37 protein-coding genes, 1 tRNA gene and 2 pseudogenes are annotated in these 48799 nt (G+C 60.7%); 19 read left to right on the top strand and 21 right to left on the bottom strand.

Translation table 11 applies throughout. From position 1 onward, the window contains the following. Positions 1–367 precede the first annotated feature (367 nt). The 7 genes from BG22_RS03550 to rpmB all read right to left on the bottom strand — a co-directional run bounded on the left by BG22_RS03550 (position 368) and on the right by rpmB (position 4028). Complete coding sequence (locus BG22_RS03550; RefSeq protein ID WP_140493280.1) at positions 368–1984, bottom strand: metal ABC transporter solute-binding protein, Zn/Mn family; 1617 nt, start codon at positions 1982–1984, stop codon at positions 368–370. Positions 1985–2282: 298 nt separating this feature from the next. Beyond that, the gene (rpmF, locus tag BG22_RS03545; RefSeq protein WP_094667360.1) at positions 2283–2450 is read right to left on the bottom strand and encodes a 50S ribosomal protein L32; all 168 of its coding nucleotides are present in this window, start codon (positions 2448–2450) and stop codon (positions 2283–2285) included. Continuing rightward, entirely contained in the window at positions 2450–2572 is a 123-nt protein-coding gene (locus tag BG22_RS03540; RefSeq protein WP_003813936.1) for a 50S ribosomal protein L36, read from the bottom strand. Before BG22_RS03540 ends, rpmF begins: the two co-directional genes overlap by 1 nt. Positions 2573–2612: 40 nt before the next feature. Then, entirely contained in the window at positions 2613–2870 is a 258-nt protein-coding gene (locus BG22_RS03535; protein ID WP_140493277.1) for a type B 50S ribosomal protein L31, read from the bottom strand. Positions 2871–2939: 69 nt separating this feature from the next. After that, complete coding sequence (gene rpsN, locus BG22_RS03530; RefSeq protein ID WP_140493274.1) at positions 2940–3245, bottom strand: 30S ribosomal protein S14; 306 nt, start codon at positions 3243–3245, stop codon at positions 2940–2942. 208 nt (positions 3246–3453) lie between these two features. Beyond that, positions 3454–3624: a 50S ribosomal protein L33 gene (gene rpmG / locus BG22_RS03525; RefSeq protein ID WP_044089945.1), complete on the bottom strand. Its 171-nt coding sequence runs from the start codon at positions 3622–3624 to the stop codon at positions 3454–3456. Positions 3625–3788: 164 nt separating this feature from the next. Further along, complete coding sequence (gene rpmB / locus BG22_RS03520; protein WP_140493271.1) at positions 3789–4028, bottom strand: 50S ribosomal protein L28; 240 nt, start codon at positions 4026–4028, stop codon at positions 3789–3791. 21 nt (positions 4029–4049) lie between these two features. Between rpmB and BG22_RS11085 the strand changes: the two genes are divergently transcribed. The 5 genes from BG22_RS11085 to BG22_RS03490 all read left to right on the top strand — a co-directional run bounded on the left by BG22_RS11085 (position 4050) and on the right by BG22_RS03490 (position 14454). Then, positions 4050–5219 carry a hypothetical protein gene (locus BG22_RS11085; protein ID WP_258186187.1) on the top strand — a complete coding sequence of 390 codons (1170 nt, stop codon included), beginning with the start codon at positions 4050–4052 and terminating at the stop codon, positions 5217–5219. Between the two features lie 292 nt (positions 5220–5511). Then, a complete protein-coding gene (locus BG22_RS03505; protein ID WP_140493268.1) occupies positions 5512–6441 on the top strand; it encodes a metal ABC transporter solute-binding protein in 930 nt (309 codons plus the stop codon). Between the two features lie 526 nt (positions 6442–6967). Continuing rightward, positions 6968–9040 carry an LTA synthase family protein gene (locus BG22_RS03500; protein WP_140493265.1) on the top strand — a complete coding sequence of 691 codons (2073 nt, stop codon included), beginning with the start codon at positions 6968–6970 and terminating at the stop codon, positions 9038–9040. 815 nt (positions 9041–9855) lie between these two features. Then, complete coding sequence (locus BG22_RS03495; protein WP_181163354.1) at positions 9856–12723, top strand: glycoside hydrolase family 2 TIM barrel-domain containing protein; 2868 nt, start codon at positions 9856–9858, stop codon at positions 12721–12723. Positions 12724–12927: 204 nt separating this feature from the next. Then, a complete protein-coding gene (locus BG22_RS03490) occupies positions 12928–14454 on the top strand; it encodes an aldehyde dehydrogenase family protein (RefSeq protein ID WP_258186186.1) in 1527 nt (508 codons plus the stop codon). Positions 14455–14896: 442 nt separating this feature from the next. Here BG22_RS03490 and purD read toward each other — a convergent pair whose 3' ends face one another. The 3 genes from purD to purF all read right to left on the bottom strand — a co-directional run bounded on the left by purD (position 14897) and on the right by purF (position 19046). Next, positions 14897–16165: a phosphoribosylamine--glycine ligase gene (gene purD, locus BG22_RS03485; RefSeq protein WP_140493255.1), complete on the bottom strand. Its 1269-nt coding sequence runs from the start codon at positions 16163–16165 to the stop codon at positions 14897–14899. Between the two features lie 60 nt (positions 16166–16225). Continuing rightward, positions 16226–17272, bottom strand: a complete 1047-nt coding sequence (purM, locus tag BG22_RS03480; RefSeq protein ID WP_140493252.1) for a phosphoribosylformylglycinamidine cyclo-ligase — start codon at positions 17270–17272, stop codon at positions 16226–16228. Between the two features lie 265 nt (positions 17273–17537). Further along, positions 17538–19046 carry an amidophosphoribosyltransferase gene (gene purF / locus BG22_RS03475; RefSeq protein ID WP_140493249.1) on the bottom strand — a complete coding sequence of 503 codons (1509 nt, stop codon included), beginning with the start codon at positions 19044–19046 and terminating at the stop codon, positions 17538–17540. A 320-nt stretch (positions 19047–19366) separates the two neighbouring features. Between purF and BG22_RS03470 the strand changes: the two genes are divergently transcribed. Then, positions 19367–21115 carry a type VI secretion protein ImpB gene (locus tag BG22_RS03470; protein ID WP_258186185.1) on the top strand — a complete coding sequence of 583 codons (1749 nt, stop codon included), beginning with the start codon at positions 19367–19369 and terminating at the stop codon, positions 21113–21115. 274 nt (positions 21116–21389) lie between these two features. Continuing rightward, entirely contained in the window at positions 21390–21608 is a 219-nt protein-coding gene (locus tag BG22_RS03465; protein WP_094667348.1) for a hypothetical protein, read from the top strand. A gap of 22 nt (positions 21609–21630) precedes the next feature. Here the strand turns inward: BG22_RS03465 and BG22_RS03460 are convergent, their stop codons facing one another. Then, positions 21631–22608 (bottom strand): aldo/keto reductase family protein, encoded by a 978-nt coding sequence (locus BG22_RS03460; RefSeq protein ID WP_140493243.1) that lies wholly within the window; start codon positions 22606–22608, stop codon positions 21631–21633. A 452-nt stretch (positions 22609–23060) separates the two neighbouring features. Here BG22_RS03460 and BG22_RS03455 point away from each other — a divergent pair, with 452 nt between their 5' ends. Beyond that, positions 23061–24539, top strand: a complete 1479-nt coding sequence (locus BG22_RS03455) for a Na+/H+ antiporter NhaC family protein (protein ID WP_140493240.1) — start codon at positions 23061–23063, stop codon at positions 24537–24539. Between the two features lie 205 nt (positions 24540–24744). On the opposite strand, the gene BG22_RS03450 is transcribed toward BG22_RS03455, so the two are convergent. The 5 genes and pseudogenes from BG22_RS03450 to purC all read right to left on the bottom strand — a co-directional run bounded on the left by BG22_RS03450 (position 24745) and on the right by purC (position 33111). Next, positions 24745–25293 (bottom strand): hypothetical protein, encoded by a 549-nt coding sequence (locus BG22_RS03450; RefSeq protein WP_375137688.1) that lies wholly within the window; start codon positions 25291–25293, stop codon positions 24745–24747. A 150-nt stretch (positions 25294–25443) separates the two neighbouring features. Then, positions 25444–25614, bottom strand: a pseudogene (locus tag BG22_RS03445) (DNA-deoxyinosine glycosylase); the annotation flags it as partial. A 158-nt stretch (positions 25615–25772) separates the two neighbouring features. Continuing rightward, complete coding sequence (locus tag BG22_RS03440) at positions 25773–27380, bottom strand: lactonase family protein (RefSeq protein WP_258186184.1); 1608 nt, start codon at positions 27378–27380, stop codon at positions 25773–25775. Positions 27381–28319: 939 nt separating this feature from the next. Next, positions 28320–32087 carry a phosphoribosylformylglycinamidine synthase gene (locus tag BG22_RS03435; RefSeq protein ID WP_140493237.1) on the bottom strand — a complete coding sequence of 1256 codons (3768 nt, stop codon included), beginning with the start codon at positions 32085–32087 and terminating at the stop codon, positions 28320–28322. Between the two features lie 271 nt (positions 32088–32358). Beyond that, positions 32359–33111: a phosphoribosylaminoimidazolesuccinocarboxamide synthase gene (gene purC, locus BG22_RS03430; RefSeq protein WP_094667344.1), complete on the bottom strand. Its 753-nt coding sequence runs from the start codon at positions 33109–33111 to the stop codon at positions 32359–32361. A 148-nt stretch (positions 33112–33259) separates the two neighbouring features. On the opposite strand from purC, the gene BG22_RS03425 reads away from it, so the two are divergent. Next, the gene (locus BG22_RS03425; protein WP_140493234.1) at positions 33260–33625 is read left to right on the top strand and encodes a VOC family protein; all 366 of its coding nucleotides are present in this window, start codon (positions 33260–33262) and stop codon (positions 33623–33625) included. Positions 33626–33671: 46 nt separating this feature from the next. On the opposite strand, the gene BG22_RS03420 is transcribed toward BG22_RS03425, so the two are convergent. Next, positions 33672–34202: a hypothetical protein gene (locus BG22_RS03420; RefSeq protein ID WP_140493232.1), complete on the bottom strand. Its 531-nt coding sequence runs from the start codon at positions 34200–34202 to the stop codon at positions 33672–33674. Positions 34203–34353: 151 nt separating this feature from the next. On the opposite strand from BG22_RS03420, the gene BG22_RS03415 reads away from it, so the two are divergent. Together BG22_RS03415 and BG22_RS11430 are read left to right on the top strand one after the other, a co-directional pair. Next, complete coding sequence (locus tag BG22_RS03415; protein WP_140493230.1) at positions 34354–35007, top strand: response regulator; 654 nt, start codon at positions 34354–34356, stop codon at positions 35005–35007. Between the two features lie 547 nt (positions 35008–35554). After that, positions 35555–35737: pseudogene (locus tag BG22_RS11430) on the top strand (transcriptional regulator); the annotation flags it as partial. Positions 35738–35817: 80 nt separating this feature from the next. Here BG22_RS11430 and BG22_RS03405 read toward each other — a convergent pair. Beyond that, positions 35818–37038, bottom strand: a complete 1221-nt coding sequence (locus BG22_RS03405) for an MFS transporter (RefSeq protein ID WP_002584949.1) — start codon at positions 37036–37038, stop codon at positions 35818–35820. Between the two features lie 1057 nt (positions 37039–38095). Here BG22_RS03405 and BG22_RS03385 point away from each other — a divergent pair. From BG22_RS03385 to BG22_RS03365, 5 genes are all read left to right on the top strand, one after another. Further along, positions 38096–38695 carry a hypothetical protein gene (locus tag BG22_RS03385; protein ID WP_181163353.1) on the top strand — a complete coding sequence of 200 codons (600 nt, stop codon included), beginning with the start codon at positions 38096–38098 and terminating at the stop codon, positions 38693–38695. A gap of 311 nt (positions 38696–39006) precedes the next feature. Beyond that, positions 39007–39399, top strand: a complete 393-nt coding sequence (locus BG22_RS03380) for a hypothetical protein (RefSeq protein WP_140493222.1) — start codon at positions 39007–39009, stop codon at positions 39397–39399. A 52-nt stretch (positions 39400–39451) separates the two neighbouring features. Then, positions 39452–40300, top strand: a complete 849-nt coding sequence (locus BG22_RS03375; RefSeq protein WP_140493219.1) for a hypothetical protein — start codon at positions 39452–39454, stop codon at positions 40298–40300. Positions 40301–40308: 8 nt separating this feature from the next. After that, on the top strand, positions 40309–41034 hold the full coding sequence (locus BG22_RS03370; protein ID WP_140493283.1) for an ABC transporter ATP-binding protein: 726 nt from the start codon (positions 40309–40311) through the stop codon (positions 41032–41034). Next, positions 41022–42212, top strand: coding sequence for an ABC transporter permease (locus tag BG22_RS03365; RefSeq protein ID WP_140493216.1), 1191 nt, complete (start codon positions 41022–41024; stop codon positions 42210–42212). Before BG22_RS03370 ends, BG22_RS03365 begins: the two co-directional genes overlap by 13 nt. A gap of 305 nt (positions 42213–42517) precedes the next feature. Here BG22_RS03365 and purT read toward each other — a convergent pair whose 3' ends face one another. Then, complete coding sequence (purT, locus tag BG22_RS11075) at positions 42518–43855, bottom strand: formate-dependent phosphoribosylglycinamide formyltransferase (protein ID WP_308810454.1); 1338 nt, start codon at positions 43853–43855, stop codon at positions 42518–42520. Positions 43856–44635: 780 nt separating this feature from the next. On the opposite strand from purT, the gene BG22_RS03350 reads away from it, so the two are divergent. Beyond that, complete coding sequence (locus BG22_RS03350; RefSeq protein ID WP_140493213.1) at positions 44636–45841, top strand: pyridoxal phosphate-dependent aminotransferase; 1206 nt, start codon at positions 44636–44638, stop codon at positions 45839–45841. 4 nt (positions 45842–45845) lie between these two features. After that, positions 45846–47027, top strand: a complete 1182-nt coding sequence (locus BG22_RS03345) for a glycosyltransferase (RefSeq protein ID WP_140493210.1) — start codon at positions 45846–45848, stop codon at positions 47025–47027. Positions 47028–47107: 80 nt separating this feature from the next. Here the strand turns inward: BG22_RS03345 and BG22_RS03340 are convergent, their stop codons facing one another. Then, positions 47108–48133, bottom strand: a complete 1026-nt coding sequence (locus tag BG22_RS03340) for a low specificity L-threonine aldolase (RefSeq protein ID WP_140493207.1) — start codon at positions 48131–48133, stop codon at positions 47108–47110. 165 nt (positions 48134–48298) lie between these two features. Next, positions 48299–48374, bottom strand: a tRNA-His gene (locus BG22_RS03335). A 131-nt stretch (positions 48375–48505) separates the two neighbouring features. On the opposite strand from BG22_RS03335, the gene BG22_RS10935 reads away from it, so the two are divergent. Then, on the top strand, positions 48506–48799 hold a 294-nt coding region (locus BG22_RS10935), incomplete at its 3' end, for a hypothetical protein (RefSeq protein ID WP_219846927.1).

The following is a 48799-nucleotide window of genomic DNA, read 5'->3' as shown; positions in this document are numbered from 1 at the left end:
CCGGACGCTTGGAACCGACTTAGCGTCTGGTACCAGTCAAAAAGAATGACACATGACCGAAAACGGACGCGGCGAGCCAAGCAGATAGCCGGGACATCGGTTCTCGCGGTGAGAAGGTGGCCTCGTCCCCGACGACACCCACCGCAAGATTGCCATCAGTTCTCGCAGTGAGGGGGTGCCGTGCTGGAGTGTTCGGATGAATGGTACTGGAGTCGCGGCCTGCATTGATGGGCTGGATGAATGGCGTGGATTCACGGTTCCGGATGATTCGTCCGGACGATTCGTCCGGACGATCCGGGCAATTCATCCGAGTGAGCCGGTGTGCCGCGTGCGGCGTCCCCAGCCTGATACGGCACACCGCCGCCTATCAGTGCGCCAGCATCTCGGTGGCCACTTCCGCCTTGCTCATGGATGCCGGGTAGTAGGTGGGCCAGTTGTCCATCTCCTTAAGGGTCTCCTCTTGGGAGTCGTCGCCCATGAAGATGTGGAAGTGTGCGGATTTGCCCGGCGCGATGCCGTGGTCGGAGAACTGCACGATCTTCGGTGCGCCTGCGGGCACGTCACCGGTGGCGGTGAACAGGAACCGCACGCCGCGGTTGCCCTTGGCGTAGTCGAGGATCTTGAATCCATCGTACTTGTAGGTCGCGGTCGCGGTCGTGCCGCCACGGGTGAAGCTCATCTGGTCGCCCTTGATGGCGATTTTGTCCACGTCGGTCTTGTAGCCGGTGTCGTAGTACTGCTTGTACTCCTCGGCGGTCATGTCGCCCTTCTTGGCCTTCGCCTCCATCACGGAGTCGAGTGTGCCGTCCTGAAGGTACGGGTATACGGACTGCCATTCGCCTTCGTAGTCGGCGAGCGTGCGATCCTTGACGTCCTGTGTGAGGAAGAAACCGTTCATGGTGTCGGTGGCCAGCGCCTGCTTGGCGATCAGGGTGAGCCAGCCGAGCAGCGTCTTCTGATTCTCGGGTAGCTGTTCGGTGGCGGAGATGATCGTCTTGTTGCTGGAGATCGCGGCTTCGTTGAGCTTCTTGGCGAAGCCACCCATCTCCTGCGGGTTGACGACGAGGATGTCCACGTTGTCGCTGGCGACGATGTCCATCGCGTTCTTGAGGTCGGCGGCGGACGGCTCAGACTCACTGTTCATCGCGTTGGTGTAGGTTTCGGGGGTCTTGTCGGTCGCGCCGATGTAATCGAGCAGGTAGCTGATGATCGACTCGGTGGCCACATAGTTGCGTTGCACCCCTGCGGCCCGGCCCTTGTTCACGAGGGCGACGAAGTCGGCGTACTCGCCGTTCCACTCGTTGAAGTGGCGCTGTACGGTGGCGGCGGTCTTCGAGTTCTCTCCGGCCTTGGTCACGTAGGCGTCGTTGATCGCCTCGGCGGCCTTGAGCACGCCTTCGGGGCTGAACCACACATGGGGGTTCGTGGAGCCGTGATGATGATGGTGGCCTTCCTCGCCTTCCTCATGCTCGTGTGAGTGCTCCTCGGTGGCGGTGATGCCCATGAGGTCGCCCACGTTCACGATGGTCTGCTTGTCCGGGTTAAGCTGAGCCTTTTCCGCCCAGCCGTCGTATCCGGCACCGTTGAGCACTACGATGTCGGCCTTGGCGAGCTTCGCGAGGTCCGAGGCGGTGGCCTCGTAATCATGCGGATCGGCGGAGGTCGAGTTGATCAGCGAGGTGACTTCGGCACAGGAGCCGCCGAGTTGCTCGGCAAGCGAACCCCACTGATTCACCGAGGCGACCACGGTGAATGTCGTGTCGCAGGAATCCTCAGCCGTCGCCGTGGTGCTGCCGCCGGGTTCACCGCCGGACGTCTGGCCTTGTCTTGCGTAGGCGAATCCACCGACAATGCCGCCGGCAAGCAGCGCGCCGACGCAGAATGCGGCGATGCTGGCGATGACCGGTGTATGGCGGCTGCCGATGGTTGCGCGAGCGTCGGGATTGGTTTCGGGCGTGGGCTGGCTAGCGTTTGGGTTAGTCATGGTTGGGCTTTCTACCTGATTGTTTTGATTATTCAGTTTCTGGGTGTGCTCTGTTTCAACGGTCGGCCCTTGCGGGCGAATTTTGGGGGAGAGCCGTATATGTCCGGCGACTCCTACGGAGAGATGCTCGTATGCCGGCTTGCGGCAGGTTCTGCCATGTCTATGGGCAGTTCGGATAATGTCCGACGTCGAGGCTGTTCGTGGCATTCCCGGCCCTTGCTAGGGGAGTCGCTCGCAAAGTGAGTCTTGAGGGATATCCAATTCGTCAACACATTTCCGACGCAGGACACGCGGGACGCTAGGGTTTCATATACCCTTTCCGTACGGCTGCGGCCAGATTCTGGGGAACTTGGACGACTTCGCCTTCCGGTGTGGTGACCGTGGCCAACTGTGGGACTTTCGCCTTCCAATTGGCTCGGCGCGAGCGGGTGTGCGACCGTGAGGTCCGGTATTTCGGCAGTGCCATCAGCCTTGCCTCGCTTTCCAATGCGGATTCTTCTTATTGATGACGTACAGATGTCCGCGGCGCCGGACGACATAGGAGCCGTCCTTACGAGCCAGCGATCGAATGGAGGATTTGACTTTCATGGTGTTGCTTTCGTGGTTGTAGTGAGATGGTGGGCCTCGGTTATTTCCGGCCGTACCGCTCGTGGAACTTCTGAACCTGGCCTGCGGTGTCGAGCACGACGTTCCTGCCGGTGTAGAAGGGATGGCTGTAGCAGGACACCTCCACGCTGACGAGCGGGTAGGTGTTGCCGTCCTCCCATGTGATGCTTGGCAGGCTTTTCGCCTTGGCGGCCAGCGTTGATTTGGTCAGGATGTACTTGTCGGCTGAGCGGTCGTAGAAGACCACAGGGCCGTATTCGGGGTGGATGCCTTGTTGCATTAGTTAGCGCTCCTTGGTTGTTGCGGTGATTGCATTGGCTGTTTGTCTATTGCGTGCGATTGCCGGCGGTCACCAGCTTGATTTCACTACGCCGGGCAATTCGCCCTTATGCGCCTTTTCGCGCAGATTGATGCGCGAAAGCCCGAACTTGCGGTTGAAGGCTCGCGGCCGCCCGTCGATGGAGTCCCGGTTACGCAGGCGGGTCGGGCTGGCGTCGCGGGGGAGCGCATGCAGTTTACGCATCGCCTCGGCGCGTTCCTCGGGCGACAGGTGCGGGCTGACGCTGTCCCGCTTGTATTGCGCTCGCCGTTCGGCGTATTTCGCCACGATGCGTTCGCGCTGCATTTGTCGGTTGATTTTGCTGGTTTTGGCCATTGGTGGCTCCTTGGGAATGTGCGGATTCATTTCTTAGGCAGATTTCTTGTTACTTAGGCGCCTCGCTACCATGCCGCGCTCGGTCGATGCCTGTATTCTCGCGGTTTTTGCGTATGCGGTTCTGCGGTGGATGTGCCTAGGAAACGCAGAATCTGCAGAATCTGCCTAAGAAACGGCGGCATAGTGGATGTAAAGGGCGAGGGGTCTTCTAACGCGATTCTCGGAAGACGACGCGTCTGCGCACCACCGGGTCGAACTTCAGCAGTTCGAGTCGGTCCGGCGTGTTGCGTCGGTTCTTGCGGGTCGTGTAGGTGAAGCCGGTCCCCGCCGTGGACTTAAGGGTGATGACCGGTCTGATCTCCGATGATTTGCTTGACATGATGCTTCGACTGCTTTCTATTGGATGTTTGTTAGTTGCATTTCAGGTGTTTGTCTGATGGCTGCTGGGTGCCTAATGGTTTCCTGCCGAGTGCGCATCGCAGGGCTGATGAGCGTCGCCCGCGTCGAGCAGCCAGTGTCTGCCGAGCGAGTATCGGGCGCGAGTCATCGGTTGACGTTCTGGTTGCGGCGGATGCGAGCGAGCGCCGCTTCGATGCCGATGCGGTCGATGGTCTTCATGCCTTTGACGCTCACGGTGAGCGTGACGGTGTGCCCCAGCGAGGGGACCCAATACCTCTTCGTTTGCAGATTCGGCGAGAAGGTTCGTTTGGTTTTTCGATGCGAATGGGAGACGCGATTGCCGGTGGAGGCATGCGTGCCCAGGATTTGACATTGTTTGGACATGATTGCAGACTATACACCATAATGATAACCATTATCAAAAAAAGGAAGGTTGTTATGGTTCATCCGGTATTGCAATCATTGGGAAACGCGGAGCGCGGCACTGGCGTGCCGGTGGTGCTGCTCACCGGGGTGGATCGGCTCAGTCTTGATGCCGTTGCGTTTTCGTTGGCTGATTCCTGTCCGTCCGTGTGCTCGATCACGTACGATGTGCGGCCGAATGCTGCCGTCGAGTCCGGGCTGGATATCGTGCGTATGGTTACTCGGCCGCACGTTAACGGTCTGGCGTTCGGGGAGACCGACTCGTTCGGTTTGGAGGAATGCTGCATGAGCTGCACGGTGAAGCACGACGTCGGGCGCGTGTTGGAATCGATGTGCTCGGCGTTATTGTCGGGGCCATCAGAGTTGCCGGAATCTTCGGGATTTTCGGGATTTTCGGAATCGGGCTCTGCGGAGGTTGGGGAGTCCTTGTCGCCTGCGGGAACCGGGGAATTCGGCGTCTTGGCGGGCGTCGGTGTGGGGAAGGAGTCGACGTCGGGAAACAGCGAGGGTGAATCGTCGGATATTGCAGATGCCGCAGACGCGGCGGATGCGGCGGACACGACGGATGCGGCGGACGCAACGGGATACCGCGTATACGACGGACACGGCGAACGCGGTGAGGGTCAGCAAGGCGCACCGTCGGGCGCTGGGAAAAACGTCGCACCGTCGGAATCGATGCCGGCGCCTATGCCTGCGGCGTTTCTGATTTCGCTGCCGGTCGGGCTCGAGGGTGCGCCGGTGGCGCAGTATCTGTCTGATCTGTTCGATCTCGATGACTGGGGTATGCCGCTGTATGTGGGAGACGTCGCCAATGTGGTGGGCCTCGATGAGTTCGAGGAATGGTTCTTCGATGACGACCGACTGTGCCTGTATGGCCTAGGCGGTCCGGGTGAAGAAGATGCCGTCTATGATGAACGGTCCACTGGGGCCGTAGTGTCCCGCCTGATTCGGGAGGCGTCCTGCATACTCGAGTTGCCGGTGGTGGGCGCGGGGTGCCTGTCCCGGCATTTGGATGCGGCTGGAGAGTGCCGTTGTCGAGAGATCATCCGTGCCGTGGCCGAGCCGGATGCGGTGGTGTATGAGGATGCGCGGGCGGCGGGAATCCGCGATTTGCCGCATTGTTCCGTCAGCATGAAGATGTCCATGCGGTGATGGTGGCGGTTTCGTGTTCGATTGCGGTGGGACGTGGTGACACGCCGCCTACTAATGCAAATGATAATAATTCTCGATATGTGTTATGCTCAGGTGCTGGAAATCGACCGATCCATGCGGATGCATGACACGGATGCATAACGCGGAGGCGGGTGGCGTGAGAGCGCAGCCGCCTCGTGAGAAACGCGAAGAGCGAAACGTTTGACGCAATATCTCCGGCAGCACGACTCGCGCGCATCGGCCAGCATCCGATGGAACAGTCCAACCGAACCCATCAGAGAGGAAACCCATCATGTCCATCATGTCCAACGCCAAGCGTGCAATCGCGGCGGTCGCGGCCGCCGCGGCACTGTTCTCCATGGCCGCCTGCGGCTCTGGCGATTCTTCCAGTACGGCCAAATCTGACGCCGCCGACGCTTCACAGGCCTCCGGCAAGATCGAGGTCGTGGCATCCATTAATCAGTGGGGCTCTGTGGCCGCCGACCTTGGCGGCGACAACGTCGAGGTCACCAACATCATGACCAAGACCAACGTCGAAGCGCATGACTATGAGCCCACTGCCGCGGACGTGGCCAAGTTCGGTTCGGCCCAGGTGGCCGTGGCCAACGGCGCTGACTACGACCCGTGGGCGTCCAAGGCGGCCGGGTCCACCAATGCCACGCTGGTCGACGCCGCCGAGACCGCCGGCATCAAGGAGGGCGACAACCCGCACGTCTGGTTCTCCGCCGAGGTTCGTTCCTCCACCGCCGACGCCATCACCGCCGCCTACCAGAAGGCCGACCCCGCCCACAAGGACGACTACGCCAAGCTCAACGAGGATTGGCACGCCAAGGAGGACAAGCTCGAGTCCAAGATCAAGGAGACGTCCGCCAAGACCGCGAACCTGCCGTATGCCGCCACCGAATCCGTGGCGTGGTACCTGGCCGACGACCTCAAGATGACCGACGCCACGCCGAAGGGGTATGCGCAGGCCTCCGCCAACGAGAGCGAGCCGACCCCGGCCGACATCAAGGACTTCCAGGACGCGCTCAAGGCCGGTTCCATCAAGATGTTGGTCTTCAACTCCCAGGAGGCCAACTCCACCACCGATCAGATCACGGGCGCCGCCAAGGACGCCAACGTGCCGGTCGTGGAGCTCACCGAGCAGATGCCCGCCGAATACGACAACCTGTTGGATTGGATGGACGCGCTCGTTGACCAGTTCTCCGCAGCGGTGAAGTAGACGGAAGAGACGCGCTAATGTGCCACGTCAGAAATTCGTTGATTATATTTTCGGCTCCCCTTGTTGGCAGCGTGCGAGCCGACAGGCGAGCTAGCAGAACACGCGTGTAGCGCGTCCGTAATTGTAGGACGAGCTGGCCCGCGAAGGCAGGACTGCGGTGTAGTCAATTCGTCGACGAATTTCTGACGCGGGATATTAGGCGAAAGTCAGCAGGTTCGGGAATGCGGAATCCATCCGTGATTTGAAGACGCTTCGCTCGGCCGATATGGGTGGCCAGATCATTGTGCCGCCGATAATCCGGGTCATGTTCAGGGTGCTTCGGGATCATCCCGAGGCACCCTTTGCGTTAAGGTTGCTTGAGCATGAATGGACGGTAAACGGCACAGGGTCCCGCAACCGGGGCCAGTGTCCCCGCAACCGGGGCCAATAGTTAGGGAACCGTGAGGAAACCGGGAGAAACATTGATTCTCCAAGGTTCGGCAACGACAATATGCGACTGGACAAGCATCACAGGACAAGCAGGCGAATGAGCGAAAACACCAGTAACACCACATCGAAGTTCCGTTGGCGGCTCTGGACGAATCGGGCCGAGGCGGACGAGGTCACCCCGAAGCACCCGCACAAGCCATTTCCCGGTTGGCTGTACGGTGTGCTGTTCGTCGTATTCGACATCATCGCCGTGGCCGCGCTGGAGGTGGGCGTCTCGACCAGCTCCACCCGCGTGCAGCTCTCCAGCCCGGACGTCGGCTTCAACTTCGTGAGCAAGATGTGGCTCGAAGGCAACTTCGTGTTCCTGCTCAACGTGCTGCTGGTCGGCCTGCTGTACCTCATGCTGCTCATGCTGTGCAACCGGTTCTGGGTCGCCAGCGCGGTGATCGTGGGCATGGCGATTTCCGTGGCATCCATCGAGCATTTCAAGATCGAGATTCGCTACGAGGCCATTCTGCCCGCGGACCTCAACTTCCTCGGCTCCAATACGGGCAATATGCTCACGTTTATCCCGGCGGGCGCCCATGTGACCATCCTCGTGGCACTTGCGGTATTCGCGGCATTGCTGGCTTTGATTCTGGCGCTGCGCCATCTCGACGGGCGCAACGGCCGTATGCTGCGTTCGAGCAATCTCGGCCTGAACCTCGGCGTGCGACTGCTCGTCATGCTGCTCGCGCTGCTTGGATTCTCCCTGTATTGCATGCAGGTGAGCACCACCGACTCGTGGGCCAACAAGTTCTCGCATGCGATGGGCGACAAGCCGTCCATGTGGGATTCGGTGTACGACGCGCAGCGCAACGGTCCGCTCGTCGCCTTCACGCGCCAGCTCAACCCGAAGGTCATGGACAAGCCGGACGACTATTCCGAGGAGACCATGAAGCAGGTGGCCGCGCGTTACAAGAAAGCCGCCGAGAAGCTCAATGCGGACCGCAGCAACGATCTCAACGACTCCACCGTGGTCTACGTGCTGTCCGAATCGTTCTCCGATCCCAGCCGAGTGCCGGGGCTCAAGGTGAACAAGGACTCCATGCCCAACATCCGCAAGATCAAGGAGTCCACCACCTCCGGCCTCATGCTTTCCTCGGGCTACGGCGGCGGTACGGCCAACCTCGAGTACATGGGGCTTACAGGCCTGTCCATGGCCAATTTCGACTCCTCGCTGACCAGTCCGTACCAGCAGCTCGTGCCCACCGAGCACTGGACGCCGACCGTCAACCAGCTGTGGGGCGCGCCGGCCAACTCGCTTGGCTACCATCCGTACGAATCCAGCATGTATTCGCGCGCCACGAACTACAAGAAGTTCGGCTTCTCGCACTTCTACACGCTTACCGGTCCGGACGTGATCAAGTATCAGGACAAGATCGACGAGTCGCCGTACGTGTCCGACAAGGCCACCTACGATTCCGCGCTCGAGGGCATCAAGGACGGCACCGCGAACAAGTTCATCCAGATCATCACGATGCAGAACCACATGCCCTATCACGAGTGGTATGAGAACAACGATTTCACCGCCGAATCCACCACGGGCACGCCGCTCGAAAAGGACGAACAGGAGTCGATCGAGACCTACCAGAAGGGCGCGTCGATCACCGATCAGGCCACTCAGGAGTTCCTGAACGAACTCGACAAGCTGGACAAGCCCGTCACCGTGGTCTTCTACGGCGACCATCTGCCGGGCATCTACTCCTCGGCCAGCGAGGACGAGAACAATTCGCTCGCCCTGCATCTGACCGACTACTTCATCTGGTCCAACAAGGCCTCCGGCACTCAGGGCAACAAGGCGGATGACGCGGACTACTCCTCGCCGAACTTCTTCGTGGCCCAGGCCGCCGAGCATATGAATGCGAAGGTCTCGCCGTTCCTCGCCTTCCTGACGCAGATGCACTCCAAGATCGCCGCCATGGAACCGCCCGTGGTCAACAAGATCCAGGGATGGGACCGCATCCCCGAAGGTCAGAGCATCTATCTCGACCAGTCCGGCAACCCCATGTCCGAGGCCGATTTCGACGACGAGACCAAGCAGCTCCTCGCTGACTACAAGCTCATCCAGTACGACATCACCACCGGCAAAAACTACCTCAAAGACACCGATTTCATGACACTGCCGTAAAGCGGACAACCCAGTGGGTTGTCCGTAGGCAGTGTGGCGAGCCGACAGGCGAATCAGCAAAGCGCGGGCGAAGCCCGTCCGTAATTGCAGTGCCGCTGCCGTAAAGCGGACAACCCAGTGCTGAGCCGTTAAGCGGACAACCCGGTGGGTTGTCCGTAGGTGAGGGGAGCGGCTATGCCGCGACGGAAATCCGGAGGATTTCGGTTTGTAGGCAGTGTGGCGAGCCGTGAGGCGAGTCGACAGGCGAGCCAGCAGAGCGCGGGCGGAGCCTGTTGGTGTGCTTCTTGGCTCCCCGTGTCATGGGAGCTGGCCCGGCGGGCCTGAGAGGTAGTTGTTTGTCCATCGAGTTACGGGTATGAGCCTGCTCGCCGTTGCGGAAGCACTGTCATTATCTCCGTGTGCGGTATGAAACGGCGAAATCACGGTTTTTGTGGTGTTGTACCGCGCTGTTGCGGTACAACACTTGCTGCAATCGTTGTCTTCACATGTCGTACCGCGGCAGCGCAAAGAGAATCGTTGCAATTCCGCCATTCCTGCACGAGTATCCGAATCGGCGGCCGCGGCACGCGTGGTACGATACGCGAAAAACGTCGATAATCACGGATCGTACCGCGCCGATACGTACACGATACGAAATATCGGGCCTTTTCCGTCTGTTGTACCGCACACGCGCCACGCACATGCCCCGCACACATGCACACATGCGTACACGCCGCCGCACATAGGCGGTTCTGCGCACAGGTGCCGGGACAAGCACCGCACAAGCATTGCGTACCGCACCGCCGCACCGGCACATGGCGACCTACAATAAAGCCATGCAACGCATCGACGTGAATCATCATTGGCAATTTCGTTCAATCGATGGGGGATCGTGGCAGTCAATCACCCTGCCGCACGATGCGATGATTCACGAACGCCGCGACCCGCACACCGCCAACGGCTACAACACCGGCTATTACCCCGGCGGCAGCTACGAGTACCGCACGGTGATGCACTTCGCCTCCGAGCCGCCCGCCGCGTGCCTGCTCGAATTCGAGGGCGTCTACCCCGACGCCACCGTGCTGGTCAACAACGAACCCGCGGGCACGCTCACCTACGGCTACGGCGATTACTACCTCGACATCGCCAATCTGGTCCGGCACGGTGCCAACACGCTGACCGTGCTGGTGGACAACACCCGAATCCCCAACTCCCGCTGGTACTCCGGCTCCGGCATCTTCCGCCCGGTTTGGCTATGGGTCACGGATGCGAAGGGCACGTCCGCCGCCGATACAGACGCTAACGCATCCGGCATGCCTGATTCGTCCGGTCCGTCCGTTGCATATGCCGCATCCGACGTGATTCGTCCGGACGGAGTCCGCATCAGCACCGTTTCCCTCCCGGATGCCGCCGAAGTATCTCACGACGATTCAGCCACCGTCGCCGTCGAACTCGACCAGCCGATTGCCGCGAACCAGTACCTGTGGACGACGATTATGGATGATTCCGGCACCACGGTCGCGCAGTTCCGTGGGGTAACCGGCATCATCCCGCACGCGCGGCCCTGGTCGCCGGAATCGCCGGTGCTGTACGCCGCGCGAATCGCGCTGTACGGGACCGATGATGACGATGATTCCGGTGACAACGATGGCAGCACCATCAACAATGCCCACAATACCGGTACGCTGCTCGACACCCACACCGAACGTTTCGGCATACGCACGCTCGCCTGCGATGCGACGCACGGTCTCCGGCTCAACGGCAAACGTGTGCTGCTCAACGGCGGCTGCGTGCACCACGACAACGGCATCCTTGGCGTGGCCACCTTTCCGCAGGCCGAATATCGTCGCGCCCGCATCATGAGGGAGCAGGGCTTCAACGCCGTCCGCTCGGCCCACAACCCGCTGTCGAAGGCATTCCTCGATGCGTGCGACGAGGTGGGGCTTTTGGTCATGGACGAGGCGTTCGACATGTGGTGGATGCACAAGACCTCCTATGATTACGCCTCCTCCTTCCGTGACCATTACGCCAGTGATCTGGCCGCGATGGTGCGCAAGGACCGCAATCACCCAAGCGTGGTGCTGTATTCCATCGGCAACGAGATCGCGGACACCAAATCGCCGCGTGCGGCCGAAGCCGCCCGGTCGATGCGTTCGATCATCCGATCGCTGGACCCGAGTCGGCCAGTCATCGATTGTGTGAATCCGATTTCACTGTCGCTGGCCGCCCGCACCAAGGCCGGCATGGACGAGCATGATGCCAAAGTGGAGGGCGAGCCGGGCCTCAACACCACGCTCGAACATGCCTCCGGACCGATCCTGCTCACCATGATCGACCGGCTCATGCCGCTTGCGCTGCGCACCGGCGTTATGGACCGGCAGACCAACGCCGTGTTCGGCGAGGTCGATGTGGCGGGGCTCAACTACTGTCGTGAGGGGCCGGAGTACTTCCACCGCGTCCATCCCGAGCGCGTGTTCTGCGCGAGTGAGACCTATCCGCAGGAAATCGCCTTCACCTGGCCGGCCATGTGCCGACTGCCCTATCTCATCGGCGACTTCGTGTGGACCGGCTGGGACTACATCGGCGAGGCGTCGGTCAGCGCCTGGGCCTATGCGAATCCGGAACCGGACGGCTGGATGCGCGAGTACGGTGACCACATGGCGCTCCGCGGGCGGCTCACCGGGCCGTACCGCCGGTATCCGGGATTGCTCGGCGGCTCCGGACTCATCGACATCACCGGTCGGGCGACCGGACAGATGCTGTACCGGCAGATCGTCACCGGCGTGCGTCGCCGACCCGCCATCACTATACGGCCGATGCAGCTGCTGTACGGCGACGGCGCGACGAGACCCGGACGCACCGCGCGATTCATCGAACGCGGACATGACGGCGTGGCCAGCTGGTCCTGGGCCGGCTACGAAGGACGCGACGCTCTGGTGGAGGTGTATTCCGGCGGACGGCACGTTCGGCTGCTGCTTGATGGTCGTGAAATCGGCATGGCGCCGGTGTACCGGTGCATGGCGCGGTTCCGCGTGCCGTACGAGCCGGGGGAGTTGACGGCCGTGGCCTACGATGCCGCCGGGCGCGAGCTTGGACGGGATACGTTGGTGTCGGCTCAGGCTGATGAGATGGTGGTGACCACGAGCGTTGAGCGCGTGCCGAACCCGTATCCGAAGAACGATCCGCGCTGGGACGATACGGAATTGGTGTTCGAATCCATCGCCCTGACCGACGCGCGTGGGGTGGTCCATGTGACCGATGACCGTCGCATCACGGTGATTGGTGACGGATGCGAGGCAGCGTCGCATGATTCATCGCAGGGGCTGTTCCGTGAGTCGGCGAGTGAGTCGGTGAATGAGACGGTGGCGAACCCGCCGATTGCGGCGGAACCGGTACGGCCGGCGGGCGCGTCGCCGTGTGATGCACTGCGTGAGTCACTGCGCGTGTCGCCGCGTGAGGTATCGCATGAGGCACGGGACATGTCCGGTGCCTCCGGGACCGGGACGCCACGCGAGTCGTCTCGTGACATGCCCGCGTATGCCTGCTCCAACGCCCAACTGCTCGGCGTGGCCAGCGCCAATCCCATCACGGCCGACGAGCTCGCCGGCAATTCCTGTACCACCTATTTCGGACGCGCCCAAGCCATCTGGCGGGTGCCCGCCGGTACCCCGATCCGTTCGCATGTCATCGTGGACCCGACGTGATGGCGCGGTGCGATGGTTGGGCGTGACGATGTGGTGTGATGGTGCGGTGAGGCATCCGCCTTCGGCCGGTTCCCGGACCGGCGGATTCCGATACTATGGCGGAAGCGCATCGTTCCAAGGCGAGAGTCCGGGACGGGAGTCCGAGGCGAGCGACTGAGGGTGAGCGCTTGAAGCAAGCATGCGATGCAAGGAGATGAGGCGGCGATGGCCAGCAGTACGACATCCAATACGGCATTCACCCGATTGACGGCTGCCTACGCCTCCGGGCGCACCCGGCCATTGTCTTGGCGACGCGCTCAGCTTGACGCGCTGCGCCGTCTGGTGATGGACAACCGCGAGGATTTCGTGGCGGCGGTGGCTGCTGATCTGGGCAAACCGGCCGGTGAGACCGTGCTGATGGAGCTCAATCTTGTGGCCGACGAGGCCCGGTTCGTACGCAATCGGCTCAGCGTCTGGGCCGCCCGCCATCCCAAGCCGATGCCGTGGGCATTGCAGCCCGCCGCCGGATGGACCATTGCCGAGCCCAAAGGCGTGGTGCTGGTCATCTCCCCGTGGAACTATCCGGTGCTGCTGGCGTTGGCGCCCGTGGCGGACGCATTGGCCGCCGGCAATGCCGTGTGCCTCAAGCCGTCCGAACTGGCGCCCAATACCACACGTCTGCTGAGCGAATTGGTGCCGCAGTATCTCGACCGTGAGGCCGTATGTGTGGTCGAGGGCGGGCCCAAGGAGACGGGCGACTTGTTGAAGGCGCCGTTCGACCACATTTTCTACACGGGCGGCGAACGGGTCGGCAAGATCGTCATGAAGGCCGCCGCCGAACATCTGACGCCGGTGACGCTGGAACTTGGCGGCAAGTCGCCATGCTTCGTGGATGGCACGGCTGTTCTCAATGTGGCCGCGCGACGCATCGCTTGGGGCAAGTTCACCAACGCCGGGCAGACGTGCGTGGCCCCGGATTACGTGCTGGCGACCCCGGACGTGGCGGAGCGGCTCGCCAAGCGCATGGCCGTGGCGGTCACGGAGTTCTTCGGCGAGCATCCGCAGACTTCCGTCGATTACGGACGCATCGTCAACGATCGTCATATGGAGCGTTTGATTGGCTTGTTGCCCGCGGGAACCGTACCGTCTGCGGAACCGAGTTCGCCGCTGATCAAGGCCGCGTCCGCGGTAGGGGCGGCCGTGGAGATGGTCGGACGTCGCATCGGCGCCGGGGCTGTGGGCGACGATGCGACGACTGCCGTGAGCGCCGGCCGGGTGGTGTGCGGCGGCACAGTGGACCGTGAGGCCCGGTATATCGCGCCCACCGTGCTGTACGGCACATCGCCGGACGCGCCGGTGATGCAAGAGGAGATTTTCGGTCCCATCTTGCCGATTCTGGTGGTCAAGGACGCCGATGAGGCCATTGCATTCATCAACGGACGGCCGAAGCCGCTGGCCGCGTACATGTTCTCGCGCGACCGTGGGACGCGTCTTGCCTTCGAGCGGCGCACCAGCTCCGGTGCTTTGGGATTCGATCTGCCGTTGGGCCACCTGCTATCCAGTAGACTGCCGTTCGGTGGCGTCGGCGCTTCCGGTATGGGCGCCTACCACGGCAAGGCGGGATTCGATACATTCAGCCACCTCAAGACCGTGGTTGCCAAGCCGTCATTCCCGGATACGCTTGGCTTGGTCTACCCGCCTTTCGATGAGGCCAAGCGACAGCTCATCGAGCTTATTGCCAAGCTGAGCTGACTGCGTGCCTGACTGCGTGCCTGACTGCTGCGTTTGCCTGTTGCGTGTCTGCTGCATGTCTGATTGAGTGCCTGTTGCGTTTGTCATGTCCCACCATGCGGCGCCTGATAGACGCAACACCGACAGATGCAACAACCACATATGACGGTGGCTCCCCTTCGATGAAGAGGAGCCACCCTTTGATGTTCGTTCGTCACAGCCAGAAGGCCATATGTCCAAGTGTCCTGCGTCATTAATTCGTCGAATATATCCTGGCTCCCCTTGTTAGGACGTTGCCGTGAAGCAAACAACGGAGCTGTTTGTAGGCAATGTGCGAGCCGACAGGCAAGTCAGCAGAACACGCGCGAAGCGCGCCCGTAATTGCAGGACGAGCTGCCCCCGCGAAGCGGGTCTGAGGGGTAGTGAGAATTAATCAACGAATTAATGACGCAGCATGCTAGCACTACTGCAGCGCCTTGAAGCCGATGTCGTGACGGTAGAACAGTCCGCGCAACGGCAACTGGTCGATGATCGCGTACACCTTGTCCTGTGCGGACTTGATGTCCGGCGCGGAGGTCTCGACGAGCAGGACGCGGCCGGAGTTGGCCACCAGACCTCCCTTGCCGTCGGACACCACGCCGGCGTAGTAGACATGCGAATCCTCGTCCACGTTGATTTCGGGCACACGGGCGCCCTTGATCACATGCTCCGGGTATCCGTTGGAGGCAAGCACCACGCCAAGCGTGGCGTTGTTTTCATCCCATGTGAACTCCGGAGTGCCGCCGTTGAGGATGTCGCTGATGCCGGCACCGAGATCGGAGGTGAGCTTCGGCAGCACCACCTCGGTCTCCGGGTCGCCGAAACGAGCGTTGAACTCGATGACTTTCGGGCCGTCTGCAGTGGCGATCAGTCCGGCGTACAGGATGCCGGTGAACGGCGTGCCCTCCTCGGCCATGCCTTCGACGGTGGGACGCACGATCTTCTCGATGGCCTCGTCGATCACGGACTGCGGAATCTGCGGCACCGGGCTGTAGGCGCCCATACCGCCGGTGTTCGGGCCTTCGTCGCCGTCGTGGGCGCGCTTGTGGTCCTGCGAAATCGGCATCGGCCAGAAGCGAGTGCCGTCCACGAAGCTCATCAGGGAGAACTCCTGGCCCTCGAGGAAGTCCTCGATGACCACCTTGGCTCCGGCGGTACCGAAGCGATGATCGATGAAGATGTCCTCCAGTGCACGCTGGGCGGTGTGCTCATCCATCGCGACGGTCACGCCCTTGCCGGCGGCCAGACCGTCCGCCTTGATGACGATCGGGGCGCCGTGTTCGTGCACATACTCCTGAGCCTGCTCGAGATCGCCGAAAGTGCGGTACTGTGCGGTCGGAATGCCATGACGTGCCATGAGCTGCTTGGCGAAGTCCTTGGACCCCTCGATCTGGGCCGCGGCCTTGGTGGGGCCGAACGCCTTGATGCCGGCGGCGGCGAAATCGTCCACCAGACCCTCGATCAGCGGGACCTCCGGGCCGATGAACACCCAGTCATACTGGTTGTCCTTGGCGAAATCGATGAGTGCCGCATGATTCGACTCGTTCAGCGCCGTGATGTGGATGCCGTCCTTAAGCATGCCCGGATTGCCCGGTGCCACGGTCACTTCATCCACGCTGGCACCCTTGAGCAGGGTGTAGGCGATGGTGTGCTCGCGTGCGCCGGAACCAATGACCAGAACCTTCTGTCCCATGTTGTTCCTTCCTGTTCCGTTCGTTCGCTTGGGGTTTCTTCGTCTGCCGTCGCGGCCGTCTCACAGACCCTTGTGCAGCTGCACGCGGGTGCCGTCCACGTCCTTGACGATCTTGCCGATCGTGTGGTGCTCCTCATTCTCGGCGTCGAGGATGCGCTCGACCTCGGCGACCTTGTCCGGCGCGACGACAAGCACCAGACCGATGCCCATGTTGAAGATGTTGTACATCTCCAGCTCATCCACCTCGCCGAGCTGCTGCAGCAGGCGGAAGATCGGCGGCACGTCCCAGCTGGTGATGTCGAAGGCGGCGGCCAATCCATCAGGGATGATGCGCGGCACCTTCTCCACGAACGCGCCGCCGGTGATGTGCGCCACGCCGTGCAGCAGGTCGTCGCCGGCGAACAGGGGCTTCAGGGGCTTCGCGTAGATGCGGGTGGGCTTGAGGATCTCCTCGCCCAGCGTCTCGCCGCCCAGCTCCTCGGGCTTGGAGTCGACGGTGAGGTTGTGGTCCTTGAACAGGATCTTGCGCACCAGCGAGTAGCCGTTGGAGTGGATGCCGGAGGACGGCAGGCCGATGAGCACGTCGCCTTCGGCGATCTTGGTGCCATCGATGATCTTGGACTTCTCGACCACGCCCACGGTGAAGCCGGCCAGATCGTATTCGTCCGCGTCGTACATGTCGGGCATTTCGGCGGTCTCGCCGCCCACCAGCGCCGCGCCGGCCTGGACGCAACCGTCGGCAACGCCCTTGACGACCTGCTCGAGCAGCGCCGGATCATTCTTGCCGCAGGCGATGTAATCAAGGAAGAAGAGCGGTTCGGCGCCCTGCGCGAGGATGTCGTTGACGCACATGGCCACGCAGTCCTGGCCGATGGTGTCGTGCTTGTTCATCATCTTGGCGACCATGAGCTTGGTGCCCACGCCGTCGGTGCCGGAGACGAGCACCGGCTCCTTGTATCCGAGGGATGCGAGGTCGAACAGGCCGCCGAAGCCGCCGATGCCGCCGGCACCCGGGCGGGCGGTGCGCGCGACGTGCGCCTTGATGCGGTTGACGACTTCGTATCCGGCTTCGACGCTTACGCCGGCGTTTTCGTATGCTTTGGGCATGTGATGGCCTTTCTGTGTTGATGATGTGGCCTTTCGTCGTGGGAAAGGCCGTCCATGATGGTCGTCGGGTATTCGATGGTTCGTTGATGTGTCGCTGGCCTGTTCGTGCCGTCACTCCGGGCGCCGTTCGTGGACGTGCCCGGCGGCCCGATACTATCGGGCGTTCGGTGGTCGCTGCCGAACCGGCCGAGGAGAGGTCGTCACGGCAGGTATCGCGTGGTGCCGTGTGGAATCACGCGATACCTGCCGCGACGGTTGTGGTCGTTTACTGGGCGGGCTGCACGGTGTTGTATTCGTTGCCGATGTACTTGCTCTTGTACAGCGCGAACTCGGGGAGGCGCACACGGTCCTCCGGCGTGAGCGACTTGAGGAAGTCGGCCTCGTAGTCGTCCAGCGCGGTGGGGTAGTCGCCGTTGAAGTAGGCCACGCACAGGCCTCCGTACGGTGCGTCCGCGTTCAGTCCGATGGATTCGATGAGGCCGTCCAGTGACAGGTAGGCCAGCGAATCGGCACCGATGTAGTCGCGGATCTCCTCCACACTCATTTTCGCCGCGATGAGCTCCTGGGTGGTGGAGATGTCGATGCCGTAGAAGCAGGGGTACTTGAGCGGCGGGGAGCTGATGCGCATATGCACCTCGGCCGCACCGGCCTCCTTCAGCAGCTGCACGATGCGCTTGGAGGTGGTGCCGCGCACGATCGAATCATCGATGACGATCACGCGCTTGCCCTTGACCACGCCGCGCACGGCGGACAGCTTCATCCTGACGCCCTGCTCGCGCAGTTCCTGCGTGGGTTGGATGAAGGTGCGGGCCACGTACTGGTTCTTGATCAGACCCATCTCGTTGGGCAGGCCCGCGGCCTCCGCATAGCCGGATGCGGCCGACAGGGAGGAGTTCGGCACGCCGATGACCATGTCCGCATCCACCGGGGATTCCGCGGCGAGCCGTGCACCCATGCGCTTGCGGGCGGAGTGCACGTTGATGCCGTAGATGTCGGAATCAGGCCGGGCGAAGTAGATGTACTCCATCGAGCAGATGGCCAGTTGGGTGTTGTTCGTGTACTGGATGATCTTGTATCCGTGGTCGTTCACCACCACGATTTCGCCCGGACGGATGTTGCGCACGAGCTCGGCGCCCACCACGTCCAGCGCGCAGGTCTCGGAGGCCAGCACGTAGGCGCCGTTCTTCATCTTGCCGAGGGAGAGCGGGCGGAAGCCGTTCGGGTCGAGCGCGCCAATCATGGCGTCCTCGGTCATGAGCAGGTAGGCGAATCCGCCGTGAACGGTGTTCAACGCCTCTTTGAGCTTGTCCATGAAGGTGCGCTGCAACGAACGGCGGATGAGGTGCATGAGCACTTCGGTGTCCGAGTTGGAGTGGAAGATCGCGCCTTCGTCCTCCAGCTTGCGGCGCAGTGACGGGCAATTGGTCAGGTTGCCGTTGTGGCACAGGGCCACGTCGCCGTCGTGGAAGCGGAAGATGAAGGGCTGGATGTTGTCCGTGGTGCCGGAGCCGGCGGTGGCGTAGCGCACATGGCCGATGGCGCGGTCTCCCCGGAGTCGTTCGATCTCCCGTTCGTCGCCGAACACCTGGGTCAGCAGGCCCAGACCGCGGTGTCCGATGAGGTGGCCGTGATCATTGGAGACGATGCCGGCTCCCTCTTGGCCGCGGTGCTGCAGGGCGTGCAGACCGAAATACGTGAGTCGGGAGGCGTCGGGATGGCCCCAAACGCCGAAAATGCCACATTCCTCGTGAATGTCTTCGAGTTCAGCCGACAAGCCAAAGCTCCTTTTCAACCATGGGATTCACTACCTGTTAACCCTACCAATCGGCGGCTACATCCCGCTTCTCGGCGTGTCGAACAAATGTTCGAACTTTTATGGTATGGTATTGGAACACGGAACATCGCGATGCGCTTGCGGGTGGGGCGGGCGAGGTTCGTGGGCTGTGGCGGACGTCAGCGACCGGTGGCGAGCTGCTACGAGTGACGGACTGCTACGGGTGACGTCGGACGTCGCCGACCTGAATGGTGGTGCTCCGGGCGAAAGACTGGACGGAAGGCCATGCGAATCGATTAATGGGAAAGGAGGGCACGGTCATGGATACGGAATATGGGACGAAGGCGGATGGCGGACGCCGGCGTGCGTATATCGCCATCGACCTCAAGTCCTTCTATGCCTCGGTGGAGTGCCATGACCGCGGGCTCGACCCGTTGACCACGCATCTGGTGGTCGCGGACGAGACGCGCACGGACAAGACCATCTGTCTGGCCGTTTCCCCCTCGCTCAAGGCCTACGGCATTCCCGGCCGGGCCCGGCTGTTTGAGGCGAAGCAGCGGTTGGGCACGGTCAATGCCGAGCGCGCGGCGAAGCTTCCCGGTGGTCGTTTCGTCGGCGAATCGTGCGATGCGAGGGATCTGGCGCGTTCGCCGGCGCTCAAGGCGTCGATGGTGATCGCACGGCCGCGCATGGCACATTATCTGAAGGTCAGCGGCCGGATATACGGCATCTACCTGAAGTATGCCGCCCCTGAACACATCCACGTCTACTCGATCGACGAGGTGTTCATCGATGCCACGCCGTATCTCAGGGCGTTGGGCATGACCCCGCACGAGATGGCCCGGGCGGTGGTGAATGACATCCTCGAGAACACCGGCATCACGGCCACTGCGGGCATCGGCACCAATCTGTATCTGGCCAAGATCGCTATGGACGTCGTGGCCAAACACATGCCCGCCGACCGGGATGGCGTGCGTGTGGCCGAGCTGGATGAGATGTCATACCGCAGGCTGTTGTGGGATCATCGGCCATTGACCGATTTCTGGCGTGTGGGGCGAGGCTATGCCCGCAAGCTGGAACATGCCGGTCTGCTGACCATGGGGGATATCGCCCGATGCTCGGTGGGCCGGGCGTCCGACTACTACAACGAGGATCTGCTGTACCGCATGTTCGGGGTCAACGCCGAACTGCTTATCGACCATGCGTGGGGTTGGGAGCCATGCACCATCGCGGATATCAAGTCATATGAGCCGGACGCACACAGTACCAGTATCGGTCAGGTGCTCACCGGACCCGCGGATTGGCAGACCGCCCGTCTCATCACCAAGGAGATGGCGGATGCGCTCGCTCTCGATTTGGTGGGCAAAGGGGTTCGTACGAATCGGCTCACTCTCGCCGTGGGATATGACATCGCCAGCCTTGATCCCGCGAAGCTGGACGATTGTGAAAGTCCTGGGCTGCGCCGGCTCGCTGAGCGGGCGGCGCGGGACTATCAAGGGCCGGTCGTGCGAGACCATTATGGCCGTACCGTGCCCAAACCGGCTGTTGGGTCGATAGGCTTGGGTGATTTCACCGCGTCATCCGATCGGATTCGCATGGCCATGACCATGTTGTTCGAGCGTATCGCGGACCCGTTGCTCATGGTCAGACGCCTGACCGTGATTGCTGATGATCTGGCTACGCCCGAAGAGTTGGCCGCCGGCAAGCGATACGAGCAGCTCGATCTGTTCGACGAATTGGAGTCGGATGGGGGAGGCGGAAGCATTCCGATGCCTTCCGGGGACGCCACGGTTGCCGATTCGGAAGTGCCGGATATGGAGGACGGAACGGTGAAGACTGTACGTGGGGTGACGGCCAGGGCAACGACCGGAACGTCACTCGGAGGTGGTGATGGTGGTCTGGCGGGCAGACGCGTCGGCGGCGCGGCTGACGACGAAGAACATATCGAACGTACGCTGCTGGATATCAAGCAACGGTTCGGCCGCAATGCCGTGGTCAAGGCCATGGATATGGAAGAAGGGGCCACCGGTATCGAACGCAACATGCAGATCGGAGGCCATCGTGCATGACGGTCGCAGGGAAAGACCCATGGTGGTTTCCGGAATGGTTCTCAGGGCGGTTCCTGGGATGGTTCCCAAGGTAATTTCCTAGGATGGTTCCCAAGGTAATTTCCTGCCGGCCGCGATGGAGGGAATCGGAAAAGCTCTGTGAAGCCAGAATTGACATGCGCTGCCCAATTGGGGTTCAGAGTGGGTTGATTCCTTGGGAAATCAACCCACGACTCACCCTGTATGTCAAAGCCGTTGAACAGGGCCATTGGAAATGCCGAGGGAAAGGAGGGATATGGCGTTAACGGAAACGCATCGCTACGACGACATCATCGATTTGCCGCATCATGTTTCGCGTAGGCATCCCCGGATGTCCCGGCACAACCGTGCCGCCCAGTTCATGCCGTTCGCGGCCCTGACCGGCTATGAGCAGGTCATCGAGCAGACGGCGAAAAACGCCGAAACCGCCATCGCGCGGGCCGAAGCCCAAGGTGATGACGATTTCGGCGCATGATCATCGATTTGGCTTAGTTTGATCAGCCTACGTGACGTTCGAAGCGGTGGAAGCCGGTGATTTTATCGATTTCAGCCATTGCGTCTTCCGGAATCACGAAGCCGGAGGCCTTGAGGTTGTTCTCCAGCTGGCTCGGCTTCGAGGCGCCGGCGATCACGCAGCTGATCTCCGGGTGCTGCAGGATCCACGCCATCGAGAGCACCGGCAGGTTCGTGCCGAGCTCGTCGGCCACGACGCGCAGGCGTTCGACCTTGTCGAGGTTCTCGTCGGTGAGCAGATCGTTGATTTGGTGGTCGGCCTGCCAGGTGGCGCGCGACCCGGCCGGCAAGGGTTGTCCCTTGCGGTACTTGCCGGTCAGCAGGCCCTGCGCGAGCGGGGAGAACGTGGTGATGCCGATGCCCAGCTTGCGGCAGGTGCCCATGATCTCATGCTCGATGTAGCGGTCCTGAAGGTTGTACTGCGGCTGAACCACGGTGATCGGGTAGAGATTGTAGCGGTCGATGATGCGCTGTGCCTCCTGAAGGCGCGCGGAGCCCCACTCCTCGGAGACGCCGTAGTAGAGCACCTTGCCTTGGGCGACTAGATCGCTCATCGCACGCAGGGTCTCGGTCAGATCGGTCGTTTCGTCGAAGCGGTGGCAGAAGTACATGTCGAGATAGTCGACCTGCATGTTCTTCAGCGTCTGGTCGATGCTCTCGAAGATGTGCTTGCGGGAAAGGCCTCGATCGTTGACGCCGTCGCCGGTGGGGAAGTAGACCTTGCTGGAAATCACGAGCTCCTTGCGCGGGTACTCCTTGAGCACCTCGCCAAGGAACCGCTCAGCCGCGCCGCCCGAATAGGCGTCGGCGCAGTCGAAGAAATTCACGCCGGAATCGAAGGCGAGCTTCACGGTTTCGTGGGCGATTTCCTCAGCCGCCGTGCCCTTGAGGTCGGTGACCCAGCTGCCCAGTGCGATTTCGCTGATCTTCAGCCCGGACTTGCCTACGCTGCGATACTTCATATGTGCTCCTTAGCAATGGTCATGTCGCCGGACCGCCATGGCCGGCCGTGAACGCTAACAATCCCATTGAAGCAGCTCAACCGTACTTGAACGCAAACCGGCATGACATTCCTACGCGTGTCGCTCATTCGTACCAGTCCGGCACGGTCTGGTCGCTGATGAGATATGACGCCTCTATGCGTGTAGCTCGTCCCGTGTGTCCTCTGAGACCGGCTTGTCGGATCGGCATTGGCGTATGGATGCGTGTCGCCCCTCAACCGATTTGGCTGACCGGTCCACGGAAGAATCCCTAGACAGAATCCCTCGGATTTTCGGCGGGAATTTAGGGGAATCGCAAAGAACAAAGAAGGGGCATGTTGGTACTGGTTTGACAGAGCCCGGCTATACCGGTTGTTACAACGGTCGTTGAACCGTTGTCCATAGGCTCGTAACCGATGAAAGGAGGCCCGCATATGGCGGAGGTGTTGACGATGCTGATGTTCTGCGCGGTGTTGTTCGTCAGCGTGGGATTCGGATGGTCCATCATCCCGGCGCTGCTCGTCGGTGTGCTGTTATTCACCGGCTACGGTCTGGTTCGACGGGTCCCATTGCATAGCATGGCCATGCACGCCGCCGGTAGTATGCGCTCGGCGTCGACCGTGCTGGTCACCTTCATGCTCATCGGTCTGTTGACCTCCCTGTGGCGTGCGAGCGGCACGATTGCGTATATCGTGACCCATGCGACCTCCATCATCCATCCGATTACGGTGATTCCACTGAGCTTTCTGCTGTGCGCGGGCATGTCCGTGCTGACTGGTTCGTCGTTTGCCAGCGTGGCTACTATGGGGACAATTTGCATGTCGCTTGGCCTATCCATGGATGCGAGCCCGGTGACGCTTGGCGGGGCGATTCTGGCCGGCATTTATGTCGGCGATCGTTGCTCGCCGGTGTCCACCAGCGCGTTGCTGGTTGCCCAGCTCACCCATACCAATCTGTTTGGGAACCTCGGACGTATGGTACGCACCGGCGCCATACCGTTCGCGTTGAGTTGCGTGGTGTATGTGGTAATCGCGTGGGCGCAGGCCGGCGGCGACATGATGGTGGATGCCGGGGCCGCTCGTCATTCCCCTGTCGCCGGTTCGATATACGGCAGCGGCGATGCGGCTGGTCCGGGGAATGTAGCCGGCCTGTTCTCGTCGGCGTTCCAATTGCATTGGGTCACCATGATGCCGGCGGTCGTGGTGATCGTGATGGCGCTGCTGCGTGTGGACGTGCGGTTGACCATGCTCGTCAGCATCGCCGTTTCGGCGACGATCTGCATCGGTGTGCAGGGCATGGGGTTCACGGGCATACTGCGCCTGCTGGTGTTCGGGTACCGTTCGGACGATACGCGGGTTGCCGCGTTGCTCAACGGTGGGGGAGTGGTTTCCATGGTCACGGTGATGGCCATCGTGTGCATTTCTGCAGCCTATTCCGGCATTTTTGCGCAGACCCATATGCTAGACCGGCTGCGGCACGCGATATCGGTGATGGCCGGACGTCTCGGGGCCGCTACGGCCACGGTGATCACGGCGATGGGCGTGGCCATGCTTGCTTGTAACCAGACGCTGGCCATCATGCTCACCCATCAGCTGTGCGAGGGACTGCACCGCACGAGGGGCGTCCTTCGGAATGAGACCGATGCAGCCTCGGCTTCCGACGGCTTCGGCGATGCCGTGCAGGTTGCCGACGAGGATGCCGATGATCGCGACCGGCTGGCGCTCGCCATCGAGGATTCCGCTGTGGTCATCGCGCCGCTGGTGCCATGGTCGATTGCCGGTGCCGTGCCGTTGGCCACCATCAATGCGCCGACGTCCAGCCTGTTCGCGGCGGTGTTCCTCTATACCCTGCCGATTTCACGCATCATCGGTGACGCGTTTTCAAGAAGGCACGTATGCATCCAGCGTCAATAATTCGTCGACGAATCAACCGCTCCGGGGCCGATTCCCACAGGGACTGGCTCGTTCTGCAATGATGGACGCGCCGCGCGCGGCCAGCTGGTTCGCATGTTGGCTCGTAAGCTGCCTTGCAAACAGCTTCGCTATCCGCCTTGCGGTAACGTCTTGGCCAGAGAAGAGCGGGAAATACGATCAACGAATCCTGACATGGACACGGTCGTTACGGTGTCATGCCGCATCGGTGCATCAGTGCATCCTCGAAGGCCGCGCGATAGACGGCGACGAGGTCGGGCAATCGCATTGCGGCGTTGGCTGGGCTGGTGGACGGCAACGGGGTCATCGGCAGCGTGATGCCGGCCGCGGCCAGTTGCGGCTCGATGAGTCTGCGGTAGAGCTGCGCAGCCTTTGCGCCGGTTGTGAAGACATGGACGATCGGCGCACCGCGCAGTATCGGCGTCAGGTCGTTCGGCACGGCGTTATGGATGCTGGCGTCCGAGGCGCCGACGATATCACAGGAGGCGATCACATCCCACAACGCCACATGGTGCCGCAAGGCGAACGCGCGACGGGACTCCGGCGTATCGCCCGCCGTATCGCGGCCGATGCCTGACTGTTGGATATCCAACCATCGGATGTCCGCGACAGCCATGTTCGGGGATATGCCGGCTTGCGTGTCGATTGGCGTATCGGTTGACATATCGCCAGGTGGGTTGATTGGAGGGTCGATTGACGTGTCGGTTGACGAATAGCCCGGCGGGTTGATCGGCAGGGTAATCGACGTCCCATTCACCGGACTTGCTGATGGTCCATCGACCAGGCCACCTGACGCCGGCGGATTCATAGACGGTTGTGTCGATAAGTTGGCGAGACGCGGATAATCCGATGCCGCATGTCGAATCGTGTCGGAGTCCGGGATACCAGCGAATATCGCCTCCATCACCGGCCAGAACCGGTTGCGCGGATGCATGTAGTAGAACGACGCCTCACGGGATTTCGGACTCGGCATGGAACCCAGAACCAGCAGCCGCGATTCAGCGTCCCACACCGGACCGAATCCATGTTCCACATGGTGTTCCACGCGGCTATCCATGATGCTCACTCGCAATCCTCACGATTCCCGTGATCCTCGCAATCGGAACAGCTGAAGTGGTCGGCGCGGCTGAAGCAGTTGGCGCAGCCGGAGCGATTGGATGGCCATACGCCATGCTGGACTGCTCCGCCGCCTTGCCGAAGATGCCTGACGGCATTTCAGAGCCGCACGAACACGGTCGGGGAGCCGGAAGCCAAATCGGTGACACGTACCGGTTTACCATCTGGCCCAAGCTGGAAGACCGTCAGATTGTTCGAGACCTCGTTCGCCACGAGCAACACGTTCCCGACCCGCATGATATGCCGCGGCCGGCTTCCGCCGCAGTCGATGCCGCGCCCGTGCCAGCCTGGCTCGTGCTCAGGTGCGAGACGGGACAGGCGCTCGCCATCCCACGCCAAGGCCACGATGCGCTCCGAGCCGCGCAATCCCACGTAGGCGACGCCGGCTGCCGACGACTCATCAACCGGGATCGTCGCTGGAGATTCGCTTATCGGTGAACCCGACGTGATGCCATACCTGATGCTGGGACCGTGCGCATCGGCATCGCAGGTGCCGTCATCGTTCCGATTGCCGGGATTTCGGTATGCTGCCCCTGCTGAAGAATCATTGTTGTCCGTTGTCTGACGGATGCCCATGCGGAGGACGGCCCACGGCACAAAAGCGAGCGACGCCGCTTGATCGAGGGCGTCGCCGCCGAGACTGACGGTCTGCAGCACGCGGATGCCATCGGAATCAGCCACTTGCGCCGGGTCGCCGTTCTGACCATCCGCCTTGTTCGAGATGCCGGGCACCGGGCCGAGCAACGTCACCGTATCCGCCCATTCACCGACCACAGCCACGCGCCAATCGGCTCCAGACGTTGTCGCGTCCTTATCCGTGACAGGCAGCAGATGCAGGTCACGTGGGCCGGTGCCAGCCGCAAGCCGCACCATGCCGACGCGCACGAGCTCACCGGACCGCCAGTGATGTACATAGATGCGGTCGGCGCCCAGATCGGTGGACAGCACACGGCCGTCCGGCAACTGCAGAATCCAGTGCGCGTGCGGTCCCTCCTGCGCCGGCAGCGGACCGTGGCCCTCGCCAGCAAGTATCTGCGTGGCCTCGAGCAACGTGCCGTCGGCCGCGATAGGATGCACGCATACATGGCCGTCGGCATAGTTCGCCACGATGAGATGCTTGCCTCCGATATCGTCCGTCACCACCACCGCATGGGTGGGGCTGACGCCTGAGGCCGGCACACGAGAGAGCTCGGTGAGTGTCGGCACGGCTGCGGTGTTGTTGGTCGCGACTTCACTGGTCTCGGCGTCCCCGGTCCTGGAGTTCTCGGTCGCGATGTTGCCGACTGTGGTGTTGCAGGTCGCGATGTTGTTGGTCGCGGTGCTGCTGACTGCGGTGTTACTGAGTGCGGTGTTGTTGGTCGCAACTTCACTGGTCTCGGAGGGCCCGGTCTCGGAATCTTCGATTGCGGTATTGGCCGTCTCAGCGGAGTTTCGATTGATGCGGAATGCCGCGACCTCGTTCGTATCCTCCAGCACCGCATACAGCAGGTCGCCATCACGCGCGATCCATGTGGGGGAAGGGACATCGGCCAGAACGCCATCCTTACGCAGCGAGATGTTGGCCGGGAAGCCGGCGCTGTCGGTTCCCGCGACTGCCGTATGCAGCGTCACCGCTTCGATGCCGGGGCATGACGAGCCACGCAGTGCGCCGAAGCCACCGACGGCCAGTATCACATCCGAATCATATGCGTCCATGTCGTGAGTCATGGCATTCAATCTACTCTGTGTCGACTCCGCGTGGCTTCCCTCGATGCATTTTGGCAAATGACGGGTGACCTTGCCTGGACGGTCTTAGCGGTCCGTCTCATAATTGTCTGAATGGTGTTGTCCCTCTAACGAGGGGTCTGCAGCGAAGCTGACGGGGGAGAGGCAGAAGCTGAAGCTCTCAATTATTAGTGAGACAGACCACTAGATATTCCGAGCGACCGCGGCCGATTGCGGCGAAGAGCCGTCTGTCCCTGTGCCCCGGTAAGCCTCAGCGTCCGTTTTCTACCAGAACCAGCTCTCTTCCGGTAGAAAACAGCCGCTGAGCCGACCATCAGCGGGCGTTTCCTACCAGAAGACATGCCGTTCTGGTAGAAAACGGACGCTGAGATGGCGAATTGCGTCCGTTTCCTACCAGAAGCAAGCAACTACTGACAGAAACCGGACGCTGAGATGTCGATTTCCGTCCGATTGTGGTCAGGAGTGCGAAACTCCTGACCACAATCGGCTTGTTGCGGCTTGTTGCGGCCTGTTGCGGAGTACACAAAGGCCGTTGTCGGTCAGTGGGAAAACCCTTCTGATCGACAACGGCCTTTGTTTTATCTGGGATTTATCCGGGAATTACATCCGAGCCGCGCACAAGGCCTCCTGAACGCAATTCGTTCGGCGGGACGGACTTGCCTGTGGCTCATCCGGTGTGACCCCTGGCTTCTCAGCTCCGGCCCCTCAGCTCCGGCCCATCTGATGTAGTCCCTCGGCTCCGGACCCTCCGATGGCCCATCAGAGACTGAATGCCGGATACCGGAGCCGGACGGCACAGCCGGCGGTATAACCGTTGGCTGTGCCGTCCGCGTATCGCCCGTTCAAGCCGGCCGGCCGCGTTAATCGGCGAAGAACATGAGCCCGCACATGAGGCTCATGGCACAAGGCCGCCCGTCCGCGTCAGGCGGCGAAGTACTCCACGCCGGCCTCGAAGATCGGCTGGTACTTGTCGCCCGGCACGTTGGCGTACAGGCCGTTGCCGGAGCGCTCCGAGTGGCCCATCTTGCCGAACACGCGGCCGTCCGGGCTGGTGATGCCCTCGATGGCCAGCAGCGAGCCGTTCGGGTTCACCGCGAGATCCATGCCCGGCACGCCGGCCTCGCTTACGTACTGCGTGGCGATCTGGCCATTGGCCTTCAAAGAGGCCAGCACCTCGTCGGAGGCCACAAAGCGGCCCTCGCCGTGCGAGATGGCCACGGTGTGCACGTCGCCGACCGAGGTCTTGGCCAGCCACGGCGACAGGTCGGAGGCCACGCGCGTACGCACCAGACGGCTCTGGTGGCGGCCGATGGTGTTGAAGGTCAGTGTCGGGCACTCGGCGGTCATCGGCACGATGTCGCCGAACGGCACCAGACCCAGCTTGATCAAGGCCTGGAAGCCGTTGCAGATGCCGAGCATCAGACCGTCGCGGTTCTTGAGCAAATCGCGGACCGCCTCAGTCACGGCCGGCGCGCGGAAGAACGCCGTGATGAACTTGGCGGAACCGTCCGGTTCGTCGCCGCCGGAGAAGCCGCCCGGAATCATCACGATCTGGCTCTTGGAGATCTCCTCCACCAGCGCGGCTGTGGATTCGGCCACGGCGGCCGGCGTGAGGTTGTTCACAATCAGCGTGGAGACCTCGGCGCCCGCGCGCTCGAAGGCGGCGGCGGAATCGTACTCGCAGTTGTTGCCCGGGAACACCGGGATGATCACACGCGGCTTGGCCGCCGAAGCGCCCGTGTACACGGTCTTCCGGATACCGGCTTCGGCGGAATCGGACACATGGAAGTCGATGGTCTCCACGGTCTCGCCCTGCTCGTCGCCCTTCGAACGGTACGGGAACACGGATTCGATGCCGCCTTCCCATGCGTTCTGCAGGTCAGTCAGATCGATGGTCTCGCCGGCGGCACGGAAGGCGTAGTCTTCCGTGGTCACGCCGATTTCGCCCACCTCGACCAAATTGGAGACCGCCGGAATCTTCTCGTTGTCCGCGAGCTCCACGATGAACGAACCGTACGCCGGGGCGAACAGGTCGTCCACGGCGATGCCGTCGTTGAGATCCACGCCGATGCCGTTGCCCACGGTCATCTTGAACAGGGCCTCGGCGGTGCCGCCGTAGCCCGGCGTGGATACGGCCAGCGCGGTGTGGTGCGACGGGTCGGTCAGCTCCTCGACCAGCGCGAACGCGTCGAGCAGCGCATCCTTGTCCGGCGTGAGGCCGTCGGCCAAATACCGCGGGGCGATGCGCACGATGCGGTGACCGGCGCCCTTGAACTCGGGGGAGGTGGCGCGCTTCATGTTGCCCACCGCCACGGCGAAGGAGATAAGCGTGGGCGGCACATCCAGATCCTCGAAGGAGCCGGACATGGAGTCCTTGCCGCCGATCGCGCCGGCGCCGAGGTCCACCTGGGCCATCAGCGCGCCGAGCACGGCCGCCGTGGGCTTGCCCCAGCGTTCCGGCTCATCGCGCAGCTTCTCGAAGTACTCCTGGAAGCTCAGGTAGGCCTTCTCGTGCTCGAAGCCGGCCGCGACCAGCTTGGCCAGCGATTCGACGACCGACAGGTATGCGCCGGTGAACTGGTTCTTCTCCATGATGTACGGGTTGAAGCCCCAAGCCATCGCGGAGGCGGTGGTGGTCTCGCCGAACACCGGGAACTTGGCCACCATGGCCTCGTTCGGGGTGAGCTGCTTCGTGCCGCCGAACGGCATGAGCACGGTGCCCGCGCCGATTGTGGAGTCGAAACGCTCCGACAGGCCCTTGTTGGAGGCTACGTTGAGGTTGGTGACGAGCGCGTGCATGCGCTCGGCGAGGGTGCCGGTCGTCCAAGAGGCCGGCACTTCGTACGCCTGCTGCGCCTCGACGTGCACGGTCTGGTGCTTGGACGCGCCGTTGGAGGCCAGGAACTCACGGGAGAGATTCACGATCTCGTCGCCGTTCCAGGTCATGACCATGCGCGGGTCCTCGGTCACGGTGGCGATCACCGTGGCTTCGAGGTTCTCCTCGCGCGCGTAACCCAGGAACTCGTCCACGTCCTCGGCGGCCACGTCCACGGCCATGCGCTCCTGCGATTCGGAGATGGCCAGTTCGGTGCCGTCCAGACCCTCGTACTTCTTGGGCACGGTGTTGAGGTCGACGTACAGGCCGTCCGCCAGTTCGCCGACCGCCACCGAAACTCCGCCCGCACCGAAGTCGTTGCAGCGCTTGATCAGTCGGCAGGCGTCGCCGCGGCGGAACAGACGCTGCAGCTTGCGCTCGACCGGCGCGTTGCCCTTCTGCACTTCGGCGCCGTCCAGCTCCAGCGACTCCACGTTGTGTGCCTTGGAGGCGCCCGTTGCGCCGCCGATGCCGTCACGGCCGGTGCGACCGCCCAGCAGGATGATCTTGTCGCCGGGTGCCGGGGTCTCGCGGCGTACATGGTTGGCCGGGGTGGCGGCCACGACCGCACCCACCTCCATGCGCTTGGCCACGTAGCCGGGGTGGTAGATCTCGTCCACCTGACCGGTGGCCAGACCGATCTGGTTGCCGTACGAGCTGTAGCCGGCTGCAGCGGTGGTCACCAGCTTGCGCTGGGGCAGCTTGCCCTCGAGCGTCTGGGAGACCGGCACGGTCGGGTCTGCGGCGCCGGTGACGCGCATGGCCTGATACACGTAGGAGCGGCCCGACAGGGGGTCGCGGATGCAGCCGCCGATGCAGGTGGCCGCGCCGCCGAACGGTTCGATCTCGGTGGGGTGGTTGTGGGTCTCGTTCTTGAACAGGAACAGCCAGTCCTCGTCCTTGCCGTTCACGTCCACCTTGACCTTGACGGTGCAGGCGTTGATCTCCTCGCTCTCGTCAAGGCCGGTCAGGATGCCGTTCTTCTTGAGCCACTTGGCGCCGATCGTGCCCATGTCCATCAAGCAGACGGGCTTGGCGTCGCGGCCCAGCTCGTGACGCATCGCGAGGTAGCGGTCGAAGGCGGCCTTGACCACGGCGTCGTCGATATCCACCTCGTCCAGCTCGGTGCCGAACGTGGTGTGGCGGCAGTGGTCGGACCAGTAGGTGTCGATCACCTTGATTTCGGTGATCGTGGGCTCACGGCCCTCCTCGGTGAAGTACCTCTGGCAGAACTCCAGATCCGCCAGATCCATGGCCAGCCCGCGCTCGTCGATGAACCGCTGGCCCGCGGCCGCGTCCATCTCGTTGAATCCGGAGATGACCTCCACCTTGCCGGGCGTGGGAACCTGGGTCTTCAGGGTCTCGCGTACGTCGAGCGACGCCTCGCGGGCCTCGACCGGGTTGATCACGTAATGCTTGATGGTCTCAACGTCCGCCTCGCTCAGATCGCCCTCGAGCGCGTACACCTTGGCGGAACGCACGGCCGGACGCTCGCCCTGGGAGATGAGCTGGATGCATTCGCTGGCGGAGTCGGCGCGCTGGTCGAACTGTCCGGGCAGGAACTCGGTGGCGAACACCTTGGCGTCGCCGAAGTCGGGCAGATTGGCGGACACGTCGTCCACCTGCGGTTCGCTGAACACGGTGGGCGTGGCCTCGCGGAACAGCTCCTCGCTGATGCCCTCGACGTCATACCGGTTCACGATGCGCACGGCCTTGAGACCCGTCAGGCCGAGGATCGTGCGCAGCTCGCCGGCGAGCTGCTGCGCCTCGACGTCGAAGCCGGGCTTCTTCTCCACGTATACGCGGAAAACCATGGGATTCCTTTCGCAATAAAGTCAGAAAAGTCAGATATGACGAGGATTTGGCTCCCCGCCATGAAGGGAGCCGTCGGGTTGGCCGATGACGACGGGTCGGCTCGCAATTTGGCTCCCCTCCATGAGGGAGGAACTGCCGTCGTAGACGACTGAGGGGAGCGAGCGTCGAGATGCCCTCGCCCTCCTCAGTCAGCGTTGCTGACAGCTCCCGTCAGTGAGGGAAGCCAATGCGGTATGTCGTGATGCTCGCGTCGTCACTATGTACGCGGCGTCACTCGGCGACTTCGATGCCTTCGGACTTGGCCAGCTCGGCCAGACGCTCCTCGATCTCCTCGTAGGCCGGGATGATCGAGCCGAGGCCGCGGCGGAACAGATCCTTGTCCAGATGCTCCACCTTGCCGGAATGATCGCGCTGATCCCACAGACGGCAGGAATCCGGGGTGATCTCGTCGGCCAGCAGCAGCGTGCCGTCGGAGGCACGGCCCATCTCGATCTTGAAGTCCACGAGCTTGACGTCGATCTTGGCGAAGATCTCGATGAGGGCCTCGTTGATCTTGCGGGCGAGCGGGGCGATCTCGGCCAGATCCTCGCGGGTGCAGACGCCCAGGGCCACCAGGTCATCGTCGTTGACAAACGGATCATGCAGATCGTCGTTCTTCAGGAAGTATTCCAGCACCGGCTCCTTGAGCGGCAGGCCCTCCTCCACGCCGAGGCGCGAGCAGAAGTGGCCGGCGGCGGTGTTGCGCAGCACGATCTCGAGGGGGAACATGGTCACCTTGCGCACCAGCTGGCCGGTGGCGTTCACGCGCTTGATGAGGTGGCTGTCGATGCCGCGCTTCTTGAGCAGGTCGAAGATGATGGTGGTGATGAGGTTGTTCAGACGGCCCTTGCCGGTGAAGTCCTCCTTCTTCTCGCCATCGCCGGCGGTTGCGGTGTTCTTGTATTCGACCCACAGAACCTCGGGATCGTCGGTTGCGTACAGTTGCTTGGCCTTGCCCTCGTAGAGCTTTTCCAGTTTCTCCATGACTGCCTTCCAAATCGTGCTGAAGAGCGGATTTCTGGGTGAACTAACGGTAAAAAGGGTACCAATCGCCGGGGATATCCGACACCCAGGGCCGCAATCGTCCATAATGGGCAATGACGGTAATGACGTTGTTCAAAGGAGGTTCGTCATGATCGATCACATTGGACTGTTCGTCGCGGATGCGAACAAGCGCGCGGAGTTCTATGGCAAGCTGCTGGCGCCGCTCGGTTACGTGAAGAAGGCCGAATTCCCGGGTGCCGTGTGCTTCGCCAACGACGAGGACGGCGACAGCGTATGGCTGGAGTCCCCGAAGGGCGACAACCCGGTCGTGCCGACGCACGTGGCCTTCCGCGCCAAGGATGAGGACACCGTCAAGGCGTTCCATGCGGCGGGGCTCGAGGCCGGCGGCACGGACAATGGCCAGCCCGGCCCTCGTCCGAACTACGGGCCGACCTACTACGCCGCCTTCATCCATGACCCGGATGGCAACAACATCGAGGCTGCGCTGAGCTGACGGCTGAGCTGAGTCTTGCTCAGCTGACGATTGCGCTGACGATTGCTCACTGCCAGTCTGCAGGACAGTTGACCTCAACGTCCTGCTGAATGGCGGAGGGGTCTCCCAGCGCAGCCTTGTCGAGTTGTTCCTGCAACGCCTGACGCATGGCGTCGTCGACTTTGTTGCCCTGCATGTAAGGCATGTCTTTGGCGGTTTGCAACTGTTGCAGAGCCTTCTTCGCTTCATCGGGATTCGTGCCGTAGGTGTCGAGCCAGTCTCGCTTCCACGCGCACTCCCAGACGAAGGAGGCTCGCATATCCCCGAATCCCTTCTCATACTGGTCTGCGGTCAGATTGTCCATGGTTTCAGGCGGGGTGTATCCGGCCGGAAATTCCAGTTTGTCCAACGATTCCCGATATTCTTGTTCGATGCCCGCCTTATCGGTGAATTGCGCCGAGGCGTCACCGTTCTGGGCTGACTGGGATTGATTATTGGGGGTCTCGGCCGAGTTCGCCGATGAGCAGCCGGCAAGTCCAAGACTCAGGCACGTTGCCGCGATAAGGGCCAGAATGGTAAGGCGACGGTTGCTGGGCATGATGGGAATCTCCTTCCTCGGAGGTACCGATAATGATAGCTAAGAAGATCAACGGTTGCATAATCGATGTAGTGCTTTTTCATTACTGAGTTTTCAGGGACTGCTGTTCGGCGGGTAGATTGCAGCCGGACAGCTGTACGCAGGGGGACGAATGAAAATGAAGACCGTGGCCATTGTGGACAACGACTCCTGGACGATTTCAGCGTTGCGCATGTTCCTGAATACGAAGCTGCCGTCGGTCGATATCATCTGGTCTGCACTGTCGGGGCAGGAGGCTTTGAAGCAATACGCCGAGGAGCCTTGTCCGCATGTGCTGTTGGTTGATATGTCGTTGAGTGACATGAGTGGTGCGGATGTGATTCGTCGGATTCGTCGATATGATCAGACGGTTATCCTGCTCGCGATTACTGCCTTCCCGCTTGAACGGTATGCGATACAGGCGTCTGGAGCCGGGGCCCAGGCATTGATCAGCAAGCGCTATCCCAAGCAGATCGCGGATTCCATCGATGCGGCTGACACCTCATGGTTCGGCCCTGATGTTGATGGGGTGCCGTTCCAGACGGCCAGACAGGCGTTTTACCGGGTGTCTGCCGAGAAGCTCAGCGGCGTCGAATCACTGACGACGACTGAACAGAGGGTGGTGGAACTATGCGCCCAAGGATTTACGTCCGTTGAGATCGCGCACACGATGGGTAACGCCGTTGCAACGGTGAACACCCATCTGCGTCGCGCCTTGGACAAGACCGGCGCTCGCAATCGTACTCAGCTAGTGGCCATGTGGGTCAGAAACCAAAGCATGCGGTGACACGATGAACATCACATCAATGGGGCGGAGAATCCGTAGCTGGCTGCAAGACATCAAACAGAGATTCAACGAGTACGGTCACAAATTACATATCGGGCACCCATATCTGGCATTGGCGATGGTTTTCGGTTTAGTGTTTGACTCTGCTATATGGCTTCTCGTTGGCAGGGAATATTCATTCGCGTTACTGGTGTATACGATAGCGGGTTTTGTATATATATTTGTACCAAAAATAGGGAGTATTGCGCTTATTGTATCGTATTTGCTTTTAGGTTGGTTTAATTGTGCTGGCTCTGAATATGCGTTTATAATTACTATAACATCATTCGCATCTGTAGCTTTTCTTTTTCCGACGATTATATCTTTGTGTATTATTGCCGTTGCTTTTTTGATGATATTTGTTGTGACCCCGGATTTGCAGTTGGCTTTTGTGTTGATTTCTGTGTATTTGGCTACTTATTGTACTGGTTATGCAATTAAAAATCATACTCGGCGCATAGTTGATGAAGAAGCGTATAAGAAAAGAATAGCGTTATTTCGTCAGAGGGAAACTGCTGGTGAAATCGTCAGCCAGGACAGCGACACGGAACAAGCGTACTTGGCGTTTATCTGCAAACGGCTCAAGCTGAATTTTAGGAAGCTGTCAGTAGAAGAACGGAAGTGGCTGAAAAAGATTGCGGAAAAATCCGACTTGCTGAAGAATCCAAAACCGCAGAGAGGACGAAGATAAAAAATGCCTGAACGGCGGTTCTGGTTTTTCAGAACCACCATCCAGGCATTTTGTTTAGTAATAGAAAAAGGTGCAGTTGATTATTGCGTATTGTCAATCTCTCTCAAACCGGGTAGTAAAAATACGGCAAGCGCAACGATGATAATGCCAATTCCGCAAATGACAAACCATTTCTCAACTCCCAGCCGCTCCGCCAGAGGCCCGGAAATGACAAGGCCAAACGGCATGGCGAGGGAAGCGGCGCTTGTCAGTAGAGAAAAAACTCTCCCCAGATATTCTGGTTTGACCGTTTCTTGAAAAATCGCATTTTGCACACCGTAAAATGGAGCGGAAATTCCCATAACAGTACAGCACACAACAAAGACAAGAAATGCGTCTGGCGGCAAAAGCCCGGAGAGCATATTGCTAACGCCCATCAGGAGAACGGAAAGACCGATGGTGTACCGCCGTTTCTTAAAACCGCCCCAAATGCTCAGAATGACTCCGCCAAGCAGCATACCAACCGCAAAAGCAATTTCAGCGGCAGAGGCATGGGCCGGTGTTCCTTTGAAGTATGACATACAGATGAGAGGAAAAAGCGTACTGATTGGCATATAAAAGAACATATAAATTACACCAATCCAGAGCAGAGCAAAGAGGCCCCTGTTTTGCTTTAATACCACATACCCCTCTTTCATATCCTGTAAAAACTGTTGTCTTTTCGTTTCTGGACATAGTTCAGGCGTTGGTATGGACGAAATCGCAACAGTCACACAGGCAAGGATTGCACCCACAATATCTAACAATATAATTGCATTAAGAGGCCAAACAGCATATAAAAACGCTGCGGCAGCTGGACTGATAATCGCACTTACTGCTTGCATGGTCTGCGTGTAACCAGCGCATTTTGTAAGTTCCTCTTTTGGCACAATCATAGGTGTTGCTGCGCTGAATGCTGGAGAATGAAAAGCAGTTCCCGCACTTCGGATTAACAGGACAACCATAATAGACCATACGGGCAATTCCATGTAAAACGCCACCAGCGCCAGAATACCGCCAGCGGCGGCAATTATCAAATCCGCACCAATCATTACGCTTTTACGGCTGTGCCGGTCAACAAAAGCACCTGCAAACGGGCCTAAACAGGCTTGCGGCAAAAATCCAATCAGTGTTGCCGCCGTCAATATGATTGCAGAATTAGTTTTCGCAACCAAATAAAAGATAATGGCCATTTGCAAAATACCGCTGCTAATAAAGGATATTGCTTGTCCGGCAAGAAGTGTAAAATAAGTTTTTCTCCATGAATTGTTGTTTTGGGTCATAATGCGAACCTCCTTTTTTATTGCATTGTTCCTTTGTTTCTGCAATAAAAAGCAGGCGTTGTCCCACAGAGAGGGCAGACGCCTGCATAACAACAAAGCACGAAAAAACACCACGATACAGTTCAAAGACTGCTCGTGTCAAACCTACGTGTTCCTTTGCATACGCACGCAAAAAAAGCCCACCATCATGTGGAAAGGTACTTCTACTTTTTATTGCTTATTAGCGTACACAAATTAACACACGTAAGCCTCCTTCCAATCTCAAACTGTCGCACAGTATAACACACATCCGATAGACTTGTCAACCATTTTTAACCTTGTTTTCCATCTTGTTTTTCCATCTCTTACGGGCAGTAGCAAAGCCAGGCGAGCCAGTCAACGGTCAAGATGAACGGCGCTTTCAGCGCCGCCGTTGACAGTCTCGCCCGTCTTTGCTAATGGGTAATCAAGGCGGGAAAGCCATTTTAGGGCTTTCCCGCCCATTTCAATTTTGGGAGAAGAAAGGCCCCAAAATGAACGAGTGCGGCCAAACACTTTTAGGGATTGGCCACCTTGTCCACCCATCCAGCGGGGCGGCGGGGAACGGTCAAGGCCGGGCGTCAGCCCATTCATTTCAGCCTTGACGGTTTCCTGCCGTCCTGCTACTTTTCCCGGAGTGTGGCCACACATCTGGTCACGGTGTCCAGAGCTTTGGGACTTTTTGTCCCATAGGCCGGGGGCGGAGGACGAGGGACGGGGGCTTTCATAATACGCCCTGTCTGCTGCTGAAATCAGCCCTTTGTTTCCGGCTTACCAGCCCCAAACAAAGCCCTGCTTTCCTGCCGCGTCAAATGCCCTTGCCCTCCCCGGCGGCAACGGTATTTTCAGGGCAACGCCGACAGAGCGTATAACACACTACACTTTGCTCCGCAAAGTCGTGTGCCAAATGGGGCGCTGCCCCCTTTGGAAACCCCCGCAACAAACAGGTGCTATGCACCCAGCCGGGAGCATAGCGCCGTTTGTTGTCAGCAGCCCGTTTCACGGTCTGCGTGTAGTTCCTTGTAAACTGACCTAAGAAATGCGCGAAAGAAATGTTGCGGTAGTGAATCATTTGCATAATATAATAGCAAATGATTTATCCTATATTGCCATGATTGCGAATTTGCAAGATGGTGAACTTTGGAACCGAGTTCGGGATAAGGCGGATGAGGCTTTTTCTTCAACTCATAATATAATCCGTATATTGGATAATAATCAATATCGTCATTTATCTAATCCATTTCTGCGTATTTCGGATATCGTTGATTATGAGCAGGATTGCTTAGCTGCTGTTGGCTGTGATGGAATATGCGATTGTAGTGAATTTGATGATGAGGCAATAAGCAGTGGGGTAAGGTCAGTGTTGGCTGACGCTATCAAAGAGGTTTTTGGAAATATCAGAAAGCATGCAGATTATAGCAGTTATTATTCTCTTATTCTCAAAATCAATTCAGAAAACGGGTCTAATATTCCTTCTGTTGAATTACTCCAGAGCAATGTTATATCGTCAGAATCGACGAGATATTCGACTGGAAAAGGGTTGGAAATGCTTCGTTGTGAACTGCGTGATGTGAATGGAGAAATACATATTTCAAATAACAGGAACGTTTGGAAGATACATATTGTTATTATGGGCTAGCACCATCCTAATATGTGTAATAAGGGTGGGCATATCGCTGATATATATGTTTGGCTATGTGGTATTTGAATATATAAAGTATATGGCATATCTACAGTAGGTGATGAGATGACGAGCGTGATGCTTAATACATAATTCAATATATTCATGTATAAATGCTACATAATTTTTTGTTTTGTGATATGAGGCTTATCTATGTAGCGTGTTTTGACTACATAGATGGCGCGACTCTGTTTTTTGGAAAAGAACTGGCGGACTTAAGGTATCAGTGAACAAGGAAGTTCACCAACATCCAGTGAAAGGAAACGAAGATGTTCAAAAATCATGCTAAGAAAGTCGGGATAGCCATTACCGGCATCGCTCTTGCGCTATCCATGTCAGTTGGCGTTACTTCGGCATATGCGGCTACCGAGACTATCGGTGGATATTTGAATACATCAGGTGCTTTGGTTCAGTATGCGACCTATCGCACCAAGCAAGGAACAGGCAGTATCGACCTTAACGTCTATAACATGCCGAGTGGGTCGCTTCGTCTTGGATTGATCAATACGAGCGGTGTCCAGTTCAGCGGAAGCATCCAGTGGGATAGGCCCGGATGGGATTCGTGGCTTGGTGTGTACAATGGGACTAGATTTGCTTTCCAAGGGCGGATGCAGTCCTCTTTCCCGCTTGATAATTACTGGGAAGGCACCCTTAACTACTGAATTATGCAGAACAGGTCTGTTGATGAGTGGTAACAGTAAAACGCTGGCTTGCGTGGCGGCCGTGCTGGTGTTGGCGGCCGTCACGGCATGTGGCGCCGTCAGCGGGAATCCCGGCAATGAAGGGAATACCGCTGCCTCGGCAGATGCTTCGCCCCGTTTGGTCACAGTGACCAGCGGCACCCTTGTCCCCACGCTGTCCGGGGACGGCACGGTTCGTGCGGGCGCCTCTTTTGCTGTAACCGCTCCGGTGGCTGGAGTGTTCGAGCCGTCCGTCGGGTCGGGGGACACGGTTGCGGCTCAGCAGGAACTGGGGAAAATCGGCGATACCCCCATTGTTGTACCGGTCGAGGGGCGCATCACATCTTTAGCTGACGCCGGTGCCAATGTGCCACGCAATTATCCTATTGCCACCGTTTCGTATACAGGGTTCTCGTTGGAACTCGACGCATCGCGCCTGCTGCGGATGATCGGCTCATCCGATGCGCTCAGCGGACGCTTCCAGATCACCGACGGACAGGGCCCCACTGAATGCGCGGCGGTCATGCCCGTGCGCGCGGCGTCCGCGAACAACGATCAGCCGGTTCAGGATGCCGGCTCGGCTGATGGCTCCTCTCGGCTGACCTGTCTTATCGCCAAAGACGTCAACGTGCGTGAAGGCGAATCGGGAACCGTGGTACTTACCGCCACGGCGTTGCAGCATTCCTTGCTGCTGCCCGTTTCCGCAGTCGCCGGACGTTCCGGCACCGGCACGGTGACTCGAGTTTCGGACGGCAAACACGAACAGGTGAAGGTCACACTGGGTGCCAGTGACGGCGCCCGCATCATCATCACCAGTGGCCTCAATGAAGGCGATCAGGTGTTGGCCGAAGCGCCGAATCTGACCGACAAACATACCCCGTGAGCCTGATGATGATTGAGACAGATGAAAGCAATGGAACTCATGACGATGATGTTCTGCTGTGCGCTCGGCATATTTCGGCGCAGGTCCCATTGCCGGACGGAAGTGTTCTGCCCATCGTCAAGGATGCGTCGCTGACCGTGCGATCCGGACAATCCTACGCGATCGTAGGCAAATCGGGGTCGGGAAAGACATCGCTGATTTCGATACTGGGTTTGCTGAATGCGAATTACCGCGGGTCGCTCACCATCGATGGCATGGATATGGCATCCATCTCAGACAGGCGCCGTGCGCAGCTCAGAGTGTCACGCATCGGTTTCGTATTCCAGAACTATTCGCTGATTCCGCAACTCAACGTGTGGGAGAACGTGGCATTGCCTATGGAGTACGCGCATCAAGGCTCAGCGCGCCAGCGTAGGATGCGCGCCATGGAATGCCTCAGACGGGTCGGGCTTGCCGATCGTGCGCGCAATCATATCCGCATGCTCTCCGGTGGCGAACAGCAACGTGTGGCCATAGCCCGCGCTCTGGCGTGCTCCCCACAGCTCATCATTTGCGATGAGCCCACTGGGGCGTTGGATACCGGCACCGGTGACGCCATCATGACGTTGCTCATGGATTTGGTGGCGTCAGGCCGGCGCACATTGATTCTGGTCACCCATGATCCGGACATAGCCGCGCTGTGCGATCACAAGCTGCACATGGATGAGGGAAGGCTCACGGCATGTTCCGAATGATTCTGCGCGACCTGCGCCTCTCTCCGGTACGGACCGTGCTCACGTCGATGAGCATGTTCATCGGTATCCTAGCGGTCATCGCCGCCTCGCTGGTGGGTACGGTCGGCAGTACGTTCCTGTCGGCCACGAACGCCCAGATGTCCGGTCGGGCGTCCACGTACATGGTCTCCGTGGACTTGAAGTCGATGGACGAGCTTTCCGCGCATTCGATGCAAACGCTCGCGGAATCCATGTCGCAGGTCACGGGAGCTGTGGTAACGCCGGTCGTCACGCTGTCTGATGGTTTGAATATAACGCGCAACGTCCGATCAGGAGCGCCGATTGGCGATTCGGTCATCGACGCGACGCTGACGGTGGCTTCATATCGTGACATCTATGTACTGCCGATGGTATCAGGACGCTGGTTTTCCCCACCTACGGCACAGGCGGGACTGGAGCTGGTGGTGAACAAGGCCGGTGCCAGTGCGTTCGGCGGAACCGGGAGTCCAGTGGCGATTACCTCCCGGCAGACCCAGACCGTGACCGCCGCAACAGTAACTGGCGTGGTCAACGACGGGAGATCCGACCCTCGCGTATATATCAACACCGTTTCGTTCGCGTTCTTCGAGCCGCAGCTGTGGGCTCCTGCCTCGCTTGCTGTATATGTCCATCCAGAACACGATATGGGAGATCCGTCCGCTGTGACTTCCATGGTGAACGACATGGTCTATGATGCGCTGGGCGGCAAGACCTCCGGCATACAACGCGTGGACAACAGTACGAGCTACGACGAGGTGCTTCGATATCTGCAGATCGCGTTCGCCATATGCGGAGTTCTATTGCTGCTTGTGGCTGCATTGGGGCTGATGAATATCGGATTGGCCGATGTGGAGCAGCGCAGCCGTGAACTGCTGATTCGGCGTGCGCTGGGTGCTTCGCGAGGCAATGTGATGATGCTCGTCGCCGGGTCGAGCATTGTATTGTCCGCGATAGTGGCCGTTGTCGCGGTGGCCGTGTCCGCCGTGCTGGTCATGGCGATTCCGGCTTGGCTTCCGCCTGACAGTCCGATTCCCGATCCTGCATATCCATATGCTGCAGCACTCTACGCGCTGGGCGGTTCTATGTTGACGGCGTTGCTGAGTTCGATTGCTCCCGCGTTGAAAGCCTCCAAACTCGAACCGGCGATGGCGCTGCGTTGATTGACGTGTGGGCACTGCTGTGCGAGGCACGCTAGTGGTCTGTCTCGTACTTGTCCGAGTGCTATTGGCACTCTCTGACGACTACCCCTAAGTTGGCTACCGCCGACAGCTCCCCTGACAAGGGGAGCCGTACAAGCCGGTATTGGTCCACTCTGACGGGACGTTGCCGTGAGGCAAACAGCGGAGCTGTTTGTAGGTAACGTGCGAGCCGAACAGGCGAGCCAGTAGGACGCCGCGCGGAGCGCGTCCAAAACTATGGACGAGCCGCGCGCGAAGAGAGGCTGAGGGGGAGCTCAATCGGTGGCTTATCCCACGGTAATCGTCAACGCGTCGGCGACGTGTGCGGCTTTGGCGCGGGCGTCGGCCTCGCTGTCGCTGATCGCCAGCGCGACGGCCATGCGACGGTGCCCATGCACCTCGGGCTTGGCGAAGATGCGCAGGTCGGTGCCCGGTTCGGCCAGCGCCTCGGCGACGTTCGTGAAGGTCGCCTCGCCGTCGCCCTCGACCACGATGGCGTGGCTGGCGGCCACCTGACCGTCGCGCAACGTCAGCGCGACATGTTCGGGCGTGACCGGCAGACCCAGGATTGCGCGGGCGTGCAGCGCGAACTCGCTGAGCCTTTGCGAGGCCATCGTCACCATGCCGGTGTCGTGCGGGCGGGGGGAAACCTCGTTGAACAGCACGCGGCCGTCGGTCAGCACGAACAGTTCCACGCCGAACACGCCCCAGCCGGTTTCGCCGCTCGCCTTCGCCTTGGCGACCAGTCCCTCGACGGCCGCGTGGGCGATGTCGTGGGCGCGGCGCAGCACGCCGTCGCCGGTCGTCGAATCAGCGGTGGCGCCGGTAGGTGTCAGGTGCGCGGCACAGGTGCCGGTACCGTCAGCGGCATCAGCGGTAGCAGCGGCAGCGCTGGTGGAGCCCACCACGGCCGCCGGCTGCCACGATTCGCGGTAATCGCCGGACTCCTGACGCTGCCCAATCGGCGCGCAGGTCACGATGCCGGCCGACGACGAGACCGTCAGCACAGTCAGCTCATAATCCAGCGGAGCCAGCGCCTCCACAATCACGCGCGAGACGTCACCCTCGCCGGCGGCGCGACGGCCTTCCTGCGCTTCGATCCAGGCGGCCTCTATCGCGTCGGCCGAACGCACCACGGACTGGCCATGACCGGACGAGCTCATCACCGGCTTGACCACACACGGGTAACCGACTGCGGAAGCGCCTGCGCGCAGCTCCTCCAACGACCCGGCGAAACGGTACGGCGTGGTCGGCAGCCCCAGTTCCTCGTGGGCGAGCACGCGCAGTCGTTCACGATCCATGCAGATCGCCGCGATCTCGGCGCTTGGCACCACCTGCGCGCCGGCCTTGGCGGCGCCCGCCAGCACGTCCGTGGCGATGGCCTCCACCTCGGGCACGATGATGTCCGGCTTCACCTCGTCGAAGAGGGCCTGCAGCGCTTCCGCGTTCGCCATGTCCAGCACGCGGTGCTCATGCGCCACCTGCTGCGCCGGCGCGCCCGCATAGGAATCGGCGGCGCACACCCAAGTGCCCAGACGCATGAGCTCGATGGTCACCTCCTTGCCCAGCTCGCCGGCGCCGAGGAACAGCACTCGCGTGGGGTGCTTGCCCAGTGGCGTGCCCAGCGGCCGGTCATATACGGCTGCGGCGGCGTGCCCGACTGCGGTCGTGGCTGCGGGGGAGTCGCTTTCGGGGGAGTGGGGACGGGAGATTGCGGAATCGTTCACGGCATGCTCAGTCATATCCCACATTCTGCCATGCCGCGATGATTTCCAGTGATGGCGTTGCAAGTGCGGTTGCGTGATTACAGCACTGATTGCAGCATCCCACCGTGTAGGGAACTTCCGCGGGCCACAATGGTGGCGTACTTCCTGCCCATGCTACCCACGGTGTAGGGAGTTGCCCATCGTGTAGGGAACTTCCCACCATGTAGGGATGTAAAACGGCTTGTTTCCGCCATTCTGCAAAAACGGCTCCCTACACGGTGGAAAGTTCCCTACACGGTGGGGCTATCCCTACACGGTGGGTGTGGGATCGAGCGTGGGCGCTGCACGGCCGGGGTGCGTCTGCAATGGGCAGGGGCATGGTGAGCATGCGGCAGAGCGGCCCCGGCAAGCGACCGGCAATTCGTTGTAACCCGCTATAAGCATCGCGTATAGACACGCCATTGCATCGGAAACCTGTCTCCCGTACGGTATGAAGCACCGGCCGATATGTTCATCGCGGTCGGGCCAACGTTATAGGGGGAATGCTCGGCTGGCCCATAGGCGCATAGCCCATCGACAGTCAGCCTCAGCGGTAGCGGTTCAGGCGGTCCAGCGGCCATTGTGGCCCGGTGCCCAGTGGTCCGCGGGGTTCAGCCGGGCGTCATGACCAGCCACACGGTAAACAAAGGGGGATACGGCATGTCGGCGCAGGACGCTGCACTGGTTTCCGAACTGATTTCCAGAAGAGCGGCGGGACTGCCCGGCAACCCCTTCGCCGAAGCAGATACGCGCGCCGCCGCAGCCGTCGCCGCCGGCAAGGACGTCATCGATCTGAGCAAGGGCAATCCGGACGGCCAGCCTCCCGAATTCGTGCAGGACGCGCTCGCCCATGCCGCCCACGATCCCGCGCTTTTCCGCTATCCAGCATTCGACGGGCTGCCGCAGTACCTCGAGGCGATAGCCGGATGGTATTCCCGCCAGCATCAGGTGACCGTGGACCCTGCCACCCAGTTGCTCGCCACATCCGGCTCGTCGGTGGGCATCACCACGGTGATTCAGGCGCTCATCGACCCCGGCGACACCGTGGTGGCGGTTGATCCCTACTATCCGCAATACGAGGGGTCTACGGCCGTGGCCGGAGGCCGATTCGAAACGATTCCCGCCGACGCCTCCCGGGGGTTCCTGCCTGATCTGGACGCCGTGCCCCCGCAACTGTGGGACCGCGCCAAATTGCTCATCCTCAACTATCCCAACAATCCCACCGGCGCGGCGGCCACGCCCGAACTGTACGCAACCGCCGTGCGTCTCGCGAAGCGGCACGGATTCGTCATCCTCAACGACTTCGCCTACGCCGGCTTGGAATTCGGCGACACGCGCTCGCTGAGCGTACTGGAGACGCCCGGTGCATTGGATGTGGCGCTGGAACTGGGGTCGCTGTCCAAGATGTTCATGGTGGCCGGCTGGCGCGGTGGATTCGTGGCCGGCAACGCCGAGGTGCTGCAGGCGGTCAAGGCCGTGCATAGGCAGACCGCGGTGCTGGCCTCCAGCGTCATCCAGCAGGCGGGCGCAATTGCGCTGAATGCCGACCAGTCCACCGTGAAGGACTTGGCCGTGCAGTACCAGCATCGGTTCGAGGTCGTGCGCGACGGACTTGCCGGCACCGGATTCGAGGTCCACGAGTCGAAGGGCGGACTGTTCGCATGGGCCCGGGTGCCGGAACGGTTCGGTTCCGGCGCCGGTTCCTCGACCCGGTTCACCGACTGGCTGCTCAACGAGGCCGGCGTGGCGCTGATGCCGGGCTCCTGCTTCGGCGAGGCCGGTGAAGGCTGGGCGCGCATCTCCCTGCTCAAGCACACCGCCGATCTGTATCAGGCCGTGGCGCGTATCCGGCGTGACCTAATATGAGGCAATGCATGAAAACGGGAATGATGAGAGCGTCGCTGAGGGCACCGCGGGCATCGACCGACCGCTGACCATCGCCTTGGTGGTCGATACGGTGGGCAATCAGGGCAATGGCACATCCAACTCGGCATTGCAGTGGGCGGCCGAATTGGAACGTCAAGGCCACCATGTGCGGTTGGTCGGCGTCGGCGCCCCTGAATATCCGGCCCGAGTGAACAAGGTGCCGTTGGTCTCCTGGGTGGCCGCCAAGCAGCTGATGCAGTTCGCCAAGCCCAGCGACACGCTGTTCCGCACCGCATTCCGCGGCGTGGACGTCGTGCATATCTACATGCCGTTCAAATTCGGCCGTCACGCTGCCAAAGTGGCCCGTCAGATGGGCATCCCCGTCACTGCCGGCTTCCATCTGCAGCCCGAGAACGTGCTGTACTCCGCCGGACCCTTGCGCCACATCCCGGGTGTATCGAATTTCCTGTACTGGCTGTTCAAGCATTGGCTGTACAAGCGCATCGACCACATCCATGTGCCCACCGAAATGACCGCGAGCCTGCTGCGCTCGCATGGGTACAAGGCCAAGCTGCATGTGATCTCGAACGGCTATTCGCCGGTGTACGCGCCGGGGAAGCCGGTCGATCCGTCCGCCCCCACGCCCGTGCCGTTCCGGATCATCGCTTCGGGGCGATTGGCCCGTGAGAAGGACCAGATCACGCTGATCAAGGCCATCTCCATGTCGAAGCACGCCGGGGACATCCAGCTCATCATCGCCGGAACCGGTCCGCTGCGTCACTATCTCACGTTCCGCGCAGGGCGTCTGCTGGCCCGCAAGGCCGAAATCGGATTCCATAAGCACGCGGACATGCCCGATCTGCTACGCTCGGGCGATCTGTTCGTCCACTGCTCGATCGCGGACATCGAATCGGTGAGTGTGATCGAGGCGATGGCCTGCGGCTTGGTACCGATCATCGCCGCGTCCGAACTATCCGCAGCAAGCCAGTTCGCATTGCTGGACGAATCGCTGTTCCCGGTGCGTGACGCCGCATTGCTCGCGCGCCGCATTGATTGGTGGATCGCGCATCAGGCCGAACGCGCCGAGTGGGGCGCGCGCTACGCCGAGCACACCAAGGAGCACTACTCCGTCGAGGCATCCGTCCACAAGTTCGTGGACATGGAACGCGAGGCCATCGGCGAGTAGCGCACGGCGGCGTTACTCGCCGATGGCGCCGTGACGCCGCAACGATGCCGCATCGCCATCGCAGCACCATCGCAGCGCCGTCACAGCAGCGCGATGAGCTGGTCGACCTCGTCGGCGGTGGTGGCCCAGCTGGTGCAGATACGCATCACCGTATGCGTATCGTCGGCCTTCTCCATGAAGCCGAGCCTGACGTGCTGTTCGAGGCGTTCGATCGTGGGACGACCCAGCGTCACGAAGATCTGATTGGTGGGCGCGTCGAACGTGAGCGTGTATCCCTTGGCCTTCAGCGCCTCGCGGATGCGGTCAGCCGCCTCGTTGGCGTTGCGGGCGATGGCGAAGTACAGCCCGTCCGTGAACAGGGCGTCGAACTGCGCGCCCAGCACGAATCCCTTGGCCAGCAGCGCGCCATGCTGCTTGATACGCGTGACGAAGTGCTTCGGCGTGTTGTGCTTGGTGAATACGACAGCCTCGCCGAACAGCGCGCCCACCTTGGTGCCGCCGATGTAGAACACGTCGGCGATGCGCGCCAGATCCTCAAGCGTCATGTCACCGCCGGTGGCGGTCAGCGCGTATCCGAGGCGTGCGCCGTCCACGAACAGCGGCATGTCATAGCGATGGGCCACTTCGGCGATGGCCTCAAGCTCGGCCTTCGAGTAGATGGTGCCGTACTCGGTGCTTTGCGAGACGTACACGGAGCCGGGGAACACCATGTGTTCATGATTGGCGTCCGCGTAGAAGGTGCGGCAGAATTCGTCCAGTTCGGCGGCGTCCATCTTGCCGTTGTGATGGGGGAGCGTAAGCACCTTGTGACCGGCGAATTCGATTGCACCGGCCTCGTGTACGTTGGGGTGACCGGACGAGACCGTCACCACGCCTGCATACGCCGGGGTGATGGTGTCGATGACCACCTGATTGGCCTGGGTGCCGCCCACCAAAAACCAGACGTCCGCGTCCGGTGTGCCGCAGGCCTCGCGGATTTTGGCTTTGGCTTGCCCGGTGAGTTCGTCGGTGCCGTATCCGGAATACAGGTGCTCGTTGGCGCGGATTACGGCGTCGAGTACCGCCGGATGCGCGGCACGGGAGTAATCGTTCTCGAAAGACAGCATGATGGACCTCTCTTGGACCTTGGTGATTTTGCCGGTCGGCTAGCCCCTGAGTCTACATCACGCGAGCAATACGGGCGGTTGTCCGTTCTTTGCCAGCCCAGCCGCGCTGACGTCCGTTGCCGGCCGATAACGAAAAAGACCCTTCCGAAACCGGAAGGGTCTTCATGGGGTGGCCAACGAGGCTCGAACCCGCGACCTTCTGAACCACAATCAGATGCTCTACCAACTGAGCTATGGCCACCATGTTTGCTTTCCAGAGGACTGGAAGACAACAGATGGATACTATACACAACTTTCGGCGGTCGTGCGCGTCGGCGTGTCGCGTGTGTGCCCGCCGGTGTCGCGCCCCTGCGTCGGTGGCCGGACCTCATCATGACCACCGACAACGCCAACATCCCCGGTCGTGCCCCTGCGTCGGTGGTCGGGTCGCACGGAAAACGGAAAACCGTCACGAAAGATTGTGGCGGTCGCATCCCCGTAGCGGAGGCCGGGTTTTGGAGAAACGCACAACAATGCGCATCCGATTTCGCGCAAACGTCCAAAAACGACGTTGCCGACTGCGTGAGCGTTCACAATGTGAGCAATATGTTTCGTGTCAAGCCGTACGGGCTTAGTTTCAGGCGTTGTCACATCCATTACAGAGAGAGAAACACAATGGAAAAGGGG

It is taken from the genome of Bifidobacterium sp. UTBIF-78 (genome assembly GCF_006408945.1).
In the GTDB taxonomy this organism is placed as follows: domain Bacteria; phylum Actinomycetota; class Actinomycetes; order Actinomycetales; family Bifidobacteriaceae; genus Bifidobacterium; species Bifidobacterium myosotis.
The sequence above is the reverse complement of the archived record's forward strand: the minus strand, read 5'-3'. Positions and strand labels throughout refer to the sequence as shown.

Coding starts and splice junctions, on each gene's coding strand:
- rpmG (WP_044089945.1), bottom strand. CDS start 3,624: ATGTCAAGCAAATCATCGGAGATCAGACCGGTCATCACCCTTAAGTCC.
- BG22_RS03550 (WP_140493280.1), bottom strand. CDS start 1,984: ATGACTAACCCAAACGCTAGCCAGCCCACGCCCGAAACCAATCCCGAC.
- BG22_RS03365 (WP_140493216.1), top strand. CDS start 41,022: ATGTTCCGAATGATTCTGCGCGACCTGCGCCTCTCTCCGGTACGGACC.
- BG22_RS03345 (WP_140493210.1), top strand. CDS start 45,846: ATGCATGAAAACGGGAATGATGAGAGCGTCGCTGAGGGCACCGCGGGC.
- purC (WP_094667344.1), bottom strand. CDS start 33,111: ATGGAGAAACTGGAAAAGCTCTACGAGGGCAAGGCCAAGCAACTGTAC.
- BG22_RS03370 (WP_140493283.1), top strand. CDS start 40,309: ATGATTGAGACAGATGAAAGCAATGGAACTCATGACGATGATGTTCTG.
- rpmF (WP_094667360.1), bottom strand. CDS start 2,450: ATGGCACTGCCGAAATACCGGACCTCACGGTCGCACACCCGCTCGCGC.
- BG22_RS11085 (WP_258186187.1), top strand. CDS start 4,050: ATGATAACCATTATCAAAAAAAGGAAGGTTGTTATGGTTCATCCGGTA.
- BG22_RS03405 (WP_002584949.1), bottom strand. CDS start 37,038: ATGACCCAAAACAACAATTCATGGAGAAAAACTTATTTTACACTTCTT.
- BG22_RS03435 (WP_140493237.1), bottom strand. CDS start 32,087: ATGGTTTTCCGCGTATACGTGGAGAAGAAGCCCGGCTTCGACGTCGAG.
- rpmB (WP_140493271.1), bottom strand. CDS start 4,028: ATGTCCAAACAATGTCAAATCCTGGGCACGCATGCCTCCACCGGCAAT.
- purM (WP_140493252.1), bottom strand. CDS start 17,272: ATGCCCAAAGCATACGAAAACGCCGGCGTAAGCGTCGAAGCCGGATAC.
- BG22_RS03415 (WP_140493230.1), top strand. CDS start 34,354: ATGAAAATGAAGACCGTGGCCATTGTGGACAACGACTCCTGGACGATT.
- BG22_RS03470 (WP_258186185.1), top strand. CDS start 19,367: ATGGATACGGAATATGGGACGAAGGCGGATGGCGGACGCCGGCGTGCG.
- BG22_RS03465 (WP_094667348.1), top strand. CDS start 21,390: ATGGCGTTAACGGAAACGCATCGCTACGACGACATCATCGATTTGCCG.
- BG22_RS03500 (WP_140493265.1), top strand. CDS start 6,968: ATGAGCGAAAACACCAGTAACACCACATCGAAGTTCCGTTGGCGGCTC.
- BG22_RS03540 (WP_003813936.1), bottom strand. CDS start 2,572: ATGAAAGTCAAATCCTCCATTCGATCGCTGGCTCGTAAGGACGGCTCC.
- BG22_RS03455 (WP_140493240.1), top strand. CDS start 23,061: ATGGCGGAGGTGTTGACGATGCTGATGTTCTGCGCGGTGTTGTTCGTC.
- BG22_RS03380 (WP_140493222.1), top strand. CDS start 39,007: ATGTTCAAAAATCATGCTAAGAAAGTCGGGATAGCCATTACCGGCATC.
- BG22_RS03350 (WP_140493213.1), top strand. CDS start 44,636: ATGTCGGCGCAGGACGCTGCACTGGTTTCCGAACTGATTTCCAGAAGA.
- BG22_RS03505 (WP_140493268.1), top strand. CDS start 5,512: ATGTCCATCATGTCCAACGCCAAGCGTGCAATCGCGGCGGTCGCGGCC.
- purD (WP_140493255.1), bottom strand. CDS start 16,165: ATGGGACAGAAGGTTCTGGTCATTGGTTCCGGCGCACGCGAGCACACC.
- BG22_RS03535 (WP_140493277.1), bottom strand. CDS start 2,870: ATGCAACAAGGCATCCACCCCGAATACGGCCCTGTGGTCTTCTACGAC.
- BG22_RS03340 (WP_140493207.1), bottom strand. CDS start 48,133: ATGCTGTCTTTCGAGAACGATTACTCCCGTGCCGCGCATCCGGCGGTA.
- BG22_RS03490 (WP_258186186.1), top strand. CDS start 12,928: ATGGCCAGCAGTACGACATCCAATACGGCATTCACCCGATTGACGGCT.
- BG22_RS03440 (WP_258186184.1), bottom strand. CDS start 27,380: ATGACTCACGACATGGACGCATATGATTCGGATGTGATACTGGCCGTC.
- BG22_RS03420 (WP_140493232.1), bottom strand. CDS start 34,202: ATGCCCAGCAACCGTCGCCTTACCATTCTGGCCCTTATCGCGGCAACG.
- BG22_RS03385 (WP_181163353.1), top strand. CDS start 38,096: ATGCGCGAAAGAAATGTTGCGGTAGTGAATCATTTGCATAATATAATA.
- BG22_RS03425 (WP_140493234.1), top strand. CDS start 33,260: ATGATCGATCACATTGGACTGTTCGTCGCGGATGCGAACAAGCGCGCG.
- BG22_RS03495 (WP_181163354.1), top strand. CDS start 9,856: ATGCAACGCATCGACGTGAATCATCATTGGCAATTTCGTTCAATCGAT.
- rpsN (WP_140493274.1), bottom strand. CDS start 3,245: ATGGCCAAAACCAGCAAAATCAACCGACAAATGCAGCGCGAACGCATC.
- BG22_RS03460 (WP_140493243.1), bottom strand. CDS start 22,608: ATGAAGTATCGCAGCGTAGGCAAGTCCGGGCTGAAGATCAGCGAAATC.